We start from the raw sequence: 57671 nt of genomic DNA on the forward strand, positions 1-57671 counted from the left end.
TCGCAAGCGGGATTACGGCGGGAGCGGTGAAATAACAGCAAACTGTTGCATAGAAAAAACACCTTATCCTAGAGGATTTTATCCTTTCGGGAGGGTGTTCTTTCTACTATAATTGGGATAGGAAAGAGCAAACAAGAAACGGCCAAACTTGTGGGCTTAATAGGTGAGACAGAATGAGATCGATGTATCTTTTGCAAAAAATGGGACGTTCCTTAATGATTCCGATTGCGGTGCTGCCGGCGGCATCCATTCTATTGCGTATAGGCAAAATGACGTTCAGTGATCCTTTTCTCATGCAGGTGGCTCATATTTTTGAGTCAGGCGGAAGCGCGATTTTTGACAATTTACCCTTAATCTTTGCGATCGGCATTGCCATCGGATTGACGTCCGGAGATGGCGTCGCGGCATTGGCGGCAACGGTAGGGTATCTCGTGTTTAATAATGTATTGCAGCTCTTTCATACAGGTACGGACTCGGCTGAACGCTTGGATATGGGGGTCCTCGGAGGGATGCTTGTCGGCATCCTGTCTGCCTCTCTCTTTAATCGTTTTCAGCATATACAGCTGCCTAAAGCATTAGGTTTTTTTGGCGGAAAACGTTTTGTTCCTTTGCTAACAGCAATGGTTATGGTTTTTCTAGGGCTGCTGATGGGCTCCATCTGGCCCCCGGTGCAGAAATCGATTAGCGTTATCGGATTATGGATTGTTGATAATGGGAATATCGGTGTGCTCATCTATGGCATGATGAATCGTCTGCTGATTCCTACCGGCTTGCATCACATCATTAATAATATCGCATGGTTTCAAATAGGGGATTACAGCACCGCAACGGGCAAAATCGTACATGGCGATATCTCCAGATTTTTCGCGGGCGACCCGGAAGCTGGGATGTTTATGACAGGATTTTATCCCGTGATTATGTTCGGACTTCCGGCAGCAGCCTTGGCTTTGATTAAAAGTTCACCAACGGTCAATAAACCTTTGGTTGTTCCTGTTTTGCTAAGCGCCGGTTTGACCAGCTTTCTAACAGGGGTGACGGAGCCGATCGAGTTTGCTTTTATGTTCGTTGCTCCTGGCTTATACGTCATCCACGCCTGCTTAACGGGTATTTCGATGCTGCTTATGAATGTGCTTCAAGTCAAAATGGGCTTTGGCTTTTCAGCAGGATTCATTGATTTTGTGCTGAATTGGCATATCTCCACGAACCCTTATCTCATTCTTATAGTTGGTGTAGGTTACTTTCTTCTCTATTATGTAACGTTCCGGGTTTATCTGTATTTCTTCCCAATCAAAGTATCCGCTCGCGATGAAACGGCTGAGGTAGAAATGGAGGAAGCAAGTCCGTTAAGTGAGACGAAAGAAGATCGCCCAACCCGCATTTTAAAACATATCGGTGGTCCTTCCAACATCATTTCAATTGACGCTTGCATTACGCGACTTCGCTTATTGGTTAATGAAGAGAAGCTTGTGTTGGACAATGAACTCAAGGAGCTCGGCGCGATAGGTGTTATCCGGCTTGGAAAAGGGAATGTACACGTTGTATTTGGAACGGAGTCCGAGCAAATTCGAGAAAGCATTAAACCTATGCTTCACATCCAAAAAGACAAATCAGGACAAGCCTAAATATCCCTGGAAGGCGACTTATGAGGGGGACCCCGAAACAAAGAAAGGGAGGTGTCTTATGATTGAACGGACGATCATTCATGTGCTCTCACACAATGTGGTGATGGCACATTTGACATCAGGGAAAAACTCGATAGCTTTCGGTAAGGGGATCGGCTTTAAAAAGACACCGGGCATGCCGATAGATGAAGCGGAAATCACGCAAGAATTCCTCTTGCATACCTCAGAGGTGCTCAGGAATTACGAACAAATTCTTAACGCTGTTGATGTGAAAATTATCGGGATCACCGAAGAGGTTATCGCTTACGCGCAAAGCATGCTGGAAGGTGATTTCTCGGAGACGATTCATGCCTCCTTAGTAGACCATATCAATTTTGCGGTTGAGCGGCAGAAACGAGGCATTTTCATTACGAATCCCTTTGCTTATGAAATTGGTTATCTGTACCCGGAGGAGTACAAAGTCGCCAAGAAGTCAGTCGAATTCCTTAACGATCATCTTGATGTCAAATTGCCGGAGGATGAGGTTGCTTTTTTGACGATGCACTTTAATAGCGCACGCAAAAAGGAGCAGGCTTCGGATTCCTTGGCGGTTGTCAGAATCGTATCGAAAACGATTGAATCGGCCAAAGAGTTAGGCTTTAACTTCGATGACTCCTTCTCCACATTGCGTTTCATCAGTCATTTGAAAGGTGTCATTGAGCGGGTTAAACAAAAAAAGACACTTCAAAATACGCTGCTGGATAAAATCAAAGAAGAGTACGGGGACACCTATGTGAAGGCGAAGGTCCTGTCGCTTATGCTCAGCGATGCACTTCAATTGGAAGTGCCGGACGACGAAACCGGTTATCTTACGATGCATTTGGAACGGCTGCTTCTGCGTTCGGAAGTATAGAGTTTGGCTGCGAAATCTATTCCCTTGCAACCTTCATGGAGCAGGGATTTTTTGTTTGAAAAAATAAGTTTATGCCTTACTTCGGATTGCATAATTGGGCATTGTCAGCTAAACTGACTGTTAGAGTCATTAGAGAACGGAGTGCATAGGACATGCTGTATAAGAAGTTAGCCAAACCAATTTTGTTTCGAATGGACCCTGAGAAGGCGCATCATTTGACCATTGACGGTCTAAGTGCGGTAACTCGTTTCCCAGGCGGAGCGCAATTACTTAAATCCATGTACGGAGTGCAGAACTCTCCACTTATGAATCAGCGTATATGGGGACTGGAGTTTGCCAATCCGGTTGGTTTGGCCGCAGGATTAGACAAAAATGCAAAAGCAGTTAAAGGATTTTCACAGTTAGGTTTTGGATTCATGGAGGTTGGAACGATCACACCTAAGCCGCAACCAGGCAATGAGCTGCCGCGGTTATTTCGTTTACCCGAGGACAAGGCGCTAATCAATCGGATGGGGTTTAACAATGTTGGGACGGACGAGATGGCGTGCAACCTGCAACAGACAGGTAAGCGTGATATCCCAGTTGCCATCAATATCGGCAAAAACAAAACGACTCCAAATGAGCAGGCCGAAGAGGATTATCGGGCTTGCATCCGGGAGTTATATACATACGGCGACTTCTTTGTCGTTAATATTAGCTCACCAAATACGCCGGACTTGCGTAATTTACAGCATGGGAATGATTTGAAGCGATTGCTTGATGCGGTTACGGCCGAAATGCAGCTTCAACAGAAAAAGAATGGCGATGCAGGTAAGCCCGTTCTTGTGAAAATAGCGCCGGATCTTACGGATGATGAGTTGGAATTGACCGTGCATACGATCAAGGACAGCGGAGTATCCGGAATCATTGCGACGAACACGACGCTGAGCAGAGCAGGACTCTTGCATGCGAACCGTTCGCAAGCTGGCGGGCTTAGTGGAAGTCCGCTCACACAGCGTTCCACGGAGGTCATTCGACGCGTCTACCAACTGACGGAAGGCAAGCTACCGATCATTGGGGCTGGCGGGATATTTACGGCGAAAGACGCTTATGACAAAATTCGTGCCGGCGCGAGCTTGGTTGAAGTTTATACAGGCTTAATCTATGAAGGTCCAGGCATTCTTACGAACATTAATCGTGGACTTCAAGATTTACTCAAAAAAGATGGGTATACTCATATTTCCCAGGCAATCGGTGCAGATCACAACTGACTTCATTCGGAATGGAGGAAAAATCAATGGATGGACGAGACTGGAAAAAATTTCTCCTGCCTTACGAACAAGCGGTAGAAGAGTTAAAGGTAAAATTCAAAACGCTGCGCGGCGAACTCAAAAGCAGGGAAGAATATGCCCCCATTGAATTCGTAACAGGCCGCGTTAAGAAAATATCCAGCATGTTGGAAAAAGCGAAACGTTTGAACGTACCGATGGATCAATTGGAATCCGGCATTGAGGACATTGCCGGTATTCGGATTATGTGTCAGTTTGTTGCGGACATCGAACGTCTGGCTGAACTCATTCGCAGCAGGCAGGACATGAGTATTGTCTACGAGAAAGATTACATTACCAATAAGAAACCAAGCGGATATCGAAGCTTTCATATCATTATTGAGTATCCGGTACAAACGGCATTAGGAATGAAGCGAATACTGGCCGAGGTGCAAATTCGAACCCTTGCCATGAACTTCTGGGCGACGATCGAACATTCCTTGAATTATAAATATAAAGAGCAATTACCAGCTGATGTAAGGGCTCGTTTGAGCAAGGCAGCAGAGGCTGCTTACCTGTTGGATCAGGAAATGTCCAGCATTCGCGGGGAAATCGTTGAATCGCAGAAAATGTTTGAGGATAACTCGAATTTAGTCAATAAAGTGCTCAGCAACATTCAGGAACTTTATTTCTATCACAGAGTTCGGGAAGCAGCGCAATTTCAGCTGAGATTTAACGAAATTTGGGAAACGGAGGACGGTTTAAGCGACTTGTCCTCCGATCTTGAAGCCGCAATCGCCCGAGCGAAAAAAGGAGATCAAAACTGATCTATGGCTGCTTACGATCGATTATATGTAGCTTACTTATATTATTTTAACGAGCTGCGCGATTATTTTGAATGCCATGAAGTGATGGAGGAGCTTTGGCTGGAAGAAGGCCGGAGCCCTCTATATCAAGGTCTACTGCAGATTGCAGTGGGCCTTTATCATCATGCGAATGGAAACGTAAGCGGTTCCATTAAGCTTTTTAGCGCAGGTTTGGATAAGTTGGCTCCTTACCCGAAGGATTCCCTTGGTATCGATTTAGGAAAATTGATGGAAGAAAGCAACATCTATGTATCGAAACTGCACCGGATTAAGGAAGAGCCCTTCGCACCGTATGATCTGACCATTCATCTCATAGACCCGGAACTATGTGATCTTCTGGATGAAATGAAACAGCATCCGCCCCAGCATGAGGAGGAAGGCCATGATTGAGGTTCGTAAGCTGAGCAAATGGTATCAAGTGCACGAACGGGAGCCGGGTTTCCTCGCTTCGCTTAAAAGCTTGTTTCACCGTAAGTTCCGCACGGTTAAAGCCGTAGATGATGTATCCTTCTTCATCCCTGAGGGAGAAATCGTCGCCTTTCTTGGTCCAAACGGGGCTGGCAAAACAACAACGATGAAAGTCCTCACTGGACTGCTGCATCCTTCAGGTGGTGAAGTGAATGTCGGCGGTTTTGTTCCTTTTCAGCATAAAAAAGAGTTCAAGAAGCAGATTTCTCTGGTCATGGGTCAGAAAAGCCAGCTGATTTGGGATCTTCCCGCAGCAGAAACGTTTCTTGTTAACAAAGTTATCTACGAAATACCCGATTCAATCTACGATGAAACCTTGGGAGACTTGGTACAGCTTCTCGAGCTGGAGGAAGTTATCCGCAAGCCGGTTAGGCAGCTCTCGCTAGGAGAGAGAATGAAATGTGAGCTGGCTGCTGCGCTTCTGCACCGGCCAAGAATCGTGTTTCTCGATGAGCCGACGATTGGGCTGGACGTGAATATGCAGGAAGTTATGCGCCGGTTCATTCAAGATTACAGCCGCAAATATAAAGCGACTATTCTGCTCACCAGCCATTACATGGCCGATGTTACCGCATTGTGCGAGCGCGTGCTAGTCATCGGCAAAGGCCGTCTGTTATATGATGGGGCGATCCATCAATTGATAGATAAGTACGCACCTAACAAGCGTATTCGTCTTCAATTGGCTAAACGTGCGCATGAGCGAGAGCTTGAGGATGTTGTCCACGGGATGGGAACGATAGTCAGCTATATGTTTCCGGATCTTGAAGTGGATGTACCGAGAGAGCAAGTTTCGGAGCTTTCGGCAAGGCTTTTATCCAAGCTGAATGTATTGGATTTAACGATCGAGGATCCATCCATGGAATCGGTGATTGCTCAAGCATTTGAGGCAAGGACCGAAGGGGGAAGCGTCGGAGCATGAAGGGATTAGCACTATTCTGGCAAAAATATCGCGTCTTGCTTCGCGTGGAATGGGCGGTGATGTTTGCGTACCGCAGTGAGTCGCTGATCTGGATGGTCGGAGCTTTTATACAGCCCCTTGTCTCTATGGCGGTATGGCTGTCGATTAGCAACAATCAAGCTATCGGCGGGTATGATGCTCATGATTATATGGTGTATTTTCTTGGTGTTCTTGTCGTTGACCGTTTAACGAGCACTTGGGATGTATGGGAGTTAGACGCCAGTATTCAAGATGGATCTTTGTCATCAAAACTAGTTCGCCCTTTCCACCCTGTGCATTGGAGCATCTCGCAAAATCTCGTGTACAAACTGTTTTTTGCGTTTCTCTTAATCCCGGCGTGGGTGATTGCCGCAGCTTTGTTCCCTATATTAAGGCTGACTATTTCCTTGGAAATAATTCTACTTTTTTTATGCGCTATCGTGGTGTCCTCAGCCATCCGTTTTCTGATCGGCTTTGAGTTTGGCCTGTTTGCCTTTTGGACGAATCGTGCCACGGCGATTTACAGCCTTTACGAGGGTTTTCATCTCTTTCTTGCAGGTCGAATCGCGCCTCTAAGCATGTTTCCCTCATGGGTAGAAAAGGTTGCTGCTTGGTTGCCCTTCTACGGTACTGTTGGTTTTCCTGTAGAACTCCTGGTCGGTAAAATCGAGGTGGGGTCTCCTGTTATCCTTCAGAACTTCGCGATCCAACTTGCATGGCTCATCCTGCTATTCGTAACATTTCGATTGCTGTGGAGAAAAGGGATTAAGAAATATGGTGCTGTAGGCGGATGAGGAGGGGAGGGAGCCTGAGATGAAATATGTTCGGCTATTTCGCGAATTTATGCGTGCGTGTTTGGTGGAAGAGTTTGAGTATCGCGCTAATTTTGCAGCGAATATGTTATCAACGGTATTTTGGCTGGTGATGGCGATCCTGACCGTGCAATTATATTTTTATCGGACACAGGAAATTGGTGGTTGGGATTTCTATGAAGTGCTTGTCTTGCTTGGCATATTCAATGCGGTGCATGGTTTTATCGAATTTATCCTGCAGCCTAATATGTCGCGACTTGTTAATCATATTCGTAAAGGGACACTGGACTTTGTACTGACGAAGCCGGTAGATAGCCAGTTTTATATTAGTTTCAGGCATCTTGTTTTCTGGCGTTTATCTGATGTTGTGCTCGGATTTGGTTTAGTTGCTTATGCACTTTGGCAGCTTAATGCTGTACCAAGTTTCGTCGAGTTGATCCAGTTTGCTATTGTATTTCTAGCAGCTCTTGTCGTCGTTTATTCACTATGGATGGGGATGATGATGTTTTCTTTCTGGGCTGTCAAAGTAGATAACTTATCGTACTTATTCAGCTCATTTTTTGAAACGGCAAGGTTTCCGGTTTCGGTGTATAAAGGTTTTTTACGCTTCACGTTAACGTATATATTTCCGATTGCTTTTATCACAACCTTTCCGGCTTCCGCGCTAATTGGACGTATCAGCCTTTGGCAAGTTGCCTCGAGTGTGGCGATTGCAGCTATTTGTTTGACGCTGACACGCATTTTATGGAAATTCGCCTTGCGGCATTATACAAGTGCAAGCAGTTGAAAATAATTGAAGCAACAAATTGAAGGACTTCTCCCCTTAGGGCGGCAGAGGTCCTTTTTCCATTGTCTCGGTCCTTAATACATAAAATTGAGCGTGGAAGGGAAAACTTCCCACAAGATGAACGGATTTCAAAAAGAGCTTGGTGGTGGCGAGATAACATGTTTTGGTCCAAGACGCTACATCAACTATTCAATCATAAAAGAATTCCAAGCACGCGCTCCCAGGAGCACGAGGATCCTCTTTCGCATATAAGCCTCCTTAGCGACAGCCAATTGAATATCGCACAAATCACAGCGACTTTTGGCAACAGCGACGATCTTAAGACGGGGGAAATGTACCTGGAACTGGATGCCAACATCAAAGTTGGTTTCGCCTTTCTTGAGCAGATGGTGGACAAAAACTTATTTCAGGATATCATGAACGGCTTGAGCGCCAAATCGGCTGAAATCGTGGAAGCGTTGGAAACGGGTTTCTATGAGCTGCCTGATTTAATGACGAATATTCTTCAGACCTTAGGGGAAGTCAGAACGATCCAGGACTACCAAGATGTATGTTATCGGATTTTGTCAGGCGAAACCGTCATTTTTGTCGATAGTTATACACAGGTATTATCCGTGAATACAGCTTCTGAACAACAGCGATCAGTAGAGGAGCCGACCACACAGTCTGTTGTGAGAGGACCACGTGATGGTTTTACAGAGTCGATAGGCACGAACATTTCGCTTATTCGTAAGCGTATCAAGAGCCCGAATTTGTGGCTGGAGAGCATGACCATAGGTCGAGTAACGCAAACAACAGTTTCGATGATGTACATCAAAGGGATTGTGAATGACAAAATTGTAGCTGAGGTACGGCAACGGCTTGAGCGCATTGATATTGACGGTATTCTTGAAAGCGGAAATATCGAGGAACTGATTCAGGATGAAACGTTCACGCCGTTCCCAACGGTCTACAATACCGAGCGTCCTGATGTGATTGCATCCGGCTTATTGGAGGGGCGCATCGCCATTTTGGTGGATGGAACCCCGTTTGTGCTCGAAGCTCCCGTTTTTTTTACGCAGTTTTTTCAATCTTCAGAGGACTATTATCAACGGGCTGAATTTGCAACATTGATTCGCATGCTGCGATATGTGTGTTTTTTCATCTCTTTGATGGCTCCCTCGTTTTATATCGCGATGACGACATTTCACCAAGAGCTCCTGCCCAGCTCACTATTATTTAATTTAGCGGCGCAGCGGGAAGGTATTCCTTTTCCTGCCTTTGTGGAAGCCTTATTGATGGAAGTAACGTTTGAAATCCTGCGTGAAGCCGGCGTTCGACTGCCAAAAACGGTAGGCCAAGCAGTATCTATCGTAGGTGCGCTTGTTATCGGGCAAGGAGCCGTGGATGCAGGATTGGTTTCACCGGCTATGGTCATTGTTGTGGCAATTACAGCGATTGCGAACTTTGTGATTCCAGCTTTCAGTATGGGGATTCCTATACGTATTATCCGGTTTATATTGATGATATTTGCGGCTACTTTTGGCCTATTCGGCATTACCGTTGGCTTAATCGCGATGGTTCAACATCTATGCTCCCTGCGTTCCTTCGGGGTTCCATACATGTCTCCGATGGCTCCGTTCGTCATGGATGATCAGAAGGACACGATTCTCAGATTGCCGCAGTGGAGCCTTTTCTCCAGACCCCGATTTATTAACCAGAAGAATATTATTCGCGAAAACAATGCCCCAACAACCAAACCAAAACAAAGATAAAGGGGGATCAGCCAATGAAAAGATTAGGTCGTATTCTGTGTACGCTAAGCTTACTTGGGCTTGTACTCTCAGGGTGTTGGGATCGGCATGAATTGAATGATTTGGCTATTACGGTTGGCATAGGCTTTGATAAAAGCGGAGACGAATACTTGGTGACTGCGCAAATCGTGAACCCTAATGAAGTAGCATCGAAAAAGGGGGCAGGCTACAGCACACCCATCACAACGCTGTCAGCGAGAGGGATTTCAACGCTGGAAGCGGCAAGGAAATTAACGACTTCAGCTCCCCGTAAATTGTTCGCATCCCATTTGCGTATTGTCGTAATCGGTGAGGAACTTGCGCGAGAAGGCGTTGCTAAAGTTCTGGATGGCATCACCAGAGATCATGAAGTCCGATCTGATTTCTACATCATCGTTGCCCGAGGTACGACTGCCTCCAAAGTGCTGAAAATATTGACACCAATCGAGAGGATTCCAGCGAACAAGATGTTCAAGACGTTAGAAACGTCAGAAAAGGCGTGGGCACCAACGGTCAGTGTTCGTATTGATCAGTTCATAACGAAGCTTAGTGAGCCGACGACGGAATCGGTGTTAACCGGTATCCGAATTGAGGGGGATCCCAAGAAGGGAAGCTCCAAATCGTCATTAGCGGAAACGGAACCAATCACGAACTTGCAGTACACTGGGTTAGCGCTGTTTAAGCAAGATAAATTGATTGATTGGCTTAATGAGGATGAAAGTAAAGGATACAACTATATCGTTGGTAACGTAAAAAGCACGATGGGGCATTTGGCATGTCCCAAAGGTGGAACGATAACCGTAGAAATTATTCGTTCAAAGTCCAAGATGAAAGGAGCAGTGAAAAACGGGAAGCCTGAAATCAATTTGCATGTCATTTTAGAGGAAAATGTAAGTGAAGTTCAGTGTGAGATCGATTTATTGGACCCGGAGACCATTCATGAACTTGAGCAAACCGCTGTCAAATCCCTGAAAAAAGTGATGTATGCTTCCATTAACAAAGCCAAAGAAAATAAAGCGGATATTTTCGGTTTTGGTGAGGTGATTGAAGATGCGTCCCCTAAGCTGTGGAAAGAGTTGGAGCCCGATTGGCAGAATGAATTCGCCAAGCTGCAAGTAAATATCTCTGCAGATTTACACATACGCCGTCTAGGCACAACGAATAACTCTATCATAATGCGCCGCGAAGAGGAGTGAAGACATGGGAGTTATCGTCTCGGTTTTGATCATTGCGACTCTCACAGGGTTGATTGAACTCCCACAGCTAATGCGCAAACGACAAATTCCGGAAATCTGGGTATTTTTATCGCTTTTAATCATAGGATCTGTGCTTTGCATTCTGCAATTTGAGAGAGTGAAGCTTCCGAATCCGATGGAATGGATTACATACGTCTATCAACCGGTCAGCCGATTTGTTTTTGGCATTCTAAAATAGAGGTGAGTTACATGTTTGAGAAGGGTAGGATAGGCGTTCACCAGTTTACGATATTGACTATTTTATTTACGATTGGCAGCGCTATCCTCATCGCTCCTTCGGGACTTGCCTATGATGCCAAACAGGATGCTTGGATTGCTGCCATTCTAGGTCTGCTAGCAGGTCTGCTGCTTGTTATCTTATACCTGGCTCTTGGTCAACGTTTTCCTCAGCAAACACTGGTTAAATACTGTGAGGAATTAATGGGAAAATGGGTTGGGAAAGCCGTCGGCTTGCTCTATTTCTGCTTTTTTTTCATTTTAGCTGCATTGGTGCTTCGTAATCTGGGTGATTTTATCTCAACCCAAGTCCTTGTGGATACACCGCTGCAATTTACGCATATCTTCTTTTTGGCGATCGTCATTTTGGGCATTCGAAACGGATTGGAAACCTTTACGCGCACATCGGAAATCTTCCTGCCATGGGTGCTGCTCTTTTTCTTCCTCATGTTCATCCTGCTGCCGACGCAAATGAAAGCAAACAATATATTGCCGATATTCGGATATGGCTTCAAACCGATTGTACGTGCTTCCCTTCCCCTCATTGGCACTCCTTATTTGGAACTGGTAGTCTTTTTAATGATTCTACCTTTCGTCAATCAAACGCAAAAGCTGGGCAAAGCGTTTCTTGCAGGAGTGTGCATTGGAGGCTCCTTGATTGTTATTATCTCGCTTCTTTCTATTCTTGTGTTAGGGGACGATTTAACTTCAGTCCAGATGTATCCCAGCTTCTCCTTAGCCAGAAGAATATCGATTGGCAGCTTTCTTGAACGTCTTGAGGTCGTTATGGCGGGGATTTGGTTCATTACCATTTACTTTAAGCTAACGTTATGCTTATATGCGTCCGCTGTGGCCTTGGGCGAGATTTTTAAATTGAATGAAATCCGGCAGCTCTATATTCCTTTGGGAATGACTTTAGTTGTACTTTCGGTCGTCGCCTACCCGAATGTCGCCTATTTCATTAAGTTTGCTTCTAAAATATGGCTCTTTTACTCGGGGACTTTTGGGCTCGTCATCCCTTTATTACTTCTAGGCCTTGCTATGATTCGAAAAAAGACGGGCAGCCATTAAAATGAAAAAAAGCAGCGTTATCCGCTGCTTTTGTCGTACCTATTAACCTTTGTATTTCTGGAAAAAAGCTTTAAACATTTCAGGTGTATTACCGCCTGTTGCGCCGGTTTCAGGAACACCGCCAACGATGCGATCTACTTCTTTGCCGTCTTTGTAATAAATCAGGGTTGGTGTGGAGTCAACTTTGTATTTCTCCCAACCGTCTTTGAATTCTTCCAAATTGAACTGTTTGACATCAATACCGAGCTCTTTTTCAATAGGAACAAGGACAGGAGTCGTTATTTTGCAGTGCGGGCAAGTGGATGCATAGTAGTATTGGAAAAATGTTTCTTTGTTCTTCAGCCTTTGATCGAGATCTTTAGGCAAAATCAGGTTCTGGTAGTTCGGATCGTTTAATTGTTTCACCGTTTCGGGATTTAGCTTGGATGCCGCAACACCATAAGGATTTCCAGCATTGGCTTGATCCGATGATTTGGTAGACTGTTGATTAACGAAATATAAACCCCCGAATAAAATAACAACAATGCCTAGATAAATAAGCAGCTTCTTCATTTCATGCACCTCATCTTGTCTTGTATACTAACTATTAATTTCGATAAAAAGTATATCATATCCTGTTCAGATTTTGAAAATAATTGGCTGTTTCGTGACAGTTCAGCTATAATAGCGAAGATAAAAGAGGAAAGAGAAGATGTCGGATGACGAAGCAGCTGCCGCCCTTATTTAGGGATAAAATGATTGATTTATTAGGGGAAGATGAGTTTGAACGCTTTCTTGCCTCTTACGACCAAGCAAGATCTTATGGTTTGAGGGTAAATACAAGTAAAATCACCAAAGCGGATTTTCTGGATAAAAGTCCTTTCACGTTGGAACCCGTGCCATGGGCGTCCGAAGGGTTTTACTATGAAGAAGGAGAACGTCCTGGCAAGCATCCGTATTATCATGCAGGACTTTATTATATTCAAGAGCCTAGCGCTATGGCGCCGGTAGAGCTGCTTCAGGTTCAGCCCGGCGAAAAAGTACTCGATTTGTGTGCGGCTCCCGGCGGGAAGTCTACTCAAATTGCAGCAAAACTTCAGGGCGAGGGAGTGCTTGTCGTGAATGACAACCACTCGGACCGGGTGAAGGCGCTGGTCAAAAATTTAGAGCTTTTTGGCGTTCGGAATGCCGTTGTTTTGAATGAACGGCCGGAGCGAATGATGAATGTGTTTCAAGGCTATTTCGATAAAATATTAATAGACGCCCCTTGTTCAGGGGAAGGCATGTTCCGTAAGGAAGAGGATATGATGCAGCAGTGGGAGCGCCATTCTGTGCAGGAATTTGCCGCTATGCAGAGGGAACTGCTTGGACAAGCGGCACAAATGCTGGCACCTGGCGGAACCATTGTGTACTCGACATGTACGTTCTCACCGGAGGAGAACGAGGCGCAGATTGCGGAGTTTTTGGACAAACATCCTGCGTTTGACGTGGTGCCGATTGACCGTTTCGACCATGGACAGCCGGATTGGCTGCGTGCACCTTGGTGTGAGGAGAATTATTCGCCTCAGGCTCGGGAAGCGGTTGCTGGGACTGCGCGACTTTGGCCGCACCGGTTGCGCGGTGAGGGGCATTATGTTGCTGTGTTGAGGAGTGGGGTTGGGGCGGATGCTGGAGTCGGGGGAAGGGCGGAAGTCGGAGAGAGCGTAAGGGCGGAAGTCGGAGAGAGCGTAAGGGCGAGTGCAGGAGCGGGGCGCAGCGGTCGTGATGCGCTGCGTGGGAAGGGCCGCGCGGGGACGGAGTCCCGCGTGAGCTTGGAGCCGCTTCAGGCGTTCGAAGACGAGCTGCTGCGCAGCGAGCCTTTCGCCGCTTTGCGGCTGGTCTGTTACGGCGAGCACGCGTATGCGTCGCCGGCGGGTTTGCCGGAGCTGCACGGACTGAAAGTCGTGCGGCCTGGTTGGTATATCGGCGCGCTGCACCGCGGCCGATTTGAGCCGTCCCATGCGTTAGCCATGGGACTGCGTTTGCGCGAAGCCAAGCGAGCGCTGAGCTTGGCTTCGAGCGACGAGCGAGCCCTTCGGTACCTGAAGGGCGAGACGCTCGAAGTCGCGGAGAGCGAGATTATCCGCGACCCGGAAGTGACCAAGGCAGCCAAAGGCTACTGCCTTGTCTGCATTGACGAACATCCCGTCGGCTGGGGCAAATGGATCGACGGGATGCTGAAAAACGAATACCCGCCCGGCTGGAGGTGGACCTAAGCGGTCATGAAACAAACACAACGGCTCGATAAAATACTCGCCCATGTGGGCATCGGTTCGCGCTCTGAACTCAAGCGCCTTGCTAAAGAAGGCGCAATTTATGTGAACGGCGCGAAAATCAAAGACAGCGGGATGCAGGTCAATCCCGATAAGGACATCATCCAGGTAAACGGTGAAACCGTGCGTTACAGGGAGTTCGTTTACCTGATGATGAATAAACCGCAGGGCGTAGTTTCCGCTACTGAGGACAATCGTGATCGTACCGTAGTGGATTTATTGGACGCGGCATATGCGCCGTTTGAAGTTTTTCCAGTAGGTCGATTAGATAAGGATACCGAAGGTTTTCTCTTGCTTACCAATGACGGGAAGCTAGCTCACAACTTGCTTTCTCCACGTAAGCACGTCCCTAAGACTTATTTTGCTAAGGTCGAGTGGGAGGTTACCGAGGAGGATATCGAGGCATTTTCGTATGGAGTGACCTTGGACGATGGGTATGAGACGCTGCCTGGTATCTTAAAAATTCTGAGTGTCGGTAACGAAGCTAGCGGAGTGCTTTCCGAGATTGAGTTAACGATTATGGAAGGTAAGTTTCATCAGGTGAAACGAATGTTTCAAGCCGTAGGCAAGAAAGTTGCCTACTTAAAACGCATTTCCATGGGCCCGCTTGCTTTGGATCCAAACCTAGCATTAGGCCAAGTGAGAGAGTTAACGGACGAGGAGCTTACTGCTCTGAGAAATGCCCACGAGCTTCAAAATTAGTGATTTACAAAAATACTAGTATATGGTATTTTTGGAGTAATACAAATATTTCGCGCGGAAGAACCGCCCATGTCATCGTTGAGTTTCGTTCATTGCGATGGCAGGGTGGTTTTTTATGTTGTTTTATAGGATTTTACTACCAAATTTGTATCCTGTTAGTGATGAGAGAGGGGTTATTTATGAGAAAAAGATTTTCTGTATTAGGAATGACAGTACTTTGTGCAATATCCGTTGGTTATGATGTCATGAATTCTTCTGCACAGAGCGCTTCTCAATTCAAAGACACATACCAGCACTGGGCAGAATCTTCTATTCAGAATGCCGTTCAAAAGAAGTACGTTGACGGTTACGAGGATGGCACTTTTAAACCTGATGCCCCAATTAGTCGTGCTGAGTTTATTAAAATGGTGGCGGTGGCTACAGGGGAGAAGGTCAACAAAATTGATGGGGATGGGTGGTTTCAGCCCTATGTGAATCTTTTGAAGTCGCAGGGAATTATTCCTGCTGAGTTTCCAGAACGGTACAACGAACCGCTGCAAAGGTATGAGATGTCTATTTTAAGCGTGCGAAGTGTCGATAAGACATTGAAAGGATCTATGGTTGATTCTACGAAAATGGGGCTAATTCATGGCGTAAGTAGGACAGATCTGGACGTGTATGGGACTAGTACGCGTGCTCAAGCGATTACGATCATTGAGCGGATTCTTGCTGCCAAGAATGGGGAGAAGTTGCCGGTTGATAAGTATGCGGCGAGCGCGGCTGAGATTGCTGAGACTGGGAGTAATGTGGGGACTATGTTGGGGTTGAAGGCAAGAGAAGTAGGGACTGAGTGGTCATACGGCACTGGTGTGACAGTGAAGTTGAACCAATTGATCATTGCTGATCCATCGGATCCTGATGATCCTTATATGAAATTGATTGATATGGATAGCTTTGATGTTGAGTTAGAAAAGCCTGAGAATGTTGTAGTACTTGCTAATTTCACTATAAAAGTCGAAGAAATGGGAGTAAATAATGGTGATCTTCATCCCTATCAATTACTTACTTTACTTGATCAAACTGATCAAATGTTACTAGCAGAGCAACAATTAAAACGTTGGATTCGTTTTGATGAACCACAAATTCAAACTGGTTTTGTTGCTTTTTCTAGACTGAAAAGTAGTACCACTAGTGGGTTTTCATTCGACATTCTTGGGAAGAAAGTTCCAATGGCCACGAAGTGAGGAGTGAAGAAGTTGCGATATTTTTTACATTACTCAATAGCTATTTTATTGTTTTTGGAATTATTGCGTCCATTTTTTGAGCCAAATATTGCTCAAGCATCAGGAATAAAAAGATTATATTATAACTATGAAACGGCTTCCTATGTTGAAACGATAATTGAAACGCAATATTCTTCCTTGCCTGAAAAAAGTTTTACTAAAGACATTAGTTCTAATATAGTTGGTTCTATAAGTGGCGTGAGTCTAAAGAATAATGGAATTGATGGCTCATCTAAGGTCACTTTTTCAGGAAATTCTGTTACAGTCACCGGTCTAGAAGGCTCTAAATTAACAGTATATGGAAAATCGGAGACTAAACCAATGCATCAAATCTACCGCCAACCGAAAGGTCAGATTTGGGAACATAAAGGAAGTAAAACAATAGCTATAGAATTTAATGGCGTATACGGAGTTCCAAAATCTCCCTACCCTGGGGTTATTCCTCTGTACGGTCGTGAAAGATACGAATCAACCCCATTTAATTACTCATTAGTTTCTAGCAATGGCCCTGATTTGAGGTATTCATATAATTCAAGCCAGTATTCAAAAGATGGTCAAACAAACTTAACTGGACATGTTGCAAGTGGTGATAAAGTCAAAGACTACAATAAAGAAGGATATGCTGTCACTTCTGCTTATGAGGTTTCTAGACCAGATAAATGGTTTAGTTTAGCTTCAACAGCTTCACTTGACCCACTTGATCCAAATGCAATTATTTCGGACGGCGACAAACTCGTGCAGAATTCCATCGAAATCTACGATGCCCAAAAGTATAAATCCTCATATGGCGCTATCCCTTTATCAGTTGGTCAAGGAACATTAGCAGGGCAAGGTATGATTAGAACAATGATGTTGCTGGATGGTTCAGTTCCTGAAGAGCAAATGGAAGAATACCTAGACCCCGACGGCTCAGGAGGTTTATCTCGCAACTACCACATGTACGCCATAGGCCTATGGAAAGGAGAAACCTACAAATACCAAACCTACATCGAAGTCACCTACACCCCACCAAACAAACCCGATCTAGCCGCAATATCGATCGATGCAGGCAATTGTGTTCTCTCGGGTGCAAGCACGAACCTCACCATCAAGTTCAAAAACGCTGGTGTGGCTATCCCCAATGGTAGTACATTTAAAGTAACAGTAGCGGCTGACGGCGCAGTGTTCAAGACGTTTACTTACACGGCAGGACTTCCGCCAGGAGAGAGCAAAACCGAGACAGTCCCCTACACCTTCAACAGTATAAAGAGTATTACGTTAACGGTAGATGCCAATGATGATATCTCAGAAACCTCTTCCACGAATAATACGCTTTCCCAGATTGTTACCCCACAAGCTAGCTGCGCGCCTAAAGGCGGTGGCTATTCCGGAAAAACCTCGGCAGACAAGCCTACGATTACATGGAAAGATTCCAACATGATAAAAGCCGATTGGACAATTCCGTCCAGTTGTACACCGGTTAGAGGACGTTTTATTTTATCCCAAGCAACCGGGGAAAATGTTCAATATGGTTGGAGTACACTAGGCAGTACTTCAGTGAATGATATGTCTATTTTTGCCTATGGGATGATGGGTTTCATTGGTTATCCTGGCAACATGCAAAGTGGGCAAGTCGATATTGCTTACCAACTTGAGGATAGTTGTGGAGGAACTTCTTATTTTTATGAGGGGAAATTTACAGTAGGTCCTAAGCCTCCCAATAGACCGCCTCAGTTCGAAATCGGATGGTTTCCGGACAACGATTATTACACTCGCACATCCCTGTCAGAAGCGGTAGTTGGGGACAAACTGAATGTACGATTGCTGCCAGAAATTGCGCCGAACCATTATGATCCTGATGATGATTCCGTTTCTTTTGAGTGGTTGTTCGCGAACAGCTCAAGTCCTTGGATCAAAAGTTTTCCTTCCATGGGGTATTTAAAAGGAGAGGATAAACTGACCTGGCTTACGGCATCAACAGCCGGAGATCATACTATTTCGGCAAAAATGTGCGATGACAAAGGAGCCTGTACGCAAAAGGAAGCGACGATAACAATCATGCGTCCGGAGCCGGTTCCTTGCATAAATGTTCCAAATCGTGTCGTGCAAAATCGGCCGCTTCCACCTAATGCCATCAATGGCGCTTGCAGCCGACCGGCTAAGAACAGGACAATTACGGAGTATTTTTGGACGAATAATCTTTCAATATATCCTAATGTCGGTATGGAAACCGTTACTCTCGAAGTTAAAGATAACTATGGCGTACGAAGTTTACCGGAAAATAAAGCGATCAAAAACATCCATGTCGTCGAGGATAAACCTCCTGTAGCCGTCATTAATCTTCCGCTTTTCGCAGTTCGTGGGAACATTCCATTTCGAGATATTTCATATAGCCCTGATGGGGATGTCATTGTCGAAACTACGATTAACTATGTCTACGACAGTAATAATGATGGAATTTTTAATGATCACATGCCACTCAATCTACCTATTGCCGTAGGTGGAACGGCACAGCTGCCGGCTGTGAAGATAGGGAAGTATAAACTTACCGTTAAAACCAAGGAAGATTGGGGGTTAACGGATACTAAATCTTTTGTGATCGATATCAAAAATGACTCGCCTGAGGTCGCATTCACGGTAACTAGTGCAAATCCCGAACCACCTTTGTTTCAAACCGCAACTGAGAACGAATTGTTAATGGCGTTCGGGGATCAGTGGGAAGGTTCGACACTTACAAATGCGAATTTACATAAAACAAAGGATATTGGTTTCACGTACAACCCCATTACGAAAGGTTTCACTTCTTATTTTGGAAAGTCGCCCTATAAAGCGCCTGCTAGTAATTTGATTTTTACTAACGCTGTAGCAAACGTTGGCCTTGATGTGGGAAGCAGTTTTAGCATACCACCTTTGTATGGCACTCAATATTTAGGTAATAAAAGCGGAGTGGCCGTTCGCGGTGCAATCCCCTACACGGTGCAAAAGATTGATTGGCAAGGAAGTCCGAATGGTCAACCTACAACTACCCAACTCAGTGGTATTGACCCACCGACAGCAACCAATACGGGCAATTATTTAACATTTGACGCCAAAGGAGGCAGCTACAGTTTATCCTGCAAATATTATTATGAAAACTACTCAAGTGATGACGATGTTTATCATTGGTGGTGCGACTATACGAGGAAAAATGCATCTGGTCAGGTTTCGTGGGTGAAAAGCTTCGAGAGTAACAGCTCTTCGGTTACCGGCTTTTTTTCTCTGCCAACACTGCCTAATCACATTGGCAATGCAAATAACATGGAGATTAATGATGATGGCACGAAAATAAAAATACCTTATGTACTTTTTAATCCAAATTACTGCTCTTATTGTGGTGGCGGTGATCTTTCACGTTGGTATGACGTGGAGACAGGTTTTGAAGTACCTTCGGCAACAATTACAAGGCCAAACTCAGGAAATGGAGCTATATATGAAGATACCGAGGTAGCCGTTTATGTGCATCAAGATTATAAAAGTACTTATAGTAATTCCAGCTATTCAAATAGTGGCAGTAACTCAGCTTACAGAGGGATTTATACCAATTATCTGACTTCGTATAACAAACAAACGGGTGTTACGAAGCGATTAGATATCAGTACGGTCAATCGAGACGATAGCAGCCAATCCCGAGATGGCAGTGTCATTCGAGGAGAAGGCTCAGATCGTACAACAAGCTCGATCGTGCAAGTAAAATGGGATGTTTCTGAGGATGGCTATGTGTACATCGTAGATGGGTTTAATAAAATAACAGTCGCTGATAAATTTGCCACAAAAATTGCAGACTTCACGACGGCAAATTTACGTCCCAAGGACTACTCAAGCAATGAACAATTTTTATATGAGAATAGGCAGTTTACGATTGCTTCATCAGGATTCGGGGCTGATGGTGAATACTATCTTCAGCTCCAGGAACGATATCACAAGCTCCGAAGGTATAATTTTGTATGGGAATCTTGCGGCAGCTGCAGTGTTGGCAGTTACGTCTCAAGTTATGATGAAGATTCTTCAGGTTCATTTAACAAGTATTATTTCTACACGATAAAGGGGGCAGTTGCCAGTCCCAAATTGTATGCCTCTTCTGAGGTCGGCCAAGTTTTAAAAAAAGACACGGATATAAGCGATGCGGACTATTCTTTTGACTTTATGCAAACGAATTTGAATTACAGCTTGAATTCACCATCGGGGTTTATTTTTAGGGCGAAGAACAATAAAAATATGTATAGGCTGGAACTGACATCAAATTGGATTACTCTTAGCAAAATAGTGAACGGGGATCGTACAGTCCTAAGAAGCAGTCCTATTAGTTTGAACACGACAGATTTTGTAAACCTCAAAGTTTCCGTTAGAGGATCGAAATTGAAGGTTAGATTAGGTCAGCTTCCTATTTTTGAAACATCGGACTCTACGTTCACTTCAGGGACTTATGGAGCTTTTATCGGTGGCTTTGGTTCTCATTTGCGTAACGTTTATGTGAAAATACCCATCGTTGATAATACGATAATAAGCGATATAGGATTAGCAGGGGAAGAATTGACGTACGGGACAACTTATGAAGACCCAGAGAACGACCCGCACCTGATTGTTAAAGACAAATGGAAATATGAGCACACGAATTCGGTGAAATTTTTGGATGCTGGCGATGGCAAAAGCGGCTTATCCAGCTATCATGGCCAGACCTTAATCGGTGCTCCAACGAAAATACTTGATAAAGTTGGTATTTATACCCTTTCGTATATTGGCGTTGATGATCCTGCACCACTAGGCTATACGTATCTTAATGTAACTTTTGCCGATTACCTCTCTGAGTCGGATCCTTATTCAAGAAATGTTTTGATTCATCGCAAACCAATCAGTAAGATATCTTGCAGTCAAGATTTGTACTATAAAGTGACCTGCGATGACTCACAAAGCTATGATCCGGATCGATGGATAAGTTCCACAAACTACTCTACAGAAGTTACGGGAATTAACTATGCCTTAACAAAAGGGATCCTTGATCGCAGATACGAATACATTCTTCCGGACGGTACTACAGTTCCGGGGCTTATCGATCGTGTCAAAGAAGTTGGGTTATATACGTTCAGGGTAGCTGTAAAAGATGAGTACAATGCTTGGTCAGACTGGGGAGAGGCGTATATCTGGTTAGACGCTCCGCCTGCCAACCATGCTCCTTTTGTAGATATAACGAACCCTGTAAGTAGCGACTTTAATCATCCATCCGGGGCGGCATCATCAAATCCGCTGTTTACTTGGAATGCAGTTGATTACGATGCAGATAGTTACATTGTAAAGTCTGAAATCGACGTTCAATATTACTTCTACGATTACTATAGTAATCCGCAATATCGATGGATCAATCAGTTTACTCCAACTCTTTTTATGAATAGTAATCTAAAAAGCGAAGGAATGGCGGTTGGTTTAAGCTACACAGCTCCGATGACTTTACAGGATAATAGAGTTTACAAGGTGAGAATACGTGTACAGGATGAAAAAGGGATGTGGTCGCAGTGGTCGGAGAAATATTTTAGCAAGGGATACCCGCCTTCTGCTGTATTGACTTTCCCCAATGGAACACAATCTACCCCAACTCCGATAACAAATGGCTTACTCGCACCTTCTTGGAATCAATCGGATCCAGACATTCCAACTCAATATAATAGCTTCCAGTATAGAATCCTTGATGATAATGGGAATCTGGTCACATATAGCAATAATGGGCTTGCGAATCAAGCCATTCGAGGAGGCAGCTACGCTTATTCGTGCACCTATAATAGTAATTCGGGGGCATGGCGAAGTTGCAAGTACGGAACGACGAGCAGTTCATGGACGGTTCATCCAATTGAACAATTCGACCTGTCTGATCTTGAAGGCTTATCAGGCCCATTTCAAGTTCAGGTTCGTGTAAATGACGGCAAGTACTGGTCCGAGTGGTCCAATTCCGGATGGTTCACTTTGAACAGACCTCCTGTCGTGTCGATGACAATGCCTAATGGGACACAGGCTGCGCCTACGATATACGCTGAACTTCGACCTACGTTTCAATGGACACAAACAGATCCAGATCCCGGTACAACTTTCACTTACTTTCAGCTGTTAATTACGAATGAGGCTAATGATGTAATGGTTCTGGATTCTGGGCAATTTTACCAAGGGACAAATTCAAGTCTAGGAAGTTGGCAAGTCAATCGCGATCTTCCTCCTGCCCAAAAGCTGCGTGTCATAATAAGAGTTTTCGATGGCATTGTTTGGTCTGATTATTCAGCGCCAACTTGGTTTTATATTAATCGGGCTCCTGTTGCTCAGTTTGATTGGACTCCTAAGCCGGTCTGGGAAGGTGATGTGGTTCAAAGCATGGATTCCTCTTATGATCCTGATGGGGATCCTCTGAGCTATGTGTGGAAATTGGAGCAGCCCAATGGGACGGAGGTTTTCTTTTCCTCACCAACGTTTAGCCATAAGTTCCTAACTCCCGGTGTTTATACGGTGACACTTACTGTGTCAGATGGTCGACTTACGAACTCGATTGTCAAAATGATTACAACGGCTCCATTAACGATTCACTCCGATGTGACTTATACGAACAATTGGCTGATTTTACATGAGAAAAGCGGTCACCAAACAGTGGCGGCGCCGAAGGACTTTTACTCCGGTGAAATTTTTATGGTATCTAGTCAAAGCTCACCGGCGCCTGTTGACGAAGTTACGGCATGGATTGATACAACAGGATTAGACGGTAGATTGCTCTATGTATCCGAGCGTTTAAGTCCGGCAGCAGGGGATGCGACATCTTTTCGGGGTGAAATCTTCGATGCAAAATTTCAGTCATTCTCGGAGGGATTGCCGGAAGGCTTGCAAACGATTCATTTTCGAATACGATATCGCAATGGGGTGATAAAAACAGAAGATATTCACGTAAATATTATCGGCAATGTCAATAAATCCGTAGGTGTTCACAGGGTTCAATAAATGCAAAGCAGCAGTTATCTTCGGATAGCTGCTTTTTGTATGAAACGGTGAATCCCAAGCTGTCCTATGATACAATTAGCGATAAAAAGGCTATGACTAAGGGAGCGAGAAGACCGTGAACTATCGTTTAATTGCATTGGATGTTGATGGAACGCTTTTGAATGACGATCATGAATTAACCGAGCAGACCATTGAAACGATTCAGGAAGTGCATGATCAAGGGGCACATATCGTCTTGTGTACAGGAAGAGCTCCTGATAGCACGCTGCCTATCCTGCAGCAGCTTGGATTAGAAGGAACGATGATTACCCATAACGGAGCGGCGACGGTTCACGCAGACGAACGAGGGAAATCGTTAGTGAATGAGTTTTCTTTTACACTGCCGGAAATTGCCCCCATGTTGGATTACGTAAGGAGAGAGGGCATCCATTTCGATGTTTGCACATCTTTCAATATGTACATCGAGCGAATTGGCGAATACGAAAAAGAGATGTACACCAAGTTTCTGGTTAGTCCCAAACTCGTAACGGATGTATCTGAGCTAGGTTTGCCGATAGTGAAATTTACACTTTTTAGTAGCCCGGAGATCCTGGATCGTGTTCAACAGGAATGGGACGAACAGCAGCTGTATGGACATTTGCGGATGATTCGGAGTGGCGATTTATTCATTGATGTGATGAGCGCCAAGGCGAATAAAGGAAATGCGTTGAAGGCTTTAGCCGCATCCTTAGAGATCGATCCGAGCGAAATTATGGCCATTGGAAATTATTATAATGATTTGGAAATGATGGAGTTTGCCGGACTTGGTATCGCAGTAGAAAATTCACCGGACGGGGTGAAGGAAGCCGCGGATGCAGTAACTACATCAAATAATGATGAAGGTGTGCATAAAGCCCTAGTTAAATATTGTTTATAAGTTAAAATTCCTATAAAATCCTCGATTTTTGGGGATTTTTGTCGTTTCGGGGGTTCTTCCTATTACCAGGCTATGGTAGAATGAGGGAAATAAACTAGACGACGGTGGTGTCATTATGGGGAAAGAACAGAAGAGTTTTAGTAGAAAAAAGAAACTGGTAGGGGCCATTGCCAGTACGGCGATGATTGCTGTGCCATTCTTGGCTGTGCCTGCTGCGGCGAATGTGGAAACGGAAATTCCAATTTTAAACCACGATAAGCTGCAGACGATTGTTATTCCTGAGGGCGGGAAAACATATATTAATTTGCACACGCTCTACTATGCAGGCAGGGAGTTCCAAATTAATAATACTTCCACACTCGCGACTGTAAACCAAAATTTGTTGCGTTACGGCATTTTGGAAATAAACGCGAACCCGCTAGTAACAAATTCTCCGACAGGACTGGCCACCTTTACGGTAACGGTAACCCCTTATGAGAGTGAGGCGACGTTCGACGACACCTTTAATGTAATTATCGTACCAAGCACGGGAAGCGGGACGGTGCCAAATTTTAATATTAAAAATGTTGTTTCCGTGCTACAGAATTTCTCATCTCAGTATTCAGAAAAATCAAAGATTGAAGAACTGATGGGACATATCGATCTTGCCTCACCAACAATCAAGAAAGACGATCCCTATAGTCAACCTGGGAATCAAATTCCTGTGCCAAAAATGAATGTGACGCCGTTTGAGGCTTTTTCTGGTGTCGATGTGGATGTTAATTCTTATGGTGAAAGTCCGCTATCTTTTGATATTCATCAGTTTTACGAGGATCCCGACGATGAGTCGAATGAGTTCAATGAGAATTCATATTTACATGTTGTTTTCGCAACTTCAGGAAACGAATACATACGAGTCAATAATACGGAGTATGGGCAATCCCTGACTCCACTTCAAGCAACGAGTGAGCCCGTGTATCTCCCTGTAATCGTTTATGACAATGAGGGTGGCGTTGTTTCAGGGACAGTTCCCATTCTTGTACGGCCTTCGGAACGATTTGATATAGAGGAACGTGCTTCTATCACCCTGGATATGCACAATTATTTCAATAACGTAGACGACAGTTCCTATATTGAGATGGAAATTATGAACATTAGCGAAGGATTTGGTAGTTTACCCAGCATAGACGGAATTCATGTTACGTTATCACCGCTTAACGGCATCTATAAATTTAAACATATGAAGGCAGATAGCGAGCAAGAATCCATCTGTTTTGTAGTGAAAGAGAATTACGATTTGTATGAAAATGAATTATCCAAGAGCTTTTTATATGAAAACAGCACCTTGGAATTTGACTTAAATCAAATGTTTCCGCAAGAAGCGGGAGCTTCTGTTCAATATTCCGTGTATCATGAGAATCCTTCAATCACATCGATTACATATGGAATTGATTTGACTGAAGGAAACAAGTTGTCTTTTACAGCGTCTAAAGATGCAGCTAATGGTGTTACAAACGAAGAACAACAAGAACCTAATAATTTCACTATCATTGCCAAGGATGTAGTGAATCATCATACCTATGTAGACCGTATCAATATTGCTCCGCGGAACCGAGATGACTCTCATTATACTATTTTTCCAGACAAATTATTCGATTGGCAGAGTAAAGGTGAAGATGTGACAGTTTCCTCAACAGATTCTGATTATCATTTTACGATTCAACATGGATGCAGCGTATATGTTTATGGTGAAGATTTGCCTCCAAATACAAGCACGACGGTTATCCTTACCTTAGAGAATGGTAAAGTGGTATATAAAATCCCATATACCTCCTATGGACCAACCTATTGATGGTGAAACAAATGGAACCATCCGTCAGCCAACTTTTAAAACAGATGAATTACAAAGAAGCGGAGCTCGCAGCCAAAGAGCACATTCGGGCTAATTCATTAGCAGCGCAAAACTGGGTATACCTTGGGGAAGCTCTCATGCATCAAGGCTATGGGAGCGCATCGACCAAAGCGTTTTATCGTGCTTGGCTGCTCGACCCTGAAGCAACTTGGGTGGTGCCGGTACTAGATGTGCTCAAAGAAATCCCTGCAGGTGATGAAAGAGTAGATATTGAGGGACTTCTTCATGTAAGAAAAGTAACGGTGTCTGCTGGAATAATCACATACAACATGGAAAACACGATTGAGCGTTGTTTGGATTCGCTGCAAGGAGCAGTTGATGAGATTATTCTTATTGATTGCTCTACGGACAGGACAGCTGAACTTGCTTCGCAATATCCGAATGTTACGATAATTCCTTTTGTTTGGGTGGATGATTTTGCCGCCGCGAGAAATGAAGGCCTTCGGCATATGAAGTCGGATTGGGTATTTTGGATGGATGCGGATGAGCATTTGGTAAAAGAAGATGTGAATGCTATACGCGAAGCTGCTGGTCTTTATCACCAAACGGCAATTCCCACCATATTATGCTTATGGCAAATCAACTCGATTCAAAATCATATCAATCATAATTTTTCACAAGCTCGTTTATTCCCTTTAGGAAAAGGCCTGAAGTATTGGGGAAGGGTTCATGAACAGGTGGGCACACAATCCGGCGTCTATAATCTCGAAGCACAACGTTTTAAGGTAAAAGTAAGAGTGCTGCATGATGGATATGAACCATCGGTCATGAAGAACAAGCAGAAAATCGAACGAAATCTGAAGTTGCTGTATAGGATGGTCCAGGAGGGGCCTGATGATCCCGCGGCTTGGTTTTATCTAGGACGTGATCTGCTCGGGGCAGGCAAAGAACTGGAAGCCATAGAAGCGCTTCTTGAGGCGGAACGCAGAGCATTAGCTCAACCCCTTTTTGGCAGGCTGCTTGATGTGTATAAATATTTGATGGAAATAAGTTATCATCGGAAAGAATTGGAACTTGCGCTGATGTACAGCGCGAAGGCTTTAAGCCATCATCCCGACTTCCCGGATGCCCACTACATGATTGCTCAAATCCGTATAAAGCAAGCGGATCAGCTGTATACAGAAGCGGAAGCAGGGATGAGAAGAGCGAGAGATGCCTTTCACTCTTTCCGTCATATGGTTTCGCCCGAACATGAAATAGGAGAATGGAAGGTGGATCTAGCCCTTGCAGAAATCGCGCAAAGAGCTGGAAAACCATCAGCCGCCAAGGCGATATATAAGCAAACATTGAAGCATTATCCGCAAACGGCTGGTTTAATAAGCAAGAAACTCGTGGCCATCGATGCCGAACGGAAGCGGTTAAATCAACAAAGCGAATAAAAAAGGCTGTCCCCCCTCATGAAGATGAAGGGACAGCCTTTTTAGTTAATCAAAATTAAAGAACAAATGCGCTAGTGATAATAACCAGCAAAATGAAAAGAACTAAGATTGCACCTACGTTATTGTATCCAGCAGACATGTCAGAATCCCTCCCTTTTGACTCTATAGGATAGCATATGAAGTTACGGGCAGAAGTGTATAGACGTTTATCCTGTATACTCATATTTTGGACGATATTGGGACAATCTACAGAAGAATTATTAGATCTGTAGAGGAGGCGAAGAAAGTCGTGGCCGATATGATGCTTAGACCCGACCTGAAAACAGCAGGCGGAGAAGTCTGCGATATGATGTACAATGGGGAGTTTGTCGGTACGTTAACGCTAGTCTACAGGGAATCGGATCGACTTAAAGGCTCGATTCATCTGGAGCGGCAGTCCATTGCACAAGAGGACAAAGAAAGTGTATATGCATTTGTCCAGTCGTATATTCAGAATGTTATTGATGCACTGGCTATTACGGAGTGCGAAGTAGTAGTCAGCTATAGTGATTATGATTTTGTGATCGCGACCGACCATGCCATTGGACCAGTGATGGAGGAAGACGATAACCGAACAACTAATTACTATTTGGATGATGATGACGCTGATTATGAATGGGTGAACGATGATGAAACCAGATTTGATGATATCGAGGGAACGAACGGACCCGAAAGTTTGCACATGATTGAGCAGCGCAGGCAGCAATTGGGGTACGAGCTTGTCAATGTTGGAGAGTATAGAAACCGAGTGGAATATCATGTATACGATAAAGAATCGGAATTGGTTGCTGAAGTTATCACGCACGTGTACGGTTCAGATGTGATTGGGGAAGTCACCTGGCAATTTGATCCTTTTGATGAAGAAATGGATACGGTGACGGAATTGGTTGTAGCCGATTACGATGAAGATGAAACGGATACGTTCATTTTCAATATGATTTTTGATGGTGAAATGATTGACACTGTAGAGCTAACTCACATCGATTTATTGGAGCTTGTAGATGATATTAGGGAAGAATCATTAATTCCACCGAATCCAGAGGATTATACGATTATTTTGGCCAGGGATGACGGGGATACGTTGACGTATGAAATTTATCAGCAATCGTACGGCGGTCTTCCCATCGGGACGGCAACGGTCGACATTAGTTCCCGGCAGTTAACCGGTTTTATTGACTTCAGGGAGCCGGGGGATTCCGATGATCGAGAGCTGATTGCGTCTTTGTTGTTAGAAGAGCTGGATAAGGAAAAAGAGTACGAAACCTTCAATGTGTCCATGCTGTATCGGAATAAATTGATTGATGAAATTTGGTTCGAGACCGATCAATTGCATTGACCTTGGAGAAAAAAGAAAAGGCATGAACTCCCATTTTGCTAGGAGAGCCATGCCTTTTTTTATTGGATTAGAATGTGTTGGAAACAGTAATTTGCTCTAGGGACAAACGGCCAGATGGACGAGCAGGGGTAGCCGCCAAACCAACACTGATTAGCATAACAGGTACGTAACGAGCAGGAACGTTGAATGCTTCAACGAATTTCGCCGCGTCGTATCCGCCCATCGGGCAAGTGTCATAACCCATAGCTTTAGCAGCAATCATAAGCTGCATAGCGGCAAGGGAAGCATTGCGAATCGCTTCGTCACGAGCAACTTGCGGGTATTGATAAACATTTTCGATTTGAGCAACAAGTGTGTCTTTCACTTCTTTCGGCAAATGACCAGCTTCAACGGCTGGACCGAAAACAAGCTCAGCATTTTTGTTCGCTTCAAGATCACCCAGAACGGCGATAACTACGGAGCTTTCAACGATTTGTTTTTGACCGTATGCAATTGGAAGCAATTTCTCTTTTTGAGCTTGATCGTCAATAACAACCAGCTTCCAGTGCTGAAGGTTCCATGCAGATGGAGCTTGGGAAGTGGAAGTAAGAAGCTGCTCAAGATCAGCCTTCGGCATTTGGTGCCCTGCTTGGTATTGCTTAACGGAATGACGGTCTTCCAAAACTTTCAAAACAGCGGATTGTACTTGTGTGCTCATTGAAATGCCTCCAAAAATAATATTATTGTAAAATTATAGAAATTATATTAAAAATTGTAACTCAAAAACAACAATTTACTGTAATCTTAAATGTTATAGTTAGAGTTGTCAAGGGGTCTTCCGTGATGTCGGAAAATGTTGGATAATGGAAGGAAGAAAGGGGTTGTCCCTCTTGAAAATGACGCAAAAAGAGTTGAGCCACCTTGTATTTCTATCGGAAGTTGTCCTGACAGGCAAGAAAAAAAGCCTCATGGAGGAAACACTGCAATGCCTGCTCTATATTGTAAAATCATTGGAAGAGGTTGATCTGCCGGAGACGGTTATCGATCAAATCGAATGTTTGATGGCAACGATTGAATCGGATTTGCGTGATGAAAACGAGCGGATGCAGGAAATCAGGGGCCACTTGGATTGGACGCAAAAGCGAAGGCGGAATCCGCCAGATGTTGATAGATTGTGAGAAGTGCTCACTTCATGATATAATGTAGAGTACTGTTTTTTTATAATTAAGAGGTGATAGATATGAGCTATGAAATCCCAAGAGATGTGCAAATGTTGGGACGTGACATCACAGAGAACCAATTAAAATATCATCACAAATCCGTTTTGATTTCTAAGGAATTTACGTTTGACAGTGCGCATCATTTGCATTGTTATGAGGGAAAATGTAAAAATCTGCACGGCCACACCTATAAACTGCAAGTTATTATGCGCGGTAAGGTGGATAGCCGGGGGATCGCAATAGATTTTGGGGATATTAAACGTATTGCAAAAGAACGCGTCATTGATCGTTTGGATCATAAATATTTGAATGAAGTGCTGCCTCCTATGAATACAACGGCTGAAAATATGGTTGTTTGGATCTATGAGGAGATTCATCAGGCACTTCTGGATGAAAAGCTGTACCCAGCCATTAAGCTGGAAGAAATTCGGCTGTGGGAGACGCCGACCTCCTACGCGGCCATCACTCGCTCGATGATGGAGGAGGAAGAGTAATGCGAGATATCCGCATTCCGATGGTCGAGATCTTCGAGACGGTTGAAGGCGAAGGGACCCGTGCCGGGTTCCCAACGGTCTTCGTCCGTCTTTTTGGTTGCAACCTGCGCTGCACCTGGTGTGACACCAAGTACAGCTACCCTCCCGCGGAAGCGGAGAACGTCATGACCATTGCTGAAATTGTCAGCAAGGTCACTTCGTTCCGCTCCCGGCATATTTGCCTCACCGGCGGCGAGCCGCTCCTGTACGGTGAGAAGTCGCTCGCATTGATCGAGGCGCTCGCCGAGCTGGAGCAGGTCGACGACCTGCACATCGAGACGAACGGCGCGATCGATCTCGCGATGTTTGTAGAGCGTGTATCCTCACCGAAGGTGCGATACATTATGGACTTTAAGCTCCCCGACTCCGGCGAGATGGAGCAGATGATTGTCAGCAACTTCGGCTTGCTGCGCGAGCAGGATGAGCTGAAGTTCGTGATCGGCAGCGAGCACGACTTCCGCACCGCGGTGGACGTGCTCGAGAAGTATCCGACGAAGGCGCTGCCGATGTTCAGCCCGGTGTGGGAAACGATGCCGCCGCACAAACTCGTACAGCATATGTTGGAGGCGGGACTCTCCAAAGTAAAGCTGAATATGCAGCTGCACAAGATCATTTGGGATCCGGCGATGCGCGGCGTTTAGCCGCGTGCCAGCCGTGGTATCCCTTTTTTCAGTATAATAAGAAAAAATGAGGTGTCATGATGAGTATGAACAGCGATAAGAAGAAAAGAGCCGTTGTTATTCTAAGCGGAGGCCTGGACAGTACCACTTGCATGGGAATTGCCAAAGAGGCGGGATACGACCTGTATCCGATTTCTTTTGACTATGGACAGCGCCACAAAATTGAAATTGAAAATGCGAAGCAAGTCGCGGAGCATTATGGCGTGAGCCAGCGCCACAAAATCATTAAGCTTGATTTCCTGCGTGATTTTGGCGGCAGCGCCTTAACGGACGATACCATTGATGTGCCGAACGTTATGAGTGGAGAAGCGGAGGAATCCGAAATCCCGGTGACTTACGTGCCTGGACGTAATCTGCTCTTTCTCTCCATCGCAACGTCTTATGCGGAAGTAACAGGTTCCGAGGCGATTTACATCGGTGTGAATGCCCTCGATTACAGCGGTTACCCGGATTGCCGTCCGGAGTTTATTCATAAGGTGGAAGAAGTCATAGCCCTGGCAACGAAAGTTGGTGTGGAAGGGAAAGGCATCACGATTGAAACGCCTCTGATTGATTGGACGAAAGCGAAAATCATCGAGGAAGGATTGAAAATCGGAGTTCCCTACGAGCTGACGACATCTTGCTACAACGGAAAAGCTGAAGCCTGCGGCGTTTGCGACAGCTGCCGTCTGCGTTTGAAGGGCTTTGAAGAAGCGGGCTCGAAAGATCCGATTCCGTATCTGTAAGTAGTTCAAAAGCTGAATGAAAGGCAGGGCGATTCGTGACCAGAATCATGGTGGTGGATGATGATGCGGACATCAGAGAGCTGATACGCGTCTATTTGGTTGGAGAAGGTTTGACGGTGACGCAGGCGAGCAATGGCGTTGAGGCGCTCAGCTTGCTCGAAACGACCCCGGCGGATTTGGTCGTCCTGGATATTATGATGCCCCTGATGGACGGTTGGGAATTATGCCGCGAGCTCAGGGCGCGATACGAAGACTTGCCTCTGCTCATGGTAACGGCCAAAAGCGAGTCCGTACATAAGGTGAAAGGGTTCCAGCTTGGCACGGACGATTACCTCGTGAAACCTTTTGACCCTTTGGAACTGGTGATGCGGGTCAAAGCATTGCTGAAACGCTATCGCATTAACGCTTCGCAGACAATCTCGGTCGGCAATGTTGTCATTGACCGAACGGCCTTTGAAGTTCGCTTGCCAGATCAACGACTGTCCCTCCCTTTGAAAGAATTTGAATTGCTTTATAAGCTGGCCAGCTATCCGGCTCAAATTTTCACGCGAACCCAGTTGATTGAACAGATTTGGGGGATCGATTACGAAGGCGATGATCGGACGATCGATGTGCATGTCAAAAGGTTGCGGGAGCGCTTCGAGCCGCTGACCGAAGAGTTTCGGATTTCCACAATCCGAGGATTGGGGTATAGACTTGAGGTGAAAGCATGATCAAGTCGCTCTACCTCCGTGTGGTGCTGACTTTCTTGGCCGTTGTAGTCGTGAGTGTGTCTGTGGCCTTTCCGCTCGCAACGTTATTTTTCAGAAGTTTGATAACAAGTGAATTTCAGGATGAAATGCTCACGATAGGCAGTCAGATCGTTAAACTTAGCGAAGATATGCAAGTGAAGCAGCTGGATACGTTCGTGACGGAGAGCAATCGTTTTAATGAAAATTACATTTTCACGCTTTTCAATGAACAGGGCGAGCCGATGACGGCAGTTTCATTAAATAAACGCGGAGTCCCCCGGATCAGCGCCTCGGAAGTAGCCTATGTTTTGAACGGCAGCGTATTCAAAAGCTTGGATTATGGTTTGATCAAAGATCCGCTTGGGGATATGAAAGTTGGCATTCCTCTTGTGCTTGGTGAGAAGACATTCGCGCTCTTCATTCATCCGAATTTATCTGAAACGACTCGTCGTCAAGTACAGACAGCCATTATTACGGTTCTTGTTATTGTGCTTGTCGTGGGCAGCCTACTCATTCTCGTTGCTTCGCGATACTTGGTTAATCCGCTGAAGAAATTGACAGTGGCTACGCAGCGGCTCGCTCGTGGAAATTTTAACGTGCATGTTGCTGTGAATCAGAAGGACGAGCTGGGACAGCTGGCTGACAGCTTCAATCATATGGCTGGCGAGCTGAAGCAGCTTGAGCAGATGCGGCAGGATTTTGTTTCGAATGTATCGCATGAGTTTCAAACTCCGCTTACGTCGATCCGCGGCTTCTCCAAAGCATTGCGAGAGTCCGAAATCGAAGAGTCAGAGCGTCTGCGTTATCTGGAAATCATTGAACGGGAAAGCGATCGGTTATCCCGGCTAAGTGATAATTTGTTAAAATTGGCTTCGCTCGAATCCGAGCATCACCCGTTTAACCCGACTACGTTTGACTTGGATGAACAGCTGCGAAGAATCGTTGTTTTCTATGAGCCATTATGGTCTGAGAAACAGCTTGATATGGATTTGTCACTGCCACGAGTGAAAATTTCGGCGGATGCGGATCAATTGAATCAAGTTTGGATGAATTTGATCGGGAACGCGGTCAAATTCACACCTGTTGGCGGGCATATATTTATCAAGCTTGTCCCCTTAAGAGATCGTGTTCAGATTTGGGTTCAGGACAACGGAATCGGCATCTCGGAGGAAGATCAAGGGCGGATTTTCGAGAGGTTCTATAAAGTAGATCAAGCTAGGCAGCGCGATACGGGAAGCGGGCTCGGGCTTGCTATTGTAAGAAAAATTATTGACCTGCATCAAGGCACGATTGAGGTTCGAAGCGAACAAGGAAAAGGGACTCAATTTTTAGTCACTTTGCCAATTTTAACCTATACCTTGAAGAAATCATGAACAGTGAAAGCTTGGAAATTTTATTTCCAGGCTTTTTTTGATGTCTGTTCATATTGGGTTCATATTTGAAATGTATCTTATAGAAACAATCATTAGATGAGGGGAGTAAAGGAATGAATCGACTCACATACTTTTCCATGAAAAATGTTTCGGCATTATTCATTATCATGATCATGCTTTTTGTAGGCGGCTTGTATTCTTCATCGCAGCTTAAAGTAGAGAACATGCCGAACGTTTCTTTCCCGGTAGTTGCTGTAACGACTACGTATACAGGTGCACCAAAGGATGTCATGGATGAAATTACATCACCGATTGAGAAGAAGTTGGCCAATATCGAAGATTTGGATTCGATGCAGTCGACATCAAGTGATAACTTCTCCATGATTATTCTGATGTTCAAACAAAATGTAGACACTGATAAGAAGAAGCAAGCTGTACAGGATATGCTTGCAGAAGTTTCTCTTCCGGCTACGGCTGGAACACCGAAAGCTTCAACTTTTGGTGCTGCTTCCTTCCCTTCCAACTATTTAGTCGCTTATGCCGATAACGGCATTAGCCAAACGGAGCTTGATAAATCTTTTAAAGACAAAATCAAGCCAGCTCTTGAAGGAATTAAAGGGATTGACCATATGGACGTAATCGGCGCCAGAGACACCTCGCTGGATATTGAGTTGGATGCCGCCGCGCTTGATGTTTATGGTCTATCGCCAGGTATGGTATCGAATGCGATTAATGCTGCTGCGACGAAAAGTCCGATTGGCAGTGTAGAAATCAGCGGCAATGACAAGATGACGCGTGTAACGGGCAATTTGACCAGCTTGTACGAATTGGAGCAGCTGGAAATTACAACGCCAAAAGGTGATATCGTAACGCTGGATCAGGTTGCAAATGTCAAAGCGATTACGGAATCTGATTTCATCGGTCGACTGGATAGCAAGCCGGCGATTGGGATGATTTTGTACAAAGCAGGCAGTGCGAATGCGGTTGATTTCTCTGATGAGATTCAGAAGCAAATTAAAGAGTGGAAAACAACTTTGCCTAACGTTACTTTCAAGAATACGTACGATAGCGCAGACCAAATTAACGAATCTATTGCAGGACTAATACGTGAAGGTATCGTAGGGGCTATTCTGGCATCCTTAATGATTCTGATTTTCCTCCGTAATGTTCGGATGACGCTTATTGTTCTGGTTTCGATTCCGCTTTCCATTTTGATTACTTTACTATTAATGTCTACCCTAGGTTTAACGCTCAATACGATGACTCTCGGCGGTATTTTTATTGCCGTAGGCCGGGTCGTGGATGACTCGATTGTCGTTATTGAAAATATATATGCCTCCTTGCAGAAAGCACAGGAGCGTAATGAGTCCGTTATTGCTCTGGCAACGAAACAAGTTTCAATGGCAATTACGTCCTCCACCCTAGCAACGGTTGGGGTATTCGCACCACTCGCTTTGGTTACGGGTGTTGTCGGCGGATTCTTTAGACCTTTTGCCTTAACAATTGCTTGTGCGTTGCTTTCATCCTTGATTGTAGCTTTAACGGTTATTCCGATGCTGGCTAAGCTGCTTGTGCTTCGCAGTAAACCGAGCAAAGTTCATCATGATGAGTCGGCACCAACGAAGTTAACAACGTTCTATGAGAAAGTATTGACTTGGAGTTTGAAAAATAGAATTAAAACGCTGCTTATCTCAGCGCTGATGCTCGTTGTGACGATGGCCAGTACGATTCCATTCTTGTCTGTGGCCTTCTTGCCTGAATCAAGCGCCGCGACGACGATGTATTTCCAACTGAAATTGCCATATTCAACTTCTTTTGAAGCAACGGATGCAAAAACGAAGGAAATCGAAAAAGTCTTGTTAGATACGAAAGACTCAACTGGCGAGCCTGTTTTCAAATTTGTGGAATCCTTAGTCGGTTATGCCGGCAATGACGATGAGCGTACACCGTATGCATCACAAATTTTCGTTCAAGTAAATGACAAAGTAGATGGCAATCAAGTAAAAGATGAAATGAAGGCTTATATTCTCTCTGAATTGCCAGCCGGCTCTGAAGTTGAGCCAAAATCGATGGAAGGTGACTTCGGCGTATCTTCGACGGACTTTGCCTATACGCTGCAAGGCGATGACCAACTTCAATTGGAGAAAGCAGCTAAAATGGTTAAAGATAAGCTGCAAACTTTCCCAGAGCTTTCTGAGATTGAAGATAACTTAAGTGATGCTAAAACAGAAATAGAGATTGCTGTGGATCAGAATAAAGTAAGAGCTTATGGCTTAAGCGCCTCATCTGTTCGAGATACAGCACGCGCCTGGATTCAAAAACAAAGTCTGGGAGATATGAAATTCGATAACATCACATATACCACAACGGTATCGTTAGACAAATCGGATAAAAACACGCTTGAGAAACTGGGCAACATTCCATTAGCCGGATCAAATGGTTCAACGATTCTGTTGAAGGAAGTAGCCAAAATTAACGAAACGAAAGGTGCTGCGTCCCTTGCACGTGAAGATCAGCAGCAGCTTGTCAAAGTATCAGCCAAAATTAATGATTCAAATAAAACCGGCGTAAGTGCTAAGCTTACCGCGGCATTAAAAGATGTTGAATTACCGGAAGGCGTAACACCGAAAGTGACGGGTGTTTCCGACGATGTTAATGAGAGCTTCGGTCAATTGTTCGTCGCGATGGGAGCAGCAGTTTTCGTAGTTTACCTGATCATGGTTCTAGCTTTTGGAAACGCAAGTGCACCATTCGCTATCTTGTTCTCTCTACCGCTTGCGGTTATCGGTGGGTTGCTCGGACTCGTTATTGCGCACGAGCCACTAACGGTTACATCTATGATTGGTTTCCTCATGCTCATCGGTATCGTCGTCACGAATGCCATCGTATTGATCGACCGTGCGCAGCAGCTGCGCCATGAAGGCTACACGGTTCGCCATGCTTTAATTGAAGCAGGGAAAGTGAGACTTCGTCCGATCATTATGACAGCTGGAGCTACGATTATGGCTTTGGTGCCGCTGGCCTTAGGTATTTCGGCAGAGGGCGGATTGATCGGTAAAGGACTTGGTGTTGTCGTTATCGGTGGTCTGATTACCTCTACGGTTCTAACGCTAGTTGTCGTACCTATTGTGTACGAGTTGATTGAGAGCATTAAGAACCGCATGGGTCGTATGTTCAATCGTAAAAAAAATGACCAAAACACAACCACAAGTACGATAGAGGTATAAGGAGGCACATAGATGATTAACGATAGTTCGAGAAAACGTAAATTTAAATATCGCTCGATGGGCGTAATTGCGCTATTGACCGCAGCTGCGGTCTTAGCGTCCGCCTGTTCCGCGCCAGGAGCCAAGGGGGCTGCGACGGTTTCGTTAGCGCCAAAAGCGGTTAAAACCGAGGCTGTTAAGAAGCAAAAAATTAGCAATCCCATTGAGCAAGTTGCCGATGTAGCGGCAGGAACGACGCTGGATGTTGTTTCAAAAGCAAACGGTGAAGTGCTGAACGTGGTGAAAAAACGCGGAGAGTACGTGGAAAAAGGTGAAGTTCTCTTCGTTATCGATAATAAAGACGCCTTGTCCGCACAACGGAAAAGCGAGCTAGCTTTGAAAAGTGCGCAAGAATCTTTACAGCAAGCACGAGACAACAAAGTGAACAACCGCAAGGATTTGGCTGACAATGTGACAAGATCACAAACTGCTTTGACTAACGCACAGCAAGATTACAACAAAATGCGTAATGATTTTGATGCAGGTACGGCGGTTCAGCATCAAGTGGACCAAATGAAGCAAGCTTTGGACAGTGCCCAAATGAATTTGGAAGCAGCACAAAGCAAGCTGTCGGCCTTTGATAATTCCGATTCGATCACTTCCGCTCAAACGCAGGCAGAATCTGCCAGCTTAGCTTTAGAGGATGCAACTCGCTCCTTGGAGAATTATGAAGTTAAGGCACCGGGCAGTGGCGTACTAACTGACTTCAACGTGGTCGTTGGACAAACGATCTCCGCGGCAGCCGGTAAGGTCGGTCAAGTTCAGCAAATTGATCCGATTAAAATCAAAACAGAGCTTACCGAAACCAACTACCAGCTTGTCAAAGGGAAACAAGAGCTGGTTTACTATAATCCAGATACACCGGACAAAAAAGGAACAGCAAAAATCAGCTATTTAGCTCCAATTATGAGCGCGGCAACCAAAACATACACACTTGAGTTGGAAGTTCCAAACAGTGATCACCAGCTTCAGCCAGGTAGCAGATTCATGGTGCAGCTAACGACGGAAACCGAAGAACAAGTTGTTGCGATTCCAACGTTAAGCGTAATTCGTGAAGAATCAGATACGTTTGTGTTTGTTGAACAAGGCGATCAATATGTGAAACGTAAAGTGAAACTTGGACGTATCAGTGGAGAGTTCCAAGAAGTAATAGATGGCGTCAAAGATGGCGAGAAATTAGTCACTTCCGGACAAAACACATTGAAGGACGGACAAAAGGTAGAGAGCGCTAGTGCTTCCCCAGCCGCGAGTGCAACACCGGCAGCGAAATAAACCGACAGCGAAACTACACAAAGAGGAGCGTATATACATGAAAAAAAGACCATGGAAAAACAGTCTGACCGCGATTATGCTTGGCGCCATGATCGTGCAAGGCGGCACCGCCGTATGGGCAGCCGATGCAGCGCCAGTCAGCAGCCCTTCAGTCAATTATGGACTGACAAGCGACATCCGCGCAGCCGTGAAAAGTGTAGCCGTGACGCCAACGGCTACCGGTTCACAGCTTGCTGTCACTGTTCGCTTATACAATGGAGGCGTGACACAGAACCGGGTGCCTGAGCATGAGCTTCGCGTGCAGACTTCCACCGGGGTGTCCTATACGCTGAAACCGAGCGGAACCAATAAAGAGTCCTTACAGCCGAAAGAAATCGGTGAGCTTGTTTATATGACAGCCGTTGATACGAAGGAAATTGGCACAATTGATCAGTTATCTTTCGTCAACGTTGACGTTTACTCATACCCGAAAGTGGAAACAACACTGCTTGCAATGCCAACCACTTCCGTATGGTATGGTGCAACGGGAAGTGCGGCGTTGCAAAGTCTTTCTAACATTGCTTGGGGCCAATCGTTCTCGATCCCAGGTGTTAATTCCGGATTAACCTATACAGCAATTGAAGCTTCCATGCAAAATACAACCGCAGGCCGTGTAGCAGTCGTTACTGTTCTTGCTAGCAACCCTGGCACAGGCCGCGAAACAGTGCCAGCATTCCGTATGGATGCGCAGTCCGAAACGAAGAACTACGAAGGAAAACGCGCGGAAGTAGAGCCAGTTACCTTGGAAGCCGGCGAGCAAAAATATATTCATTTTGCCATCCCGGTTGAAAATGGCGTGACCTTGTCTGACTTGGTTGTCTTGTCAACAGATAACTATGTTCCGAAAGGCGGAACCGATGCGGCGACATTAGCGACAGGTAAATTGGCTGTTGCATGGCCGAAAGAGCAAGGGACTTCAACAGCAGTTCCTTATACGATCGGTCAACCGATCGCGTTCGATGCCTTGACGAAAGTGGTTGACAAATCGACACAAGTGTCTTTGATGGAGCTTCACCTGCATGAGAACCCAGGTGAGGGTTATAAAACTGCTGTAGCCAAGTTCAAACTAACGAACACGAGCACAACGCCAATCGCGTTGCCTGCGTTCGCATCGGAATTGGTGAGTACGCAAGGTCTAACGTACCAAGGAGCTCGCCAAGCTAATGTTACTCAAATGATGAATCCGGGTCTCAGCTACGTCGTAAGCTACTCTTACATCGTTCCGCAATCGGAAACGGGAACCAGCTTTTCCATGAAGCTGCTTGATTCTGTTGCTGCTGCCCCGTACACAACAACAATTGCAGCATTGCAAACGGATCTGCAGCAGGAAGACACAGACTCAACGATTTCCTTGTATCCATTTGATCTGAAATTCAATGATGTGACAGTTAACTCGGTAACGACACCTCAATTGACTTACACGTACAAAGTACGTCTTGATCTGGGTATCGAGCAAAAAGAGAATGTTGTTGTAGACAACAACTTCTCCAAATTGAGATTCGAGATCGTCGATAACGCGGGTCGCGTAATTGGCTCCAAAGATGCGGCTTTTAATGGCGACAATAAATTGATTAGCGGCGTACAGACGTTGGATGCTTCGAACATTACAACGGATCAATTCAGCTATCCATTCACTGTGAATGTGTATGAAACCATTGAAACGGCTAATGGTACAGCAAAACGTTTGTTGAAAGTCATTAAATAAAGTGGATTGTAAAAAAGCACCCAGAATGGGTGCTTTTTTGATAAGCGCATGTGGCCACGTTGGATGATATCCAATGAAAACACCAATAACGCATGTAGAGCAAGTTAAACACGCGCCTTCACCGATTTCGCATAATCCGAGGGGGACATCCCCACTGTTTTCTTAAAGTCTCTGGAGAAATAATGAATGCTGGCATACCCGAGCATCGCGGCAATTTCCGTGAAATTGTAGCGGCCTTCTCTGATGTAGGTTTTGGCTTGTTCGATTTTGAGCGATTTGAACGCTTCTAACACACCGGTCTGCATTTGTGACTGGAAAAGCTCCTTCAATCGGCTTTTTCCCAAATGAAACGTTTGGCACAACTGATCCTGGGTGAAAGATTGCGACAGATTTTCCTTTAAATAAGCGATGATTTGCTGAACGATACGTTGTTCGGCTTTTTCTTTTTGTAACGAGGACTGCTTGATCCTGGTGGCTGGATCTATCGTTGAAGCAGCCGACTTTTGATTGCGAATCAGCGTGATAAGCAGCGCTTCCAAATACGTTTTGATCAACTGCTCGCTGGCAAAAGGGGCTCCCGGATTCCGTTCCAGATGATGTACGGAAGGCTGATCAAAGGGAGGCAGAAAAGCTTGGAACCCTTCTTGGATAATGAGGGATAACATATTTCTTTCCCGGTCGCCCAGCGGTACAATTTTATTTTCAAAATCAGACATCGCTTCCGACGCGCATTCGAAGGAAATGACGATAAGATTAGGCGGTTTATGCTCATGCTTTACGCTAACGGTATGGAATTCTTCCGGTTTATGAAAAATCATATGCCCTTGCTGAAGCGTGTGGATGTGATCATCGGCCCGAACCTCGACCTCACCTTTGTCGACATATAGAATTTCCCAAAAGTCGTGTTGTTCGCCGTCAAACACATATCCCTTTGCATACTCAAAATAGTGAAAGGAAATGAGATTTTGAATGGTTAGTGATTCTTGAAGCTGTATGCGAGGGAATTCCATGCTGTCCGTCCTTTCTTAGCGTCGTAGTGGTGATAGGACCCAGCCTTATTTTATCATATTCGTTTTGGCAAAAGTGCAAATAAATCGGCTTTTTGGATAAATCTTATCCTGCCCGCGTCTTTTATAATAGAGGTAAGAGACGGAGGCGATAACGATGAAAAAAGGGATAAATATTTGGTCATTTCCAGGCTCCATGAAGGTGGAGGAATGTATAGCTGTCGCGAAGGATGCCGGGTTTGACGGTATCGAATTGGCTTTGAACGAAACAGGCGAGCTCAGTCTTGAAAGCAATGAAAGCGAAATCAAAGAATACCGCAAGATGGCTGATGATAAAGGCATTGAATTAACGAGCTTAGCCAGCGGTTTATATTGGACGTACCCCATCACGAGTGGACATGCCGGGACGCGTCAAAAAGCGAAAGATATCATCAAAAAGCAGCTGGAAAGCGCAGCGATTTTGGGCGTAGACACGATTTTGGTTGTACCTGGTGCGGTTGGCGTAGATTTCATTCCGGACGCTGAAGTGGTGCCATATGATCAAGCCTACGATCATGCACTGGAAGGGTTCAGTGAGTTGTCTGCGGTTGCGGAATCTCTGAAAGTATCCATCGGCATTGAAAATGTTTGGAATAAATTTTTGTTGTCACCACTGGAAATGAGAGATTTTATTGATAAAATCAATTCGCCATATGTCGGTTCCTATTTCGACGTAGGGAATGTCGTATATGCCGGTTACCCGGAGCACTGGATTTCAATTTTAAATAACCGTATCAAAAAAGTTCATTTCAAAGATTATCGCCGCGCCGCGGGAGGTTTGCATGGATTTGTTGATTTACTTGCAGGCGATGTGAACTATCCGGAAGTCGTGAAGGCGCTGCAAGCAATTGGCTACGAAGATTATGTGATCGCTGAGATGATTCCTGGCTATACGCATCACGGTCAGCAAATCATTTATAATACATCTGGTGCTATGGACGCAATTCTGGGGAGGAAATAAGCCATGTTGAAAATCGGATTAATCGGGTTAGGTTTTATGGGGAGAACACATCTGGAAAACTACATTCGCCTCGAAGCCGAAGGGGTTCCAATTAAAGTCGTGGCTTTATGCGATATTGATATCGAGAAGCTGGAAGGGAATGCGTCCGGAGGGAACATCGATACGGGTTCTTCCGGCATTGACTTCAGCGTTTACAATAAGTATACAAGCGTTGCTGAGATGCTTGAAAAAGAGCAGCTGGACTGTGTAGATATGACGCTGCCAACGTTTTTGCATCGAGAGATTTCCATTCAATGTTTGAATAAAGGTCTACACGTTCTATGTGAAAAGCCGATGGCGCTGAATGCCGAAGAGTGCAAGGACATGATTGAAGCTGCCGAGCAAAACGGGAAGCAGCTGATGGTCGGTCAATGCCTGCGCTTCTGGCCAGCCTACGAGTATTTGAAGCAAGCCGTTGCAAACGAAACGTATGGCAAGGTTCTCGCTGGGTACTTCTACCGCGGCGGAGGAACGCCAACTTGGGGACCATGGCTGCTACAGAATGCCAAAAGCGGCGGAGCTCTTCTCGACATGCACGTGCATGACATCGATATGATTAACTGGTTGTTCGGTAAACCGGAATCCGTCTCCACTTTGGCTCGTAACGTCGTGCCGGGCAGCGGGTACGATGTTGTTTCAACCAACTATTTGTACGAAGACGGCAAGGTCATCAATGCGCAAGCAGACTGGACGCTGCAAGGGGATTATGGCTTCGATATGCAGTTCCGCGTTAACTTTGAAAAAGGCAACATTATTTTCAACGCAGAGGGACTTAAAGTGAACGTGAACGACGGTCCTGGCTTCAAGCCTGAAATCTCTGCGGAAATGGGCTACTACCAGGAACTCAAATATTTCGTTGAGACTTTGATTTCCGGACAAAACGTAGCAACAGCTACACCTTTCAGCACGATGGACAGCATTGTCATTGCAGAAGCTGAAATTGAATCGGCGGATAATCGCGGTGCATGGGTTCGTGTAAAATAGCTTCGAAACATAGAACAGCCTTGGACTTCCTCGAAAGAGAAAATCCAAGGTTGTTTTGTTGGATATTAGTAGCATTTGACTGAAATCGCTTACGTATCCTAAACTAAAAGCATTTGAATATTGAGGAGCACAGAAGAAAATGATAGACACTCAGTCAACAGCAACATGGAAAAAGCTAAGTCTATTCGCCATCACGTGGCCGATCTTCATTGACTCCGTTCTACGGATGATGCTTGGTACCGCAGATGTGTTCATGCTCAGTCGGATTTCGGATGAAGTAACCGGAGCTGTCGGGTTAGTAAATGAAATTATCGTATTCTGCATCCTGATGTTTGGTTTCGTCGGAATCGGAACGAGTGTTGCTGTAGCCCAGAATTTAGGTGCAGGCAGGGCGAAGGAAGCGAGTCGAATTTCAGCATTGGCGATAACGATCAATTTATTATTCGGGATCGCAGTCAGCATCGTCTTGGTCGTATTTGGCGAATCGATCATGCAGCTAATGAACTTGGCTCCTGACCAGATTGCCATAGCTAAGAAATATTTGAACCTGATCAGTGCTTTTATATGGGTTGAAGCTCTGTCGTATGCAGTATCCTCTGTACTTCGTTCCAATGGCCAGACAAGAGATGTGATGTACGTGACGCTAGGCGTGAACGTAGTCCATGTCGTCGGGAACATCCTGCTTATCTTCGGGAACCTCGGATTCCCTGAGTGGGGAGTAACGGGGGCAGCGGTCTCCACGGTCGTAAGCCGTTTACTTGGAGTTATCGTCCTTTTTGTGATTTTATATCGTCGGATTCCGTTCCCGATTCGTTTCAAGGACTATCTCTCGTTTGATAAACGTATTGTGAAGCAAATCTTGAGCATTGGACTGCCTGCTGCGGGGGAACACCTGTCATGGCAATCTCAATATTTGATGATTGTGAGTTTTGTAAATATTATCGGTCAAGTCGCGTTAAGCACTCATGTGTATGTGATGAATATTACAAATTATTTTATGGCACTTGGTATGGCGATCGGTATGGGTACGGAGATTATCGTAGGCCATATGGTTGGAGCCGGCGAGTTTAAGGCAGCGTACCATAAGCTCATTCGCAGTCTGAGAATGACCTTCTTACTGACCTTTGTGGTTGTTGGTATCGCCTCAATATTCCGCAAAGAGCTGCTTGGATTGTTTACGGATAATCCGGAGATTATCGCGATAGGATCGGGGATTTTACTGCTAAGCGTCATTCTGGAGCCTGGACGGACCTTTAATCTCGTTGTTATTAATTCACTCCGTGCGGCGGGTGATGCTAGATTTCCAGTTGCCATGGGCGTTCTGTCCATGTGGGGCGTTGCGGTGCCGCTTGCGTATTGGCTCGGCATTCACATGCATATGGGACTTCTAGGTGTATGGATTGCTTTTGCTTGCGACGAATGGTTGCGAGGCTTGATTATGTATTTGCGGTGGAGAAGCCGTGTATGGGAAAGCAAAGCGTTGGTGAAACCTGCCGGCGGCGGCGTAGCAGCCAACTCATAACCGAAAAAGCACAGGGCCCCTAAGGGTTCCTGTGCTTTTTTGGCTTGGAAGGTTGACATACACATGGCTGCTGGTGGCTGGCTGGTGTAATACTATTCTATTCAGGTTTCTTCTAAATAACTGGATGTTTGAAGGATATGATAGAAAAAATGCTAGTGTCCCGTACACTGGGCGATTAGTCTCTATAACCGGTATAAATGCGGATAGCATCTCTCAGAAATTGTGCAGTTCCTGGTTGTTTATCATCATAATATGCCTTAAATCTCTCATCATCCACATACATTTGGGCTAGTCCGGCATGTGCCTCTTTGCTGTATTCGCTCCAGTAATAGGATAGCCATTGTTTATGCAAATCCGCGGCTTTTTGGGCGGCCTCTCCGGCCGGATCTCCCGTTTTGAAAGCTTCTGCAAGTGAGGAGATGACTTCATGGCTCAGTCTCGTAACCTCATTATGCTCAGCTTGTGTCATGTTTTTCAATTTCTGATTCGATTTATTCACTTGCTCATCGCCATATTTCTCGCGAATTTCTTTCCCATACTTGTTCTCGTTCTCATCAATCAGCTGTTGCTTAAAGCCTTCGAATTTTTCTATATCTGACATATTGGATATTCTCCCTTCATTTAGTGCTATCGTTTTCTCCACATTGGCAATCAAGGCATCCAGCCGGGCTCTTTTGTCCAGGAGTTGTACATGATGTTCTCTAAGAGCATCGGCTCCATGGAAAGTGGGTGCTGTGATGATGTCTTTAATGCGCTCCAGATTCACACCTAACTCTCTATAAAATAAAATTTGCTGCAGCCTATCAACCTCCGCCTGCCCATAGATGCGATACCCGGACGAATTGATTCTTGCCGGCTTAAGAAGTTCAATCTCATCATAGTACCGAAGCGTTCTGGTGCTCACACCTGCTAACTTCCCGAGACTCTGTACGGTGTATTCCATCTGTTCACCTCCTGACAACTTCACTCTACAGCTTTACGCAGCGTGAAGGTCAATGACTTTTTTATTGCCAAAACCATGTTCAAAGTTATACAAGCCTTATTCCAAGAATAGGATAATACGAGCCGTAGGGCTTGTATGTATAAAGTGCGAATGGGTGATTGAAAATGTATGTGATGCTAAGTTTTTTACTATTGGGGTTGTCGCTTTCCGCACCGATCGGCCCTATTAATGCCGCAATGCTGGATAAAGGCATCAAACGTGGCTTTGTGCATGCATGGATGATCGGCGTAGGCGGCATGCTCGCTGATGTCATTATGATCGTTCTCATTTATTTCGGTCTTGTCCACTTCCTTACAACGCCATTTATGAAGACATTTCTATGGATTTTTGGTTGTTTTGTTTTACTCTATACAGGGATCGAAAGCGTCATTGGTGCTGGCAAGTTGAAAACGGAAGGTTATAAATCGGAAGAAACGTTGTCCAAATCCTTTTTTACCGGATTCCTCATGGCCATCAGTTCTCCCTTGTCCATCCTATTTTGGCTGGGGATCTATGGATCGGTGTTAGCTGAGACCATTGCCAAGTATGATAGGAACCATGTGCTGCTGTATACGGGGATCATGTTCGTGGGGATTATCCTGTGGGATCTCATCATGGCTTCGTTAGCCAGCGTATTTCGCAAATTCCTGTCGCCGCGCGGACTTTCGGTTATTTCCGTCGTTTCAGGTTTATCCTTGATTGGTTTTGGCGTGCATTTTGGATTAAAAGCCTTTCATGCCCTGTTTGCTTCCTAGGAAGCTGCTCCTTCCATTTGAAGCTGAGCCCCCAAGTGACAATGCCAATAACCCCAATGAACAAGCAGCTGATCCAGAAGCCAGGTCTGCTCGTCGGGTGAAAGGCTGTTCCTGTCGTAGCGGCTAGGATAAGAACCATGCCTATGTATCTTTTGATTTTCCCCCATAAGGATAACTGAAGCAATCGTCCTGAGGAGAGCAGGATGAAGAGCCAATTCATCAAGAGCATGATGCCTGCTGCGGTGGTGATATAGGCGTACAATTTTTCAGGTAGAAATAAGGCCATTAGCACGGCTGCCGTTTTTCCGCCGGTTGTAAATCCGATGGCGGGTAACGGCATTTGGCGTTTGCCCTCTGTACGTTTAGCAAATATAGCGGGAGCATTGTGATCTTGAGCCAGTGAGACAAGAATCGTGGTAACCGCAAACAGGGATGCGACCATGGTCGAAAACCCCGCGATGATTAATATCGCATTGAAGGCATGTGGAACAAACGGGAGTCGGTAGGAACCTAAGGCTACCTGAAAAGGGCTTTCCTTTCCCTGCAGATCGCTCAGAGGGATCAAAGTCAAGGCGAGCGCTAACGAGGCGATATAGATGATGGTTAAAAGAACAATCATCGAGTTCCCGGCTTTTGGGGCCTCTTCAGGCCGCTTCAGCCTGGCGGCCATGATGCCCATGATTTCAATGCCGCCAAACGCATAAAAAGCATAAATGAAGGATGACCAAATACCGACTCCCCCTTTTGGCAAGAAGGCTTGCTGGGTAGTCGGAAACTTTGGCGGGTAGGCGCCTGTAAGGAATCCACAGACCGCCGCGCCCGCGATAATCACAAACATCACAATGGCGGATACTTTGATAATGGCAAAAACATGCTCAGCACGTTCGAAAACTTTCGTCCCCAGAAGAATAACGCCAAGTCCCAGGAGCGCATAAGCCGTAGCAAAGACCCACATCGGGAACCCGGGGAACCAGAAGCGGGTAAAAAAGGATAGCGCTGTTAACTGACTTCCCATGATTAATAGCTCTGAACACCAATAGACCCAACCGCTGCTGAAGCCTGCCCAGCGTCCGAAAGCCTTGGCGGCGTAGGTTTGAAACGAGCCTTGTTCGGGTTCCTTACCCGTCATTTTAGCCAGAACGTCGTAAACAAGATAAGTGCCGAAAGCTGCTAGTATAAACATGAAAAGGACGGAGACCCCGCCCATTTGAATCGCGATGCCGGAGCCAAGGAAATAACCGGTACCTATCGTGCAGGCGACTCCGAGTAAAGTCAACTGCCACCACTTCATTCCCTGGGACTTGCTCGTACTCATCTTGTCGGACATGCAGCCTCCTAAAGCCGATCATATAATAACAACAGCTGTTATTATAGCTTGACCACTGGTAAAATATACGTAGGATCATGCCATCTGAGCGAACAGCTGGTTGTCACGAAGGATGACGTTATAAGAGGCGAGTCTGGCGCTAGGCACATTATGACAACGTCCTGTGTGCACTTCAAACGTCCAACCGTGCAAAGGGCATTCCAGCTCTCCGTCAATCAGATCCACGGTGTAGCCGCCATGAGGGCAAACACTTGAGTAAAGGGTGTACTGGTCATCGTCTACCTGCATCAAAAAATATAGATCACGGTCAAGCTCAACCTCCACAGGAAAAGCAGTAAATTGATCAATGGAACCGATGAGGATTTCCTTCATGTTTGAATCTCCCTTTTCGAAATAGCGTTAGATTGATTATAATCCACTGCCCTTCAGAGACCAAGAGTGAGCCATGACAAACAAAGGAGTACGATACAAATGAACAAAATCAATCCATTATTAGCAGCGTTCCAACAAACTAGCTACCCATTGGGTGGACATGGCAAAAGAAATATTCAAGTTTTGATAGACGCCTTGCAAGACGTTGATGGCCTTACGGATGGAGATACTTACGGGAATGGCAAGCTGATAGAGGATTTCCAAGCGGAAATGGCAACGTTTCTTGGGAAAGAAGCGGCCGTCTTTTTCCCAAGTGGAACTATGGCGCAGCAAATTGCTCTACGCATCTGGTGCGACCGGAAAGGGAACAAGAAAGTCGCCTATCATCCGCTCAGCCATCTGGAAATTCACGAGGAAGACGGGTTAAAGGAGCTTCATCACATCCAGCCTATTTTGCTTGGTGAGAAAGATCGGTTAATTCGTCTGGAAGATGTGCAGCAACTTAAAGATGATGTCGCTTGTATCTTGCTGGAACTGCCACAGCGGGAAATCGGCGGTCAGCTTCCGGATTACGAAGAGCTTACACAGATCTCATCTTATTGCCGCAGCCGGGGCATCCACTTACATTTGGACGGGGCTAGACTGTACGAGATTCTTCCTTATTATCAGAAGTCTGCGCGCGAAATCTGTGAGCTGTTTGATAGTGTGTATATTTCGTTCTACAAAGGGATTGGCGGCATTGCCGGCGCTATTCTTGCGGGAGACGAGACGTTTACGAAAGAGTCTAAAGTGTGGAAAAGGCGTCACGGCGGCGACCTAATCAGTCTGTACCCGTATATCGTTAGTGCAAGTCACTATTTCAAGCAGCGTGTGGATAAAATGGAGCAGTATTACGAGGGAGCTGTTGAACTTGCCGCTAGGTATAATCAGGTTCCCGGTATTGTTACGAATCCTGTTCAGCCAGTCACGAATATGTTCCACGTACATATCCAAATGCCAAAAGAGAAGATGGAATCCCTGTTAATCAACTTATATGAAGTAACTGGGGTTGGACTCACACATTATGTAAAAGAAATAAACGAAACATCTTGCTGTTATGAGGTTTCCATCGGTGATCGGTATGCCCAAGTACCGAAGGAAGAGCTTAAGAAAGCTTTTGCGTGGTTGGAGAGTCAAATGAGAGAAAACGGCGTTTAGATCGTCAATGAAATCCCCAAACTGGTAACAGGAGGGGATTTTTATGTTATTTTCAGCGATCAAACCCCCTCTATTATCCAGAGCTGAATTATATCATCTATTTAATTTGGTGAATCTTTCGTACCGTATGATTTTACGAAACATCCGTTTATCGGTAAGGGCATTAAAAATGTATTTATCTGGACGTGTATTGACCTCTATGATCCAAGGCTTCATTTCTTTATCAATGCCTATATCTACCCCATAGGAACGAAATTTCGGGAAAATGCCACTCATATGTTTACTAATCCTAATGCCTAGCGCCTTAAGCGACTCCACATAGGAAAGTTGCTCCTTGTTAGACATAAAAGGGGAAAGCAGCTTTTCCACTGGCATTGGTTTACCCCCGCTATGGTAATTGGTCACGACCTTATTAGGCATCGCTAGTCGTCCTACGATTCCGGTTACCTCCCACTTACGGTGTCGGTTTCGCTGTACCATAATGCGCAGATCAAACGGAAGTCCGTGATAGTGGAGTAAGGGGATGCCCTTCTGCACCAAGTAGACTTTCTTCCTTTTGGCATGCTGAAATGCGCGATACGTTCCCTTAAAGGTTCCGAATGAACGGTGCCGCGTGCCATTCGCCAACCGATATCGGGTATCCGTGCGAGACAACTTAAAAATACCATAGCCTCCGGTGCCATTACTCGGCTTTAGATAAACGATTCGATATTTTTCCAACATCCCCTTCACGTTTGCTTCGGTTGCAAGGATTGTTGGTGGCAGATTAAGCGCTAGTTCCTCATTTGTTAATAAGGCTTTGTATTTGCCTAACTTGTTATTCCAGTAAACCATGCCTTCACCCCAAACATCAGAATTCATACTTTTTCTATCGATCCGGTATAACCCGATAAACGTTTTTCTTCCCTACATTTTGTAAAATACGGGTTGGCACTCTTGATATTTTCAACACATCCGTGATCCCTTTGTCATTTTTCGTCAAGGTTAACATCAAGATTGTTCCTCGCAGTCTAGCTGTATGCCGAGGAAGTTCGGTGGATACGAAATTTCCTAGAGAAGACGCCGCTACCCGATTTCTAGTAAGTCCGTCGATGTCCGTCACTTTAAACAATCTTATCGGATGCAGCACATGGGGATGCGCTCCCAGTACGACATTCACACCATGATGAAACAACACCTGCATGAGCTGGATTTGGTTGCGGTCGGGATAAGTTCGAAATTCTTTCCCGAAATGTAGGCAGGCGATTATAAAATCTGTTCGACTCTTTAAGCTCCGAACGTCCGCTATTATTTTTTTATGGTTTAGCCGGTTGACTAACCAAGGTTCCGGGACTCGAATCCCATTCGTTCCTTTCGTATAAGCCAATATTCCGATTTTAATTCCCTTTACGTTAACAATCAGTTTCCGGCGGGCTTCACCGGCGGAGCGATACGTGCCCGTATGTCGCAGACCGTGTCGATCGAGAACTTTTAATGTTCGCCTCAAACCAGATCGTTTCCCATCCATACAATGGTTATTGGCTGTGCCTACTACATCGAATCCCACGTTCCGGAGCGTAGCAGCGAAATTGTCCGGAGCGTTGAACAACAGTTTTCCGGGCTTTTCGCGGAAATGTTTGCCGGAGAAGGTCGTCTCAAGATTCCCTATCGTAAGATCAGATTTTCGCAGATAGGGTTTCACTTTTGAAAAAATAGGGGCAAATCCTCCTTCCCGGGCAGCTGAGGCGATCATCTGTTTTTTCATCAACAAATCCCCGACTGCAGCGATTGTGATTTTCATCAATTCAACCACTCCTTCCTTGATTACACTTTATGCGATAAACAGCCAATTGCTTGTAAGTTAGGCACCTTCGGTAAAGCCGGAAGAAAGAGGTAACCCATGTACCGAAGGAAGAGCTTGGGAAAGAAAGCTTTTGCGTGGTTGGAGAGTCAGATGAGAGAAAACCGTGTTTAGATCGTTAATGAAATCCCCAAACTGGTAACAGGAGGGGATTTTTATGTTGTTTTCAGCCATCAAACCAATGGCTGTCAGTGTGGGTGGGGAGCCGTTTGACGATCAACACTTTATTTTTGAGCCGAAATGGGATGGCGTTCGAATCCTTATCCATAAGCAGGGAAGCCGCATTGAAGCCTACACGCGGAGCGGGAGAGCGGTCACACACAAATTCCCGGAGTTACAGGATGTCCTAGGAGCGATTAGGACGTCTTCTGCCATTTTGGATTGTGAGGGGATTGTACTGCGTGATGGTATACCTGCGTTTGATGACTTTATGTATCGGGACCGGATCAGTCAATCAGGTAAAATAGCCCGTGCTGTGCATACGCATCCAGTGACTTTTGTTGCGTTTGACCTTTTATATACGGATAGAGAGCATTTAAATGAGCCTTTAATAGAGCGAAAAAAGCGTTTATCAGATTCCATTGAATCTACACCGGTACTTATGCCGACGTTGTTTGTGGAGTCGCAGGGGAAGGCGCTTTTCGAAATGATGAAAGAACGGCAGATGGAAGGGATCGTGGCCAAGCGGAAGAGCTCGACTTATGTGCCTGCTAGCCGAAGCAGCGAATGGCTTAAGATCAAGGTTGTGAAATCGATCCATGTGGAAATTTTGGGGTATAAAATAGACCCTTTCGGACTGGTCATCGGGCTGAATTTCAGGACGGTGAAGCATAAGCCGGTTGGCATAGTGGCAGCGGGTATTACGATGGCGGATAAGGAATTATTTCTTACGCTGGCTGCACCGCTCTGCACGGTAAGAGAGGGCAACACGCAGTGGATGGAGCCGCGCTTATGCTGCCGCATCGATTATCTGGATCGAACGGATATGCATCAGTTGGAAAAAACGACGTTTCGGGGATTCCTTTTAGATATGAAGGCTGAGGATTGTGTTTGGCCGTATTGAGATTTGTTAACAATAACAACGTTCTCTCCTTGCAACTTAGTAAAATAAGTATGATAAAATGAAATTTGTGGTAGGAATAACTACAATCAGGAGGTTGGATCTACGTGATGTTTGAACACATGGTTTGTTTTAAATTTAAGGAGACTTTAGCTCCGTCGAAGGAACAGGAATTGATAGCGAAATTGCTGTCGTTCAAAGGCCAGATTCCGGGCATTGTTGAAATAACCGCAGGGGTGAATGAGACGGAAGAAACGGGGAATAGACAGGGATACACACTGGGATTGCGGGTGACTTTCCAAGATCGCGAGTCTTTACAGCAATATGGTCCCCATCCTCTTCATCAGGAATTTGTGCAGTCACTCAAAGGTATCCTTGATAATGTGATTGTGATTGATTACCCTATTAAATAGTGTTGGCAGATTGATAGGAAGGGACTGGCAGCTTTTGCCGGTCCTTTTTTTTGCTTTTGGGGGAACTCATTTGCAGGAAAAGACCCAGTTACCTTAAGGGATTGGAAGACCGCGAGTTTACCCATATTTCCCATAATAGAAATGAAGTAGCGCGCTAGAGAGTTGGGAAAAGTATTACCGCGGTAAAATAATTCTCAACTTAAGGAAGGTGTCTGCTAGTGCAACAATGGAAGGAAAATGACAAACAAAGAACGAAAATCACTAGGTTTGCGGGAAAATATCTTGGTGTTGTGATACTGTCAGTCATGCTTCTCTTGTATGTGCCAAACCTGGCAGGGGCAGTAGGAAAACCTGCGCATGGTCCTGACGTATATGTTATTCAGGGAATGCTGAAGACACTGGGCAGCTATTCAGGTGAAATTAACGGATATTATGATGATGTGACCGTCAGGGGAGTTAAGTATTTTCAGAAAAAACACGGACTTCCTGTAACTGGCGCGGTAGATAATCGTACCCTCGAATCAATCACATATGCTTATATAAGGGCTAAAGGAGCGGGTCAAGGCGGAACTGGAGGCGGCCAAGGCGGTGGTCATGGTCATGGGGAAGGTAGAGGCTTTGGCGGAGGCGGCAAAGGTCAAGGCGGAGCCGGAGGCGGACAAGGTGGCCAAGGCGGTGGCCAAGGCGGTGGCCAAGGTGAAGGTAGAGGCTTTGGCGGAGGCGGCAAAGGTCAAGGTGAGGCCGGAGGCGGACAAGGTGGCCAAGGCGGCGGTCAAGGTGAAGGTAAGGGCTTTGGCGGAGGCGGCAAAGGTCAAGGTGGAACCGGAGGCGGACAAGGTGGCCAAGGCGGAGGGCAAGGTCAGGGTGAAGGTAAAGGCTTTGGTGGAGGCGGCAAAGGTCAAGGTGGAACCGGAGGCGGACAAGGTGGCCAAGGCGGAAGCCAAGGTCAGGGAGAAGGTAAAGGCTTTGGTGGAGGTGGCAAAGGTCAAGGCGGTGGCCAAGGCCAAGTAGCACCGACGCCAGCACCGAACGGCAATGGCTTTAAAGCGCCGAATGGTAATGGAGGACAGACACCAATGCCTAATGGCAATGTAGCACCGACGCCAGCACCAAACGGCAATGGTTATAAAGCACCGAATGGTAACGGTGGACAGGCACCGACGCCAAATGGCAATGGGGCGCCGGCACCGAACGGCAATGGCTTTAAGGCGCCGAATGGTAACGGCGGGCAGGCACCAGCACCAAATGGTAACGGTAGTGGGAACGGCAACGGAAATGGAAATGGAAATGGAAATGGCACGAATGGCAATGGCAACGGGAACGGGAACAATGGTAACGGTAGTCTGTCAGATGATGAAGACTAATAGGGATAAAGTAGAATAACTATCTGGAGAGGCCTGTTTCATTCTTATAGGATGAAATGGGCTTTTTTAATTGTTTATCCCTGAATCGTTTGACCATCCTCAAGTTTTGATTCCTGACGCTGCTTCCAGAATAAAACGGTCAGCATCCGCTCGACCCATTCTTTGTCTTCATCGGTTAAAAGAAAACCATCGAACATCAGCTCATTCTCGCGTAGAAACCTCCGTAAATTGACGGGGTTGCTCTGGAATTTCTCTGTGGAAGGTGATGATTCCAAGTATCCTGCGAGGTCCATAAGCTCAGAGTACGACGTGTTGAGTCCTTCGGAAAGTTTCATCAACACTTCCGGAGACGGGATGCCGCGATTTCCGTTTTCCAACTGGGAAATGTATGCTGCAGAAACGCCAGAACGGTCAGCTAATTCCCGCAGAGTAAAACCTTTTAATTTACGCAAATCTCGTAATTTATCATAGAAATACATATATTTTCACCCTCGCGATTCGAAAAGTAAACAGTAGTAAACATTTTAATAATATCATGTATACAAAAGTAAGTACACTGAGCGGAGGGTGGGAAATAGCCGAGAAGATTGTTGTTTAAAGTAAACGTTTTTGGTTGCAATAGTTAAATTTTGTGATATAATAGGTACTAGGGGAACAAGATGAGAACAGAAGGGGAGCAGGGATATTATCTGGCAAAATAAAGATAGTTACCAGAAAATAAAATGCTTTTTTGGAAAAAAGTTTGTTAGTGATCGTTAACTTTTGTAAACAAGTGGTTTCGAGGCTAAAGCGATCGTGAATAATGAGTATAGATACTAATCTACTCTTATGACATTTAGACTTTTTAAAAGGTTTGAGCCCAATAAGGACATGAATAATCCAACTTATAAATGAGATTTATTTGTTTTTTTAGATATATGTAAAAGGGGAGGAGAGCAGAGATATGAGGATCATGGCTAAGACCGATTCGTTTGTGAAGGCTCGAATAATCAAAGGGTACTCCCAAAGGGAGCTGGCAAAACACTCGGGTTTAAGTCATTCCTATATCAGCTTGCTTGAGAGATCGTTGAAGTCGGTGGGACCTGCGACCGCGAAGAAATTAAGCGACTTGTTGGAGAAGGATTTGGAAGATGTTTTTCGGATTTATTAATAGTAGAAATAGTTCAAGACAACAGATCAGAACCTCTCATTAGAAAAACCTAGATTTAATAGGACTAATGGGAGGTTTTATTGTGAATATAAATAAATTGTGGGGATTATATGGAACCGAGAAGAGACCCAGGGATTCAGTATAAACACAGAATTATAGCTCATTTTGAATACAATTCCTTCGTAGAGGGTACTTCGCACTGTATTTACACCGCCTTTCAGAAATCCGCCTAGAATCAATAAATCCAGTCTATAACTTTATTTTCTTCAGACAGGTACTATATTATGTTAGTACTATATTATGCGAACTCTTCCCGTTATGATATCACTATCTGATTTTTGGCAAAATTCTCGGATAGGGAGATTAATATGAATCGCTATGTGATAGGACTAGCCCCATCTGTATTAGTGGCACTTGGACTTCATGTTGGACACAGTGTAATACTTACGTTTGCGCTCTTTTACAGTTGGATAGGTATTATACCGTTTATAGACTACCTTGTATGTCGAAAAAATAGGCTGACCCGTACGATTGGCGATTGGGGACTTACTGGATCCCTCCGTCAAATGATACTTGGACTTAGCTTGGGGCTCATTTTTCTGATTACGATCCTAATTGGTGCTTATTATTTGCACGACATGTTGTTCGATATCGAGCGATTGAGAAATTTGTTAGGAGAGTGGAATTTTTCCGGTGACCAGTCCGTACTATTGCTACTCATATTGGTACTGCTCAATCCGATTTTAGAAGAAATCTATTGGCGCGGATACTTATACCACAGGATCGGACAAAGCCTTGGTTCTGCGAAAAATTTGCTTCATGCTTCTTTTTGGTTTACCTCTTATCATTTGATCGTCATAATACCGGTATTCAGTTGGCCACTTAACGCTGTCGCTGTGGTTCCTATTTTTGCAGCAGGTGTACTATGGGGATGGATTCGCCACCGTACGGGATCGATACTCATTCCGATTATAAGCCATATGTTTGCCGATCTTGGAGTTGTGATCATATATATGCAATACGTAAAGTAACATCTATCGAGCAAGCTCGGTTGGGGTTTCAAAAGGATACGAAATTTCAGTGTCAAAAATGGAGACGTGCAGTTTATAGAAAATGCAGGTGTCATTCTGACCCAGACGTTTGGCAGCAGAAGTGCGAAGCGAGTTCATTAATAATGGTCAGGCCGAACTCGATTCTAGCGTCTTTGGGGTGCAAAGTCTCCCGAACAGCACCATCGTGGAATACGAAGCCGAAGACGCCAGGACGTATTACCGTACGATGGAGGTCATGGCGACATTGGCGAACACCGCTCATTAATAAATGTAACAAGAATGAAATCTTATTTTCATATAGCTTTAATGAATCAAGCCTATAATAAAACTGACCCCCTTTAAAATATAATTAATTATGACCCACGGCCCGTTGCTGTGGGTCACTTTTTTGTTCATTGAAGTAACGAGGGGTTAACATCATATGAAGGATATTTCTGGGAATTACCGAAAATTTAATGTATCAATAACAATTAATATGAAGTGAGGAAGAAAATGAATATAGTCCTTATAGGTATGTCGGGTGCTGGTAAAAGCACTCTAGGTGTATTGCTTGCAAAAGCTTTAGGAATGAACTTTGTCGATACGGATATTATCATTCAACAACGTGAAGGTAAGTTATTACAAGAAATAATAGATAACGATGGGATAAAGATATTTATGCAGATCGAAGAAAAAGCGATATCGGAACTGCATTTAGAAAATTGCATTATCTCTACGGGAGGAAGCGTTATATATTCAGAAAAAGCCATGAACGTCCTTAAAGAAAGTGGTACGGTCATTTATTTACACGTCCCATACGATGAGATTAAAAGAAGACTAAACAATGTAACAACTAGAGGCATTGTTATCAAGAATGGAAATAGTCTAGAAGACGTTTACGAGGAAAGACTACCCTTATACATTAAGTACAGTGATAAAGCCCTCGATTGTTCAAACAAGGATGTAGAACAATGCGTAAATGAGATTATTAAACTATTGGGGTGAGGCATGGCTCTATTTCTTAATCATTTTATTAAAGTCATATTACTTGCAATGTTTATCGAGTGTATGTTTGCTTTCTTCAATTCGGGTGGCATATCAGCTGTTTTGAGAAAATATAAAAGATGGAGATTTTTAATATTTATGATTTGTTTACTGCTGCTCTTAAGTTTTATTTCAACCTTCCTTTTTTAATGTAAGGGAGTTGGAACACAATGGACAAACGACAAAAACCCCTTCATTCCGGCCTAATCCCGAAACGAAGGGGCTTCTTTTGTTAATTAATTCGTTTTGCAGCTATAAGCAATTCATGAAGCACCTTGGCTGCAGCTTCACGTGTAGTTGACAGCGTTGGACGGA

General features: G+C 45.0%; 51 protein-coding genes (2 of these 51 running past the window's edge). 41 read left to right on the top strand and 10 right to left on the bottom strand.

Translation table 11 applies throughout. The annotated features are described in order from the left end of the window. From ACKTT9_RS10450 to ACKTT9_RS10510, 13 genes are all read left to right on the top strand, one after another. Positions 1–35, top strand: partial view of a carbohydrate ABC transporter permease gene (locus ACKTT9_RS10450; RefSeq protein ID WP_407871484.1) — the 3' portion only. The gene continues 805 nt to the left of window position 1, outside the view; only the last 35 of its 840 coding nucleotides appear in the window; its start codon lies off the left edge, out of view; it ends in the stop codon at positions 33–35. 138 nt (positions 36–173) lie between these two features. Further along, complete coding sequence (locus ACKTT9_RS10455; RefSeq protein WP_407871485.1) at positions 174–1622, top strand: PTS transporter subunit EIIC; 1449 nt, start codon at positions 174–176, stop codon at positions 1620–1622. Between the two features lie 58 nt (positions 1623–1680). Continuing rightward, the gene (locus ACKTT9_RS10460; RefSeq protein WP_157322619.1) at positions 1681–2514 is read left to right on the top strand and encodes a PRD domain-containing protein; all 834 of its coding nucleotides are present in this window, start codon (positions 1681–1683) and stop codon (positions 2512–2514) included. A 152-nt stretch (positions 2515–2666) separates the two neighbouring features. After that, positions 2667–3764, top strand: a complete 1098-nt coding sequence (locus tag ACKTT9_RS10465; protein ID WP_407871486.1) for a quinone-dependent dihydroorotate dehydrogenase — start codon at positions 2667–2669, stop codon at positions 3762–3764. Between the two features lie 26 nt (positions 3765–3790). Then, positions 3791–4588 (top strand): GTP pyrophosphokinase family protein, encoded by a 798-nt coding sequence (locus tag ACKTT9_RS10470; protein WP_127454532.1) that lies wholly within the window; start codon positions 3791–3793, stop codon positions 4586–4588. Between the two features lie 3 nt (positions 4589–4591). After that, positions 4592–5017: a DUF309 domain-containing protein gene (locus ACKTT9_RS10475; protein ID WP_407871487.1), complete on the top strand. Its 426-nt coding sequence runs from the start codon at positions 4592–4594 to the stop codon at positions 5015–5017. Further along, on the top strand, positions 5010–6014 hold the full coding sequence (locus tag ACKTT9_RS10480) for an ATP-binding cassette domain-containing protein (RefSeq protein ID WP_407871488.1): 1005 nt from the start codon (positions 5010–5012) through the stop codon (positions 6012–6014). The genes ACKTT9_RS10475 and ACKTT9_RS10480 overlap by 8 nt, the downstream gene beginning before the upstream one ends. Then, entirely contained in the window at positions 6011–6826 is an 816-nt protein-coding gene (locus tag ACKTT9_RS10485) for an ABC transporter permease (protein ID WP_407871489.1), read from the top strand. The genes ACKTT9_RS10480 and ACKTT9_RS10485 overlap by 4 nt, the downstream gene beginning before the upstream one ends. A gap of 19 nt (positions 6827–6845) precedes the next feature. Then, entirely contained in the window at positions 6846–7631 is a 786-nt protein-coding gene (locus tag ACKTT9_RS10490) for an ABC transporter permease (protein ID WP_407871490.1), read from the top strand. Positions 7632–7789: 158 nt separating this feature from the next. Further along, positions 7790–9385: a spore germination protein gene (locus tag ACKTT9_RS10495; protein WP_407871491.1), complete on the top strand. Its 1596-nt coding sequence runs from the start codon at positions 7790–7792 to the stop codon at positions 9383–9385. Between the two features lie 14 nt (positions 9386–9399). Next, the gene (locus ACKTT9_RS10500; protein ID WP_407871492.1) at positions 9400–10599 is read left to right on the top strand and encodes a Ger(x)C family spore germination protein; all 1200 of its coding nucleotides are present in this window, start codon (positions 9400–9402) and stop codon (positions 10597–10599) included. Between the two features lie 4 nt (positions 10600–10603). Next, positions 10604–10837 (top strand): hypothetical protein, encoded by a 234-nt coding sequence (locus ACKTT9_RS10505; protein ID WP_407871493.1) that lies wholly within the window; start codon positions 10604–10606, stop codon positions 10835–10837. Between the two features lie 11 nt (positions 10838–10848). Beyond that, positions 10849–11946: an endospore germination permease gene (locus tag ACKTT9_RS10510; protein WP_407871494.1), complete on the top strand. Its 1098-nt coding sequence runs from the start codon at positions 10849–10851 to the stop codon at positions 11944–11946. Between the two features lie 42 nt (positions 11947–11988). Here the strand turns inward: ACKTT9_RS10510 and ACKTT9_RS10515 are convergent, their stop codons facing one another. Further along, the gene (locus ACKTT9_RS10515; RefSeq protein WP_157322601.1) at positions 11989–12498 is read right to left on the bottom strand and encodes a co-chaperone YbbN; all 510 of its coding nucleotides are present in this window, start codon (positions 12496–12498) and stop codon (positions 11989–11991) included. A 146-nt stretch (positions 12499–12644) separates the two neighbouring features. Between ACKTT9_RS10515 and ACKTT9_RS10520 the strand changes: the two genes are divergently transcribed. From ACKTT9_RS10520 to ACKTT9_RS10555, 8 genes are all read left to right on the top strand, one after another. After that, a complete protein-coding gene (locus ACKTT9_RS10520; RefSeq protein WP_407871495.1) occupies positions 12645–14180 on the top strand; it encodes an RsmB/NOP family class I SAM-dependent RNA methyltransferase in 1536 nt (511 codons plus the stop codon). 6 nt (positions 14181–14186) lie between these two features. After that, positions 14187–14939 (top strand): pseudouridine synthase, encoded by a 753-nt coding sequence (locus ACKTT9_RS10525; RefSeq protein ID WP_407871496.1) that lies wholly within the window; start codon positions 14187–14189, stop codon positions 14937–14939. Positions 14940–15118: 179 nt separating this feature from the next. Continuing rightward, the gene (locus tag ACKTT9_RS10530; RefSeq protein WP_407871497.1) at positions 15119–16162 is read left to right on the top strand and encodes an S-layer homology domain-containing protein; all 1044 of its coding nucleotides are present in this window, start codon (positions 15119–15121) and stop codon (positions 16160–16162) included. Between the two features lie 12 nt (positions 16163–16174). Continuing rightward, entirely contained in the window at positions 16175–23185 is a 7011-nt protein-coding gene (locus ACKTT9_RS10535) for a PKD domain-containing protein (RefSeq protein WP_407871498.1), read from the top strand. 115 nt (positions 23186–23300) lie between these two features. Then, positions 23301–24101: a Cof-type HAD-IIB family hydrolase gene (locus tag ACKTT9_RS10540; protein ID WP_407871499.1), complete on the top strand. Its 801-nt coding sequence runs from the start codon at positions 23301–23303 to the stop codon at positions 24099–24101. Between the two features lie 115 nt (positions 24102–24216). Then, positions 24217–25932: a hypothetical protein gene (locus ACKTT9_RS10545; protein WP_407871500.1), complete on the top strand. Its 1716-nt coding sequence runs from the start codon at positions 24217–24219 to the stop codon at positions 25930–25932. Between the two features lie 11 nt (positions 25933–25943). Next, positions 25944–27371, top strand: coding sequence for a glycosyltransferase (locus ACKTT9_RS10550; RefSeq protein WP_407871501.1), 1428 nt, complete (start codon positions 25944–25946; stop codon positions 27369–27371). Between the two features lie 298 nt (positions 27372–27669). Then, positions 27670–28746 (top strand): hypothetical protein, encoded by a 1077-nt coding sequence (locus tag ACKTT9_RS10555; RefSeq protein ID WP_407873003.1) that lies wholly within the window; start codon positions 27670–27672, stop codon positions 28744–28746. Between the two features lie 67 nt (positions 28747–28813). On the opposite strand, the gene ACKTT9_RS10560 is transcribed toward ACKTT9_RS10555, so the two are convergent. After that, the gene (locus ACKTT9_RS10560; RefSeq protein WP_407871502.1) at positions 28814–29443 is read right to left on the bottom strand and encodes a nitroreductase family protein; all 630 of its coding nucleotides are present in this window, start codon (positions 29441–29443) and stop codon (positions 28814–28816) included. 178 nt (positions 29444–29621) lie between these two features. Here ACKTT9_RS10560 and ACKTT9_RS10565 point away from each other — a divergent pair, with 178 nt between their 5' ends. From ACKTT9_RS10565 to ACKTT9_RS10605, 9 genes are all read left to right on the top strand, one after another. Further along, the gene (locus tag ACKTT9_RS10565) at positions 29622–29903 is read left to right on the top strand and encodes a hypothetical protein (RefSeq protein ID WP_246239435.1); all 282 of its coding nucleotides are present in this window, start codon (positions 29622–29624) and stop codon (positions 29901–29903) included. A gap of 62 nt (positions 29904–29965) precedes the next feature. Next, entirely contained in the window at positions 29966–30439 is a 474-nt protein-coding gene (queD, locus tag ACKTT9_RS10570) for a 6-carboxytetrahydropterin synthase QueD (RefSeq protein WP_407871503.1), read from the top strand. After that, entirely contained in the window at positions 30439–31119 is a 681-nt protein-coding gene (locus ACKTT9_RS10575) for a 7-carboxy-7-deazaguanine synthase QueE (protein ID WP_407871504.1), read from the top strand. Before queD ends, ACKTT9_RS10575 begins: the two co-directional genes overlap by 1 nt. 65 nt (positions 31120–31184) lie before the next feature. Next, a complete protein-coding gene (gene queC, locus ACKTT9_RS10580) occupies positions 31185–31883 on the top strand; it encodes a 7-cyano-7-deazaguanine synthase QueC (RefSeq protein ID WP_407873004.1) in 699 nt (232 codons plus the stop codon). A gap of 35 nt (positions 31884–31918) precedes the next feature. Then, entirely contained in the window at positions 31919–32596 is a 678-nt protein-coding gene (locus tag ACKTT9_RS10585; RefSeq protein ID WP_127454487.1) for a response regulator transcription factor, read from the top strand. After that, positions 32593–33987, top strand: coding sequence for an ATP-binding protein (locus tag ACKTT9_RS10590; protein ID WP_407871505.1), 1395 nt, complete (start codon positions 32593–32595; stop codon positions 33985–33987). Before ACKTT9_RS10585 ends, ACKTT9_RS10590 begins: the two co-directional genes overlap by 4 nt. Positions 33988–34100: 113 nt before the next feature. Beyond that, entirely contained in the window at positions 34101–37214 is a 3114-nt protein-coding gene (locus ACKTT9_RS10595; RefSeq protein ID WP_407871506.1) for an efflux RND transporter permease subunit, read from the top strand. 12 nt (positions 37215–37226) lie between these two features. Then, positions 37227–38525, top strand: a complete 1299-nt coding sequence (locus tag ACKTT9_RS10600) for an efflux RND transporter periplasmic adaptor subunit (protein WP_407871507.1) — start codon at positions 37227–37229, stop codon at positions 38523–38525. 37 nt (positions 38526–38562) lie between these two features. Beyond that, positions 38563–40269, top strand: a complete 1707-nt coding sequence (locus tag ACKTT9_RS10605) for a hypothetical protein (RefSeq protein WP_407871508.1) — start codon at positions 38563–38565, stop codon at positions 40267–40269. A gap of 104 nt (positions 40270–40373) precedes the next feature. Here ACKTT9_RS10605 and ACKTT9_RS10610 read toward each other — a convergent pair whose 3' ends face one another. Beyond that, positions 40374–41279, bottom strand: a complete 906-nt coding sequence (locus ACKTT9_RS10610; RefSeq protein WP_407871509.1) for an AraC family transcriptional regulator — start codon at positions 41277–41279, stop codon at positions 40374–40376. A 154-nt stretch (positions 41280–41433) separates the two neighbouring features. On the opposite strand from ACKTT9_RS10610, the gene ACKTT9_RS10615 reads away from it, so the two are divergent. The 3 genes from ACKTT9_RS10615 (at position 41434) to ACKTT9_RS10625 (ending at position 44821) form a co-directional block, all read left to right on the top strand. Next, positions 41434–42276 (top strand): sugar phosphate isomerase/epimerase family protein, encoded by an 843-nt coding sequence (locus tag ACKTT9_RS10615; protein ID WP_407871510.1) that lies wholly within the window; start codon positions 41434–41436, stop codon positions 42274–42276. A gap of 3 nt (positions 42277–42279) precedes the next feature. Then, a complete protein-coding gene (locus ACKTT9_RS10620; RefSeq protein ID WP_407871511.1) occupies positions 42280–43299 on the top strand; it encodes a Gfo/Idh/MocA family protein in 1020 nt (339 codons plus the stop codon). A 139-nt stretch (positions 43300–43438) separates the two neighbouring features. After that, the gene (locus ACKTT9_RS10625; RefSeq protein ID WP_157322571.1) at positions 43439–44821 is read left to right on the top strand and encodes an MATE family efflux transporter; all 1383 of its coding nucleotides are present in this window, start codon (positions 43439–43441) and stop codon (positions 44819–44821) included. Positions 44822–44996: 175 nt separating this feature from the next. Here the strand turns inward: ACKTT9_RS10625 and ACKTT9_RS10630 are convergent, their stop codons facing one another. Continuing rightward, positions 44997–45764, bottom strand: a complete 768-nt coding sequence (locus ACKTT9_RS10630; RefSeq protein WP_407871512.1) for a MerR family transcriptional regulator — start codon at positions 45762–45764, stop codon at positions 44997–44999. A 164-nt stretch (positions 45765–45928) separates the two neighbouring features. On the opposite strand from ACKTT9_RS10630, the gene ACKTT9_RS10635 reads away from it, so the two are divergent. Beyond that, positions 45929–46558 carry a LysE family transporter gene (locus ACKTT9_RS10635; RefSeq protein ID WP_157322567.1) on the top strand — a complete coding sequence of 210 codons (630 nt, stop codon included), beginning with the start codon at positions 45929–45931 and terminating at the stop codon, positions 46556–46558. Here the strand turns inward: ACKTT9_RS10635 and ACKTT9_RS10640 are convergent. Both ACKTT9_RS10640 and ACKTT9_RS10645 read right to left on the bottom strand, forming a co-directional pair. After that, positions 46473–47885 carry an amino acid permease gene (locus ACKTT9_RS10640; protein WP_407871513.1) on the bottom strand — a complete coding sequence of 471 codons (1413 nt, stop codon included), beginning with the start codon at positions 47883–47885 and terminating at the stop codon, positions 46473–46475. The genes ACKTT9_RS10635 and ACKTT9_RS10640 overlap by 86 nt on opposite strands. A 75-nt stretch (positions 47886–47960) precedes the next feature. Further along, positions 47961–48257 carry a Rieske (2Fe-2S) protein gene (locus ACKTT9_RS10645; protein ID WP_315954122.1) on the bottom strand — a complete coding sequence of 99 codons (297 nt, stop codon included), beginning with the start codon at positions 48255–48257 and terminating at the stop codon, positions 47961–47963. A 99-nt stretch (positions 48258–48356) separates the two neighbouring features. On the opposite strand from ACKTT9_RS10645, the gene ACKTT9_RS10650 reads away from it, so the two are divergent. Continuing rightward, entirely contained in the window at positions 48357–49454 is a 1098-nt protein-coding gene (locus ACKTT9_RS10650; protein WP_407871514.1) for a threonine aldolase family protein, read from the top strand. A 93-nt stretch (positions 49455–49547) separates the two neighbouring features. Here ACKTT9_RS10650 and ACKTT9_RS10655 read toward each other — a convergent pair whose 3' ends face one another. Further along, on the bottom strand, positions 49548–50288 hold the full coding sequence (locus tag ACKTT9_RS10655) for a YheC/YheD family protein (RefSeq protein WP_407871515.1): 741 nt from the start codon (positions 50286–50288) through the stop codon (positions 49548–49550). A 34-nt stretch (positions 50289–50322) separates the two neighbouring features. Beyond that, positions 50323–51234 (bottom strand): CapA family protein, encoded by a 912-nt coding sequence (locus ACKTT9_RS10660; RefSeq protein WP_407873005.1) that lies wholly within the window; start codon positions 51232–51234, stop codon positions 50323–50325. A gap of 217 nt (positions 51235–51451) precedes the next feature. Between ACKTT9_RS10660 and ACKTT9_RS10665 the strand changes: the two genes are divergently transcribed. From ACKTT9_RS10665 to ACKTT9_RS10675, 3 genes are all read left to right on the top strand, one after another. Further along, positions 51452–52357: an RNA ligase family protein gene (locus ACKTT9_RS10665; RefSeq protein ID WP_407871516.1), complete on the top strand. Its 906-nt coding sequence runs from the start codon at positions 51452–51454 to the stop codon at positions 52355–52357. A 107-nt stretch (positions 52358–52464) separates the two neighbouring features. Further along, positions 52465–52767: a Dabb family protein gene (locus ACKTT9_RS10670; RefSeq protein ID WP_407873006.1), complete on the top strand. Its 303-nt coding sequence runs from the start codon at positions 52465–52467 to the stop codon at positions 52765–52767. Between the two features lie 218 nt (positions 52768–52985). Beyond that, positions 52986–54131, top strand: a complete 1146-nt coding sequence (locus ACKTT9_RS10675; protein WP_407871517.1) for a peptidoglycan-binding protein — start codon at positions 52986–52988, stop codon at positions 54129–54131. A gap of 74 nt (positions 54132–54205) precedes the next feature. Here ACKTT9_RS10675 and ACKTT9_RS10680 read toward each other — a convergent pair whose 3' ends face one another. Next, the gene (locus ACKTT9_RS10680; protein WP_407871518.1) at positions 54206–54610 is read right to left on the bottom strand and encodes a helix-turn-helix domain-containing protein; all 405 of its coding nucleotides are present in this window, start codon (positions 54608–54610) and stop codon (positions 54206–54208) included. A gap of 464 nt (positions 54611–55074) precedes the next feature. Between ACKTT9_RS10680 and ACKTT9_RS10685 the strand changes: the two genes are divergently transcribed. From ACKTT9_RS10685 to ACKTT9_RS10695, 3 genes are all read left to right on the top strand, one after another. Then, positions 55075–55281 carry a helix-turn-helix domain-containing protein gene (locus tag ACKTT9_RS10685; RefSeq protein ID WP_127454443.1) on the top strand — a complete coding sequence of 69 codons (207 nt, stop codon included), beginning with the start codon at positions 55075–55077 and terminating at the stop codon, positions 55279–55281. Positions 55282–55649: 368 nt separating this feature from the next. Beyond that, a complete protein-coding gene (locus tag ACKTT9_RS10690; protein WP_407871519.1) occupies positions 55650–56312 on the top strand; it encodes a lysostaphin resistance A-like protein in 663 nt (220 codons plus the stop codon). A 513-nt stretch (positions 56313–56825) separates the two neighbouring features. Further along, complete coding sequence (locus ACKTT9_RS10695) at positions 56826–57317, top strand: shikimate kinase (protein WP_407871520.1); 492 nt, start codon at positions 56826–56828, stop codon at positions 57315–57317. Positions 57318–57588: 271 nt separating this feature from the next. Here ACKTT9_RS10695 and ACKTT9_RS10700 read toward each other — a convergent pair whose 3' ends face one another. After that, positions 57589–57671: the final stretch of a S8 family serine peptidase gene (locus ACKTT9_RS10700; protein ID WP_407871521.1), read on the bottom strand. Its footprint extends 4243 nt past the window's final position; the window shows 83 of its 4326 coding nt (coding positions 4244–4326); the start codon falls outside the window, past its right edge; it ends in the stop codon at positions 57589–57591.

It is taken from the genome of Paenibacillus sp. P36 (assembly GCF_045866505.1).
GTDB lineage: Bacteria > Bacillota > Bacilli > Paenibacillales > NBRC-103111 > Paenibacillus_E > Paenibacillus_E chondroitinus.

What these genes read in the sequence shown, in the direction of transcription:
- ACKTT9_RS10455 (WP_407871485.1), top strand. Translation starts at nt 174, where the DNA reads ATGAGATCGATGTATCTTTTGCAAAAAATGGGACGTTCCTTAATGATT.
- ACKTT9_RS10460 (WP_157322619.1), top strand. Translation starts at nt 1,681, where the DNA reads ATGATTGAACGGACGATCATTCATGTGCTCTCACACAATGTGGTGATG.
- ACKTT9_RS10465 (WP_407871486.1), top strand. Translation starts at nt 2,667, where the DNA reads ATGCTGTATAAGAAGTTAGCCAAACCAATTTTGTTTCGAATGGACCCT.
- ACKTT9_RS10470 (WP_127454532.1), top strand. Translation starts at nt 3,791, where the DNA reads ATGGATGGACGAGACTGGAAAAAATTTCTCCTGCCTTACGAACAAGCG.
- ACKTT9_RS10475 (WP_407871487.1), top strand. Translation starts at nt 4,592, where the DNA reads ATGGCTGCTTACGATCGATTATATGTAGCTTACTTATATTATTTTAAC.
- ACKTT9_RS10480 (WP_407871488.1), top strand. Translation starts at nt 5,010, where the DNA reads ATGATTGAGGTTCGTAAGCTGAGCAAATGGTATCAAGTGCACGAACGG.
- ACKTT9_RS10485 (WP_407871489.1), top strand. Translation starts at nt 6,011, where the DNA reads ATGAAGGGATTAGCACTATTCTGGCAAAAATATCGCGTCTTGCTTCGC.
- ACKTT9_RS10490 (WP_407871490.1), top strand. Translation starts at nt 6,846, where the DNA reads ATGAAATATGTTCGGCTATTTCGCGAATTTATGCGTGCGTGTTTGGTG.
- ACKTT9_RS10495 (WP_407871491.1), top strand. Translation starts at nt 7,790, where the DNA reads ATGTTTTGGTCCAAGACGCTACATCAACTATTCAATCATAAAAGAATT.
- ACKTT9_RS10500 (WP_407871492.1), top strand. Translation starts at nt 9,400, where the DNA reads ATGAAAAGATTAGGTCGTATTCTGTGTACGCTAAGCTTACTTGGGCTT.
- ACKTT9_RS10505 (WP_407871493.1), top strand. Translation starts at nt 10,604, where the DNA reads ATGGGAGTTATCGTCTCGGTTTTGATCATTGCGACTCTCACAGGGTTG.
- ACKTT9_RS10510 (WP_407871494.1), top strand. Translation starts at nt 10,849, where the DNA reads ATGTTTGAGAAGGGTAGGATAGGCGTTCACCAGTTTACGATATTGACT.
- ACKTT9_RS10515 (WP_157322601.1), bottom strand. Translation starts at nt 12,498, where the DNA reads ATGAAGAAGCTGCTTATTTATCTAGGCATTGTTGTTATTTTATTCGGG.
- ACKTT9_RS10520 (WP_407871495.1), top strand. Translation starts at nt 12,645, where the DNA reads ATGACGAAGCAGCTGCCGCCCTTATTTAGGGATAAAATGATTGATTTA.
- ACKTT9_RS10525 (WP_407871496.1), top strand. Translation starts at nt 14,187, where the DNA reads ATGAAACAAACACAACGGCTCGATAAAATACTCGCCCATGTGGGCATC.
- ACKTT9_RS10530 (WP_407871497.1), top strand. Translation starts at nt 15,119, where the DNA reads ATGAGAAAAAGATTTTCTGTATTAGGAATGACAGTACTTTGTGCAATA.
- ACKTT9_RS10545 (WP_407871500.1), top strand. Translation starts at nt 24,217, where the DNA reads ATGGGGAAAGAACAGAAGAGTTTTAGTAGAAAAAAGAAACTGGTAGGG.
- ACKTT9_RS10550 (WP_407871501.1), top strand. Translation starts at nt 25,944, where the DNA reads ATGGAACCATCCGTCAGCCAACTTTTAAAACAGATGAATTACAAAGAA.
- ACKTT9_RS10555 (WP_407873003.1), top strand. Translation starts at nt 27,670, where the DNA reads ATGATGCTTAGACCCGACCTGAAAACAGCAGGCGGAGAAGTCTGCGAT.
- ACKTT9_RS10560 (WP_407871502.1), bottom strand. Translation starts at nt 29,443, where the DNA reads ATGAGCACACAAGTACAATCCGCTGTTTTGAAAGTTTTGGAAGACCGT.
- ACKTT9_RS10565 (WP_246239435.1), top strand. Translation starts at nt 29,622, where the DNA reads ATGACGCAAAAAGAGTTGAGCCACCTTGTATTTCTATCGGAAGTTGTC.
- queD (WP_407871503.1), top strand. Translation starts at nt 29,966, where the DNA reads ATGAGCTATGAAATCCCAAGAGATGTGCAAATGTTGGGACGTGACATC.
- ACKTT9_RS10575 (WP_407871504.1), top strand. Translation starts at nt 30,439, where the DNA reads ATGCGAGATATCCGCATTCCGATGGTCGAGATCTTCGAGACGGTTGAA.
- queC (WP_407873004.1), top strand. Translation starts at nt 31,185, where the DNA reads ATGAACAGCGATAAGAAGAAAAGAGCCGTTGTTATTCTAAGCGGAGGC.
- ACKTT9_RS10590 (WP_407871505.1), top strand. Translation starts at nt 32,593, where the DNA reads ATGATCAAGTCGCTCTACCTCCGTGTGGTGCTGACTTTCTTGGCCGTT.
- ACKTT9_RS10595 (WP_407871506.1), top strand. Translation starts at nt 34,101, where the DNA reads ATGAATCGACTCACATACTTTTCCATGAAAAATGTTTCGGCATTATTC.
- ACKTT9_RS10600 (WP_407871507.1), top strand. Translation starts at nt 37,227, where the DNA reads ATGATTAACGATAGTTCGAGAAAACGTAAATTTAAATATCGCTCGATG.
- ACKTT9_RS10605 (WP_407871508.1), top strand. Translation starts at nt 38,563, where the DNA reads ATGAAAAAAAGACCATGGAAAAACAGTCTGACCGCGATTATGCTTGGC.
- ACKTT9_RS10610 (WP_407871509.1), bottom strand. Translation starts at nt 41,279, where the DNA reads ATGGAATTCCCTCGCATACAGCTTCAAGAATCACTAACCATTCAAAAT.
- ACKTT9_RS10615 (WP_407871510.1), top strand. Translation starts at nt 41,434, where the DNA reads ATGAAAAAAGGGATAAATATTTGGTCATTTCCAGGCTCCATGAAGGTG.
- ACKTT9_RS10620 (WP_407871511.1), top strand. Translation starts at nt 42,280, where the DNA reads ATGTTGAAAATCGGATTAATCGGGTTAGGTTTTATGGGGAGAACACAT.
- ACKTT9_RS10625 (WP_157322571.1), top strand. Translation starts at nt 43,439, where the DNA reads ATGATAGACACTCAGTCAACAGCAACATGGAAAAAGCTAAGTCTATTC.
- ACKTT9_RS10630 (WP_407871512.1), bottom strand. Translation starts at nt 45,764, where the DNA reads ATGGAATACACCGTACAGAGTCTCGGGAAGTTAGCAGGTGTGAGCACC.
- ACKTT9_RS10635 (WP_157322567.1), top strand. Translation starts at nt 45,929, where the DNA reads ATGTATGTGATGCTAAGTTTTTTACTATTGGGGTTGTCGCTTTCCGCA.
- ACKTT9_RS10640 (WP_407871513.1), bottom strand. Translation starts at nt 47,885, where the DNA reads ATGTCCGACAAGATGAGTACGAGCAAGTCCCAGGGAATGAAGTGGTGG.
- ACKTT9_RS10645 (WP_315954122.1), bottom strand. Translation starts at nt 48,257, where the DNA reads ATGAAGGAAATCCTCATCGGTTCCATTGATCAATTTACTGCTTTTCCT.
- ACKTT9_RS10650 (WP_407871514.1), top strand. Translation starts at nt 48,357, where the DNA reads ATGAACAAAATCAATCCATTATTAGCAGCGTTCCAACAAACTAGCTAC.
- ACKTT9_RS10655 (WP_407871515.1), bottom strand. Translation starts at nt 50,288, where the DNA reads ATGGTTTACTGGAATAACAAGTTAGGCAAATACAAAGCCTTATTAACA.
- ACKTT9_RS10660 (WP_407873005.1), bottom strand. Translation starts at nt 51,234, where the DNA reads ATGAAAATCACAATCGCTGCAGTCGGGGATTTGTTGATGAAAAAACAG.
- ACKTT9_RS10665 (WP_407871516.1), top strand. Translation starts at nt 51,452, where the DNA reads ATGTTGTTTTCAGCCATCAAACCAATGGCTGTCAGTGTGGGTGGGGAG.
- ACKTT9_RS10670 (WP_407873006.1), top strand. Translation starts at nt 52,465, where the DNA reads ATGTTTGAACACATGGTTTGTTTTAAATTTAAGGAGACTTTAGCTCCG.
- ACKTT9_RS10680 (WP_407871518.1), bottom strand. Translation starts at nt 54,610, where the DNA reads ATGTATTTCTATGATAAATTACGAGATTTGCGTAAATTAAAAGGTTTT.
- ACKTT9_RS10685 (WP_127454443.1), top strand. Translation starts at nt 55,075, where the DNA reads ATGAGGATCATGGCTAAGACCGATTCGTTTGTGAAGGCTCGAATAATC.
- ACKTT9_RS10690 (WP_407871519.1), top strand. Translation starts at nt 55,650, where the DNA reads ATGAATCGCTATGTGATAGGACTAGCCCCATCTGTATTAGTGGCACTT.
- ACKTT9_RS10695 (WP_407871520.1), top strand. Translation starts at nt 56,826, where the DNA reads ATGAATATAGTCCTTATAGGTATGTCGGGTGCTGGTAAAAGCACTCTA.